General features: G+C 50.9%; 50 protein-coding genes (2 of these 50 cut by a window edge). 23 read left to right on the top strand and 27 right to left on the bottom strand.

Going from position 1 to position 57671, the window contains the following annotated elements:
• Together IXB28_RS13780 and IXB28_RS13775 are read left to right on the top strand one after the other, a co-directional pair.
• Nucleotides 1–2294, top strand: the 3' portion of a protein-coding gene (locus tag IXB28_RS13780; RefSeq protein WP_215619181.1) for a TIGR03960 family B12-binding radical SAM protein. 403 nt of this gene lie to the left of the window's left edge; 2294 of the gene's 2697 nt are visible here — the last part of the coding sequence; its start codon lies off the left edge, out of view; it ends in the stop codon at nt 2292–2294.
• A gap of 29 nt (nt 2295–2323) precedes the next feature.
• Complete coding sequence (locus IXB28_RS13775; RefSeq protein ID WP_215619180.1) at nt 2324–2905, top strand: hypothetical protein; 582 nt, start codon at nt 2324–2326, stop codon at nt 2903–2905.
• Here IXB28_RS13775 and IXB28_RS13770 read toward each other — a convergent pair.
• From IXB28_RS13770 to leuB, 6 genes are all read right to left on the bottom strand, one after another.
• Nucleotides 2883–4010, bottom strand: coding sequence for an extracellular solute-binding protein (locus IXB28_RS13770; RefSeq protein WP_215619179.1), 1128 nt, complete (start codon nt 4008–4010; stop codon nt 2883–2885). The two genes, IXB28_RS13775 and IXB28_RS13770, sit on opposite strands and share 23 nt — an antisense overlap.
• Nucleotides 4011–4195: 185 nt before the next feature.
• On the bottom strand, nt 4196–4714 hold the full coding sequence (gene psbV, locus IXB28_RS13765; RefSeq protein ID WP_215619178.1) for a photosystem II cytochrome c-550: 519 nt from the start codon (nt 4712–4714) through the stop codon (nt 4196–4198).
• A gap of 169 nt (nt 4715–4883) precedes the next feature.
• Entirely contained in the window at nt 4884–5822 is a 939-nt protein-coding gene (accD, locus tag IXB28_RS13760) for an acetyl-CoA carboxylase, carboxyltransferase subunit beta (RefSeq protein ID WP_215619177.1), read from the bottom strand.
• 103 nt (nt 5823–5925) lie between these two features.
• Nucleotides 5926–6720 (bottom strand): prepilin peptidase, encoded by a 795-nt coding sequence (locus tag IXB28_RS13755; RefSeq protein WP_215619176.1) that lies wholly within the window; start codon nt 6718–6720, stop codon nt 5926–5928.
• 6 nt (nt 6721–6726) lie between these two features.
• Nucleotides 6727–7044, bottom strand: a complete 318-nt coding sequence (locus IXB28_RS16640; protein WP_246559789.1) for a hypothetical protein — start codon at nt 7042–7044, stop codon at nt 6727–6729.
• A gap of 366 nt (nt 7045–7410) precedes the next feature.
• The gene (gene leuB, locus IXB28_RS13745; protein WP_215619175.1) at nt 7411–8490 is read right to left on the bottom strand and encodes a 3-isopropylmalate dehydrogenase; all 1080 of its coding nucleotides are present in this window, start codon (nt 8488–8490) and stop codon (nt 7411–7413) included.
• Between the two features lie 60 nt (nt 8491–8550).
• Here leuB and IXB28_RS13740 point away from each other — a divergent pair, with 60 nt between their 5' ends.
• Complete coding sequence (locus tag IXB28_RS13740; RefSeq protein WP_326521044.1) at nt 8551–9180, top strand: YqiA/YcfP family alpha/beta fold hydrolase; 630 nt, start codon at nt 8551–8553, stop codon at nt 9178–9180.
• A 61-nt stretch (nt 9181–9241) separates the two neighbouring features.
• Entirely contained in the window at nt 9242–10351 is a 1110-nt protein-coding gene (locus tag IXB28_RS13735; protein WP_215619174.1) for a histidinol-phosphate transaminase, read from the top strand.
• A gap of 35 nt (nt 10352–10386) precedes the next feature.
• Here the strand turns inward: IXB28_RS13735 and IXB28_RS13730 are convergent, their stop codons facing one another.
• Both IXB28_RS13730 and IXB28_RS13725 read right to left on the bottom strand, forming a co-directional pair.
• Nucleotides 10387–11019 carry a hypothetical protein gene (locus tag IXB28_RS13730; RefSeq protein WP_246559788.1) on the bottom strand — a complete coding sequence of 211 codons (633 nt, stop codon included), beginning with the start codon at nt 11017–11019 and terminating at the stop codon, nt 10387–10389.
• Nucleotides 11020–11320: 301 nt separating this feature from the next.
• A complete protein-coding gene (locus IXB28_RS13725) occupies nt 11321–11872 on the bottom strand; it encodes a GNAT family N-acetyltransferase (protein ID WP_215619173.1) in 552 nt (183 codons plus the stop codon).
• 370 nt (nt 11873–12242) lie between these two features.
• On the opposite strand from IXB28_RS13725, the gene IXB28_RS13720 reads away from it, so the two are divergent.
• Nucleotides 12243–15677: a response regulator gene (locus IXB28_RS13720; protein WP_215619172.1), complete on the top strand. Its 3435-nt coding sequence runs from the start codon at nt 12243–12245 to the stop codon at nt 15675–15677.
• Here IXB28_RS13720 and IXB28_RS13715 read toward each other — a convergent pair.
• Entirely contained in the window at nt 15674–16276 is a 603-nt protein-coding gene (locus IXB28_RS13715; protein ID WP_215619171.1) for a sigma-70 family RNA polymerase sigma factor, read from the bottom strand. The genes IXB28_RS13720 and IXB28_RS13715 overlap by 4 nt on opposite strands.
• Nucleotides 16277–16504: 228 nt before the next feature.
• Between IXB28_RS13715 and IXB28_RS13710 the strand changes: the two genes are divergently transcribed.
• Together IXB28_RS13710 and IXB28_RS13705 are read left to right on the top strand one after the other, a co-directional pair.
• Nucleotides 16505–16990: a peptidoglycan-binding domain-containing protein gene (locus tag IXB28_RS13710; protein ID WP_215619170.1), complete on the top strand. Its 486-nt coding sequence runs from the start codon at nt 16505–16507 to the stop codon at nt 16988–16990.
• 101 nt (nt 16991–17091) lie between these two features.
• Nucleotides 17092–17481, top strand: a complete 390-nt coding sequence (locus IXB28_RS13705; RefSeq protein ID WP_215619169.1) for a pentapeptide repeat-containing protein — start codon at nt 17092–17094, stop codon at nt 17479–17481.
• 47 nt (nt 17482–17528) lie between these two features.
• Here the strand turns inward: IXB28_RS13705 and IXB28_RS13700 are convergent, their stop codons facing one another.
• On the bottom strand, nt 17529–18293 hold the full coding sequence (locus IXB28_RS13700; protein WP_215619168.1) for a nuclear transport factor 2 family protein: 765 nt from the start codon (nt 18291–18293) through the stop codon (nt 17529–17531).
• Nucleotides 18294–18588: 295 nt separating this feature from the next.
• Between IXB28_RS13700 and murG the strand changes: the two genes are divergently transcribed.
• Together murG and IXB28_RS13690 are read left to right on the top strand one after the other, a co-directional pair.
• Complete coding sequence (murG, locus tag IXB28_RS13695; protein ID WP_246559787.1) at nt 18589–19695, top strand: undecaprenyldiphospho-muramoylpentapeptide beta-N-acetylglucosaminyltransferase; 1107 nt, start codon at nt 18589–18591, stop codon at nt 19693–19695.
• A 329-nt stretch (nt 19696–20024) separates the two neighbouring features.
• Nucleotides 20025–20354: a hypothetical protein gene (locus IXB28_RS13690; RefSeq protein WP_215619167.1), complete on the top strand. Its 330-nt coding sequence runs from the start codon at nt 20025–20027 to the stop codon at nt 20352–20354.
• Between the two features lie 71 nt (nt 20355–20425).
• Here IXB28_RS13690 and IXB28_RS13685 read toward each other — a convergent pair whose 3' ends face one another.
• Together IXB28_RS13685 and IXB28_RS13680 are read right to left on the bottom strand one after the other, a co-directional pair.
• Nucleotides 20426–20629, bottom strand: coding sequence for a hypothetical protein (locus IXB28_RS13685; RefSeq protein WP_215619166.1), 204 nt, complete (start codon nt 20627–20629; stop codon nt 20426–20428).
• A gap of 226 nt (nt 20630–20855) precedes the next feature.
• On the bottom strand, nt 20856–21527 hold the full coding sequence (locus IXB28_RS13680; RefSeq protein WP_215619165.1) for a helix-turn-helix transcriptional regulator: 672 nt from the start codon (nt 21525–21527) through the stop codon (nt 20856–20858).
• A gap of 276 nt (nt 21528–21803) precedes the next feature.
• On the opposite strand from IXB28_RS13680, the gene IXB28_RS13675 reads away from it, so the two are divergent.
• Both IXB28_RS13675 and IXB28_RS13670 read left to right on the top strand, forming a co-directional pair.
• A complete protein-coding gene (locus IXB28_RS13675) occupies nt 21804–22853 on the top strand; it encodes a hypothetical protein (RefSeq protein WP_215619164.1) in 1050 nt (349 codons plus the stop codon).
• Between the two features lie 85 nt (nt 22854–22938).
• The gene (locus tag IXB28_RS13670; RefSeq protein ID WP_215619163.1) at nt 22939–23163 is read left to right on the top strand and encodes a hypothetical protein; all 225 of its coding nucleotides are present in this window, start codon (nt 22939–22941) and stop codon (nt 23161–23163) included.
• Nucleotides 23164–23422: 259 nt separating this feature from the next.
• Here the strand turns inward: IXB28_RS13670 and acs are convergent, their stop codons facing one another.
• Nucleotides 23423–25408, bottom strand: a complete 1986-nt coding sequence (gene acs / locus IXB28_RS13665) for an acetate--CoA ligase (protein ID WP_215619162.1) — start codon at nt 25406–25408, stop codon at nt 23423–23425.
• A 613-nt stretch (nt 25409–26021) separates the two neighbouring features.
• Here acs and IXB28_RS13660 point away from each other — a divergent pair.
• Nucleotides 26022–26288, top strand: coding sequence for a hypothetical protein (locus IXB28_RS13660; protein WP_215619161.1), 267 nt, complete (start codon nt 26022–26024; stop codon nt 26286–26288).
• 806 nt (nt 26289–27094) lie between these two features.
• Here the strand turns inward: IXB28_RS13660 and IXB28_RS13655 are convergent.
• The 5 genes from IXB28_RS13655 to IXB28_RS13635 form a co-directional block, all read right to left on the bottom strand.
• Nucleotides 27095–28612 carry a TolC family protein gene (locus IXB28_RS13655; protein WP_215619160.1) on the bottom strand — a complete coding sequence of 506 codons (1518 nt, stop codon included), beginning with the start codon at nt 28610–28612 and terminating at the stop codon, nt 27095–27097.
• Between the two features lie 11 nt (nt 28613–28623).
• On the bottom strand, nt 28624–29805 hold the full coding sequence (locus IXB28_RS13650) for an ABC transporter permease (RefSeq protein WP_215619159.1): 1182 nt from the start codon (nt 29803–29805) through the stop codon (nt 28624–28626).
• Between the two features lie 5 nt (nt 29806–29810).
• A complete protein-coding gene (locus IXB28_RS13645) occupies nt 29811–31124 on the bottom strand; it encodes an efflux RND transporter periplasmic adaptor subunit (protein ID WP_215619158.1) in 1314 nt (437 codons plus the stop codon).
• A 336-nt stretch (nt 31125–31460) separates the two neighbouring features.
• Nucleotides 31461–32219 (bottom strand): flavodoxin family protein, encoded by a 759-nt coding sequence (locus IXB28_RS13640; RefSeq protein ID WP_215619157.1) that lies wholly within the window; start codon nt 32217–32219, stop codon nt 31461–31463.
• 237 nt (nt 32220–32456) lie between these two features.
• Complete coding sequence (locus tag IXB28_RS13635) at nt 32457–34409, bottom strand: thiamine pyrophosphate-binding protein (RefSeq protein WP_215619156.1); 1953 nt, start codon at nt 34407–34409, stop codon at nt 32457–32459.
• Nucleotides 34410–35168: 759 nt separating this feature from the next.
• On the opposite strand from IXB28_RS13635, the gene IXB28_RS13630 reads away from it, so the two are divergent.
• Together IXB28_RS13630 and IXB28_RS13625 are read left to right on the top strand one after the other, a co-directional pair.
• Entirely contained in the window at nt 35169–35753 is a 585-nt protein-coding gene (locus tag IXB28_RS13630; protein WP_215619155.1) for a hypothetical protein, read from the top strand.
• Nucleotides 35754–36113: 360 nt separating this feature from the next.
• Complete coding sequence (locus IXB28_RS13625; RefSeq protein WP_215619154.1) at nt 36114–36584, top strand: hypothetical protein; 471 nt, start codon at nt 36114–36116, stop codon at nt 36582–36584.
• 265 nt (nt 36585–36849) lie between these two features.
• Here IXB28_RS13625 and yccX read toward each other — a convergent pair whose 3' ends face one another.
• The 3 genes from yccX to IXB28_RS13610 all read right to left on the bottom strand — a co-directional run bounded on the left by yccX (nt 36850) and on the right by IXB28_RS13610 (nt 40077).
• Nucleotides 36850–37122 (bottom strand): acylphosphatase, encoded by a 273-nt coding sequence (gene yccX / locus IXB28_RS13620; RefSeq protein ID WP_215619153.1) that lies wholly within the window; start codon nt 37120–37122, stop codon nt 36850–36852.
• Between the two features lie 118 nt (nt 37123–37240).
• The gene (gene dusA / locus IXB28_RS13615) at nt 37241–38266 is read right to left on the bottom strand and encodes a tRNA dihydrouridine(20/20a) synthase DusA (protein ID WP_215619152.1); all 1026 of its coding nucleotides are present in this window, start codon (nt 38264–38266) and stop codon (nt 37241–37243) included.
• A gap of 53 nt (nt 38267–38319) precedes the next feature.
• Nucleotides 38320–40077 (bottom strand): Rqc2 family fibronectin-binding protein, encoded by a 1758-nt coding sequence (locus IXB28_RS13610; protein WP_215619151.1) that lies wholly within the window; start codon nt 40075–40077, stop codon nt 38320–38322.
• Nucleotides 40078–40588: 511 nt separating this feature from the next.
• Here IXB28_RS13610 and remA point away from each other — a divergent pair.
• Both remA and IXB28_RS13600 read left to right on the top strand, forming a co-directional pair.
• Nucleotides 40589–40849, top strand: a complete 261-nt coding sequence (gene remA / locus IXB28_RS13605) for an extracellular matrix/biofilm regulator RemA (protein ID WP_215619150.1) — start codon at nt 40589–40591, stop codon at nt 40847–40849.
• Between the two features lie 95 nt (nt 40850–40944).
• Entirely contained in the window at nt 40945–41379 is a 435-nt protein-coding gene (locus IXB28_RS13600) for a SufE family protein (RefSeq protein ID WP_215619149.1), read from the top strand.
• Between the two features lie 269 nt (nt 41380–41648).
• Here the strand turns inward: IXB28_RS13600 and IXB28_RS13595 are convergent, their stop codons facing one another.
• The gene (locus tag IXB28_RS13595; protein ID WP_215619148.1) at nt 41649–42158 is read right to left on the bottom strand and encodes a MarR family winged helix-turn-helix transcriptional regulator; all 510 of its coding nucleotides are present in this window, start codon (nt 42156–42158) and stop codon (nt 41649–41651) included.
• Nucleotides 42159–42304: 146 nt separating this feature from the next.
• Between IXB28_RS13595 and IXB28_RS13590 the strand changes: the two genes are divergently transcribed.
• Nucleotides 42305–43039, top strand: coding sequence for a sulfite exporter TauE/SafE family protein (locus tag IXB28_RS13590; RefSeq protein WP_215619147.1), 735 nt, complete (start codon nt 42305–42307; stop codon nt 43037–43039).
• 25 nt (nt 43040–43064) lie between these two features.
• Here IXB28_RS13590 and IXB28_RS13585 read toward each other — a convergent pair whose 3' ends face one another.
• Nucleotides 43065–44546, bottom strand: a complete 1482-nt coding sequence (locus IXB28_RS13585; RefSeq protein ID WP_215619146.1) for a tetratricopeptide repeat protein — start codon at nt 44544–44546, stop codon at nt 43065–43067.
• Between the two features lie 234 nt (nt 44547–44780).
• Here IXB28_RS13585 and hemC point away from each other — a divergent pair, with 234 nt between their 5' ends.
• Both hemC and glgA read left to right on the top strand, forming a co-directional pair.
• A complete protein-coding gene (hemC, locus tag IXB28_RS13580) occupies nt 44781–45737 on the top strand; it encodes a hydroxymethylbilane synthase (protein WP_215619145.1) in 957 nt (318 codons plus the stop codon).
• 177 nt (nt 45738–45914) lie between these two features.
• Nucleotides 45915–47354 carry a glycogen synthase GlgA gene (gene glgA, locus IXB28_RS13575; protein ID WP_215619144.1) on the top strand — a complete coding sequence of 480 codons (1440 nt, stop codon included), beginning with the start codon at nt 45915–45917 and terminating at the stop codon, nt 47352–47354.
• A gap of 374 nt (nt 47355–47728) precedes the next feature.
• Here the strand turns inward: glgA and IXB28_RS13570 are convergent, their stop codons facing one another.
• Nucleotides 47729–49003, bottom strand: coding sequence for a Caspase domain-containing protein (locus tag IXB28_RS13570; RefSeq protein ID WP_246559786.1), 1275 nt, complete (start codon nt 49001–49003; stop codon nt 47729–47731).
• A gap of 116 nt (nt 49004–49119) precedes the next feature.
• Here IXB28_RS13570 and IXB28_RS13565 point away from each other — a divergent pair, with 116 nt between their 5' ends.
• Nucleotides 49120–50187 (top strand): tetratricopeptide repeat protein, encoded by a 1068-nt coding sequence (locus IXB28_RS13565; RefSeq protein ID WP_215619143.1) that lies wholly within the window; start codon nt 49120–49122, stop codon nt 50185–50187.
• On the opposite strand, the gene IXB28_RS13560 is transcribed toward IXB28_RS13565, so the two are convergent.
• Complete coding sequence (locus IXB28_RS13560) at nt 50184–51377, bottom strand: DUF4336 domain-containing protein (RefSeq protein ID WP_215619142.1); 1194 nt, start codon at nt 51375–51377, stop codon at nt 50184–50186. The two genes, IXB28_RS13565 and IXB28_RS13560, sit on opposite strands and share 4 nt — an antisense overlap.
• A gap of 1362 nt (nt 51378–52739) precedes the next feature.
• Here IXB28_RS13560 and IXB28_RS13555 point away from each other — a divergent pair.
• Nucleotides 52740–54437, top strand: a complete 1698-nt coding sequence (locus IXB28_RS13555; RefSeq protein ID WP_215619141.1) for an ATP-binding protein — start codon at nt 52740–52742, stop codon at nt 54435–54437.
• A 47-nt stretch (nt 54438–54484) separates the two neighbouring features.
• Here the strand turns inward: IXB28_RS13555 and IXB28_RS13550 are convergent, their stop codons facing one another.
• A complete protein-coding gene (locus IXB28_RS13550; RefSeq protein ID WP_215619140.1) occupies nt 54485–55276 on the bottom strand; it encodes a DUF1838 family protein in 792 nt (263 codons plus the stop codon).
• A 458-nt stretch (nt 55277–55734) separates the two neighbouring features.
• Here IXB28_RS13550 and IXB28_RS13545 point away from each other — a divergent pair, with 458 nt between their 5' ends.
• A complete protein-coding gene (locus tag IXB28_RS13545; protein ID WP_215619139.1) occupies nt 55735–55956 on the top strand; it encodes a DUF6737 family protein in 222 nt (73 codons plus the stop codon).
• Nucleotides 55957–55961: 5 nt separating this feature from the next.
• Here the strand turns inward: IXB28_RS13545 and IXB28_RS13540 are convergent, their stop codons facing one another.
• Entirely contained in the window at nt 55962–57002 is a 1041-nt protein-coding gene (locus IXB28_RS13540; protein WP_215619138.1) for a PDDEXK nuclease domain-containing protein, read from the bottom strand.
• A 483-nt stretch (nt 57003–57485) separates the two neighbouring features.
• On the opposite strand from IXB28_RS13540, the gene IXB28_RS13535 reads away from it, so the two are divergent.
• A protein-coding gene (locus IXB28_RS13535) for a BaiN/RdsA family NAD(P)/FAD-dependent oxidoreductase (RefSeq protein WP_215619137.1) crosses the window boundary here: on the top strand, nt 57486–57671 show its 5' end (the start). 1056 nt of this gene lie beyond the right edge of the window; the window shows 186 of its 1242 coding nt (coding positions 1–186); it begins with the start codon at nt 57486–57488; the stop codon falls past the right edge of the window.

Below are 57671 nucleotides of genomic sequence, written 5' to 3'. Positions count from 1 at the left end.
GCCATAGCGAGGAACCCTGGGACGCAGCCAGTTGGCCCATGATCTTTGCCGGCGGACAAACCGCCACATCAAATCCCGAACCCTACGCCGATTTCTTTGACTTCATTGCCCTAGGCGACGGTGAGGAGCTCTTACCAGAAATTGGCCTAGTGCTCGAAGAAGGGAAAGCCGCCGGCATGAGCCGCCAGGAAATCCTGCTGGATTTAGCGCAGGTCCCCGGTGTGTACGTGCCCCAGTTTTACTACATGGCAGAGGATGGCTCCGTCCACCCCAATCGCGATGCTGTGCCCCCGAAGGTACTGCGCCGTGTTGCCACACCTATCCCCGACTATTCCATCGGGTTAGTCCCCCACGTACAAACGGTGCACGACCGGCTCACCATTGAGATTCGGCGCGGCTGCACCCGTGGCTGTCGTTTTTGCCAACCCGGCATGCTCACCCGTCCCGCCCGCGATGTTGCTCCAGAACAGGTGGTAGACACCATAGAACGCGGCATGAGGGCTACGGGTTACAACGAATTCTCCCTACTCTCCCTCAGCTGCTCAGATTACCTCGCGCTACCCGCCGTAGGCGTAGAAGTAAAAAATCGCCTCAAAAACGACAACGTTTCCCTATCCCTGCCCAGCCAGCGGGTAGACCGATTTGACGAGAACATTGCCCATATCGTCGGCGGCACTCGCAAAACCGGCCTCACCTTTGCCCCTGAAGCAGGCACCCAGCGGATGAGGGATATCATCAACAAAGGCTTAACCAACGAAGAACTCCTACGGGGCGTCAAAACCGCCCATGAACAAGGGTGGGATAAGGTAAAACTCTATTTCATGATCGGCTTACCGGGGGAAACCGACGCCGATGTCTTAGGTATTGCCGAAACAGTGCAGTGGCTGCGTCGAGAATGTCGCATGAAGGGGCGTCGGTCCCTCAACTTCAACATCACGGTTTCTAACTTCACTCCAAAACCCCACACCCCCTTCCAGTGGCACTCCGTTTCTACCAGCGAATTTGAGCGCAAGCAAGTCATGCTCAAAGAAGTCTTTCGCTCTATCCGGGGCGTGAAGGTCAACTTTACCGATGTGCGCATTTCCGCCATGGAAGATTTTGTCGGTCGGGGCGATCGACGGCTCGCACCGGTGGTCAAACGAGCCTGGGAATTAGGGGCTGGCATGGATGCTTGGTGGGAAAGCTTGGAACGCGCTTTCAATGCTTGGACCCAGGCCATTGATGATGCCGGACTGACCTGGAAATATCGCCAAGTAGCGGCAGGGGAATGGAATATTGGAGAATCCCTAGAGCAAGAGCTGTCCGCCCCTGAGGCAGCCGACCGTTGGCAAGCTGCCATGGATGCGCCCTTGCCCTGGGACCACCTAGACACGGGTATTGACAAAGGTTGGCTGCAAGAAGACCTACGCCGAGCCTTAGCAGCAGCCGTGGTGCCAGATTGTTCGTTTGAGGGCTGCTCCCACTGTGGGGTGTGTGGCACAGATTTTGGCCACAACGTGGTGGTGCCGCCCCTGCCTATTCCCACATTTGAAGGCCACAGTAAACCCAAATCCGATCGAGTACAGCGCCTGCGCATCACCCTGGGCAAATTGGGGGATATGTCCCTCATTGGGCACCTAGATCTAGCCCGCATGTTAGACCGCGCAGTGAGACGAGCCGCATTACCTATCTCATTTACTGGGGGCTATCATCCAGGTCCTAGAATTGCACCCGCCAATGCCTTGCCGCTGGGGGCCACCAGTTCTGGGGAAGTGGTGGACTTTGAACTGACGGAAACCACGGATGCAGATAGTTTTCGGCAGCTGCTGCAGGCACAGTTGACCGATAGTCTGCCAATTTATGATGTGCAAATCGTTGACCTGAAGGCTCCATCTGCCACCAGAGCACTAGCAGCGGCGGACTATCTCTTGGCATTCGGGACATCCGATGGCTTAGCTACCAGCGCCTGGCAACAGTGGGTCGATAAGATATTGAGCCAAGCCGAAATTTTAGCGACCCACACGACCAAATCTGGCAAAGTCAAGCAGATTAATTTGCGAGAACGGTTACATCAGTTGGAAATGGTGACCGAATTACCCGCCCATCTCCCCAGTAGTGTCAAACAGAAATTGATAGCTTCTGGCGATGTGGTTGTGCGCTATGTTGGCAGCTGCCGCAATGATGGCAATATGTTGAGACCCGAACAGGTGCTGCGGATGTTCGAAATGCAACAGCCAGGAGACGGTGACCACACCATTGCCCTAGGGCACGTCCATCGCCAAACGTTGATGCTTGAAGAAGGTACACAATCTTGAGTTATGGCTAGCCCGGAATGAATTCAGCTATGAACCTTGGTGCTCGGTGGATTGCGATCGCTAGTTTCGGAGGAGCGGCCCTAGGCAGCGGTCATGCCCTAGCCACATCACCGCCAGAGGCCATTATTCCTGCTGTCCGGCAGATCAACAACGAACAACCCGTCACTGACATACCGCCCTCCGCAACCGCAGATGCCCCCTCGGAGCGTAGTTTTACCGTCCCCAGTCTCTGGTGGCAACAACAACAACAAGGAAACTCCATTAATCAACGATTAATCGATACGTGGAGCGCCTACGACAGCAGCGTGAGTGCCATTCCCCATGTAGACGTTTTAGTGAACGGGCAGATTTGGCCGCTGCTTAACTATCTTGAGCAATATGCGTTCATCACACAGTTTGGGGAAAGTGCCAAAGCCTATGGTTACCAGCTACGTATCTTTACGGGGAATCGCCTCGTAGGTTTGCACGTATGCCAGTTTTCAGAGGCACCTTCCTTCAATGCTGACACGGCTGCAAACCCGAACCAAGCTAGTCAAAACTCAGCCGATTCCTGCCGCGTGGAGCTAGATTACTTTGGGCAGGGTGCCATTAGGGGTGGGCGTCGTCGCTAATAAAATTGACCAACTCTGTTTGCAGTGCGGGCAGTAGTGGCAATAGGACCTCTCCATCCTGGGGTAAGGTAGCCATTGCCTCTGGCAACTGCTCTGGAGCACTCACCCCCGGGGAGAAAAACAACGGGGAAAGGCTACCCTTGCTGGCTATGGAAATCTGGGTGGCAATGTCAGGCTGCCAACAAAACTTGAGCCAAGCTTGAGCGTCCTCAGTCAGGTCTGCGTTAATGGGAGAGACCCAGAGATCGCTGGTTAGCACCGTGCCTTCTTCAGGATAGACGGCACCCAACCGCCGATAGCGCACTAAGGTTTCCAGCACATCGTCGCTCCATCCCACGGTTAGCCAAACATCCTCATTCACCAAGGCTTTGAGATGGGCTTGGGAGTCAAAGACCCGCACCTGGCGGTAGAGCGCTAGCAGCTGTTCTTTAACGTCATCTTGAACCAGCGCTGCTTCATCATTCGCAGAATAGCCCAGTGCTTTCAAGGCAATAGCCATGGCAAGCCTGGGGTGATTCGGCATAGCTATGCGTCCAGCTAATTCAGGTCGCCATAAATCAGCCCACTTATGGATGGGCTTAGTCCGTTGGAAAAACGACTTTTGATAGGCAATCATTAGCCCTTGAGTTCTATAGGGCACGGCCCAAAGCAGATCACCCTTAGCCGTTGATTGGCCCTGCCGATCGCGCCGCAGGAGGCGCTGCCATGGTTCAGGCAAACTTTCAAGCGGGGCAAATTCTGATAGCGGCTGAATTAGCTTTTGCCGGATGGCATGGTCTAACCAAGGATCGCCTAGGGTAACAAGATTGGTATCGACACGGTAGGTGTCGGCTACAGCTTCCGCGGGTGCTGCGGGGAACCAACGCCGCCATAGGGGAGGCAGCGGCGCTTTTCGAGACTGCCACCACTGGAGCTGTCGATAAATATCGAGCAAGCTGGTAGATGCTTCAAACTGGGTGGGGGTTGTCTGATCAAATACCTTTAAAACTCGAGATGGTAAGGAACGAGCTAAAAATTTTATTCGCAGGGGAAACGATGTTTGGGGTCGACAGCTTGCGATCGCAAGCCCTAAGCATCCCCACAATACAGTACGCCGCTTGACCATCGTGTTTTACTCAATCGCCTATCTAACCTAGCGCAATTGGGTCACACCCGCGTAATAACTCATTTTGGGGTTCTATTTTTCAACAAACGCAAAAGAGGTAGGGCGTGTGCCCTACCTCTTAAAAAAAGCTATTTATAGCTTTCTATGCCATTGAGACAAATATCCATTTACACAATGAACAGTGTCTAGTTATCAAAAACTGCTGGAGCAGAAAAGCGTGTCTTACCAGCTCCCCACATATCACCCATCACCTTAGGCTGTAGCAAAATATAACCAGAGATGGCAGTTAAATCATCATCGGTCAAACTACGCATCTTGGGAAAGATATCAGTACTACGAGTACTGGGGTGTAGCTCAGAGATTTCGGTTAAACCATCATAGGTAGTGGGATTGTTAAGATAGTCAACCAGCGCTTCCAAGTTATTACGATCGGGATATGCGCCCTCTAGAGCCTCAGGTTCTAGACCCACGTTAGGGTTGGTCTTGGTAATACCTTGCACATGGCAAGTGGCACAAGCATAGTTGAACTTTCTCCGCCCTTGGCTTACCTGCTCTAGGGAAAGTACCACAGTGTCACCCTGCTCATTGAGGGGAATGGTACGGGTCGCTTCATCCAGCTCAGCCGCCATCGCATTGCCGCCAACAAAGAGGTTACCGACAAGAAAAACAGCCGCGACCATCAGCCAAATGCACTTTTTAAACATGATTCTCCTCGAAATGGATCGCCCATCAAATACGCAACACAGCAAAAAGTCTTAAACCTGAAAATCAGGCAACATTCGCGATTTGAAGCTATCTGATATTCAGTTAGCCAATAGTTAATAACTATCATGCCACCGATAGGGTCAATTCCCAAGCCAGTGCAGGGGTTGACTAAATCACTGGCTTGATCGGCACTGGCTGACCGTTATGGGCTCTTTCCAAAGAGACGTGGTTCAAACTGGATGTGGGTACTGGCAACTGATGTAGGCGAATCAGCTGAGCCAGGGTGTCTTTCAACTGTGTGCGAGGAACAATTTTATCGACAAACCCATGCTTTAGCAGGTATTCGGCGGTTTGGAAGTCTTCTGGCAGCTTTTCCCGAAGGGTTTGTTCAACTACGCGACGTCCTGCAAAGCCAATCGTCGCATTAGGCTCTGCCAAAATAATGTCGCCCAGCATGGCAAAACTCGCAGTCACTCCCCCTGTGGTGGGATGGGTGAGGATGGGCATATAGAGTAAACGAGAGTCTTGATGCCGTTCTAGGGCCGCTGAGATCTTGGCCATTTGCATCAAACTCAACATGCCTTCCTGCATGCGAGCGCCGCCAGAGGCACAAACAATGACAACCGGCAGATGATTAGCCGTGGCATGTTCGATCAGTCGGGTGAGCTTTTCGCCCACCACCGAGCCCATGCTGCCACCCATAAAGCGGAAATCCATAACGCCCAGGGCAATGCCTTCGCCATTAATTTGGCCAACGCCGGTTTGGACAGCGTCATTATGTTTGGTCTTAGCCTGCATATCGCGGATGCGATCGCTATAGGCTTTGCGATCGCGAAACCGTAGCGGATCTTGCGGGGATACTTGCTCATTCAAAGGCTGCCAGGTATCCGCATCAATTAGCTGCACGATACGCTCATCGCTAAAAACACGATAGTGATGATCACACTCTGGACAAACCATTTGGTTAGCCCGGAGATCCTTGGAGTAAGTTAGAACCCCACACTCATCACACTTAGTCCAAAGACCGTCGGCGATTTCTCGCTCCTGCCGATCCTGGCTAATGGGGCTTTCTTTCTTACGATTTGCAAACCAATCAAAGAGGGACATAAACCCTAATCTCGATACATAGCGTCCTTCAATCCTACCGGTTCAACCACCCCCCTGGGATAATCCAGCCGGATTTTATCGCCACCACAGATTACAAAGTGCCCTAAAACAGCAACGCCAAATAGGCTTGTACCAAGGCATTGCCGAAAAATATAGTAATTCCTGCACCGAAGGCTAAAAATGGACCGAAGGGTATGGGCTGACGCCGATTAATTACCCCTAAAGCAACCCCCAGCGACCCCACTAATGCGCCCAGGAGTGACGATAGAAAAATACTCAACAGCAACCCTTGCCAGCCCAACCAAGCACCCAACATTGCCACCAGCTTGCCATCGCCACCGCCCATGACTGTTTTGCCAAACACCGCAGCACCCACGAGGCTAATGCCATCAAATAACCACAACCCCAAAATACTGGCAGATACACTGGCCGCTAAGGCTAACGCCACCGACTCACCAGCATCAAAGGCCAAAAATCCTTGGGCCAGCCAGCCTAAACACACACCGGAGATGGTCAGAGGATTCGGGAGGGTCAAGGTATCCACGTCAATCAACGTTAGGGCCACTAACCAACTCACCAAAAGCCAATGGAGAGGAGTGGAGACATGCCAGCCAAAGCGGACAAATAGCATGACAAACAATACCCCACACGCAAACTCCACCAGGGGATAGCGGGGGGAAATAGACACGCGGCAATAGCGGCAGCGTCCCTTCAGCCATAGCCAGCCCACAATAGGCACATTGTCGTAGGGCTTAAGCCGGGTCTGACAACGGGGACAGCGAGACGGTGGGAACAACAACGACATGCCCGCTGGCAGTCGATAGATCACCACATTAAGAAAACTACCGATGGACGCTCCAAATAGGAACGCCAAAACCCAGGGCAGAAAACTGGACATCGGCCTTTAATGTAAGCCCGGCTCTAACTGGGTGAGGGGAATAAAGCTTTCATGGGGCAACAGCACAGGCTTGACACCAAAAATAAGCTTGCCCCGGCGATTGGTGCGCCCAATGGCCACACCAATGGGGCGATCCATCACTTCTGGATGGACTTCGTAATAGGTACGATAGATATGACGAGCAGCCCTCAACAAGGCTGGGTCCAACATGGAAGACGGGGAACGTAAATTGAGCGGACTACGCTGCACACCACTAGCGGCTACGCTCGGATGTACTGCTGCTTGGCCATGATTACCGTACTCTGGTCGTTGTAAAGATGACACGACTGAATACTCCCCCTCGCTTAAGAATACGTTGGCAATGAAATTGCAGCGAATTTCCAGAACTCAGCAATTCATGTGCTGAAAGTATAGCTTTATAGTCCTAATTCGCAAGACTCAGCCATTTTGCGAACTTTTAGATCACTAGAGTCAAGTGCCGTACAATCCGCTGACTGCAATTATTTAGGTCAAATACAGTCATTTAGATAGCCATGTCCCTAGTCACCACCAAAAGCAGCTGAATTATGATTCAGTACAATCATACTAGCTGTCATTTATGGATTCTGCCAGGGCTGAATGGCTGACTCTGTCGCGAAGACAAAGGTGTGCCACACCAGCAACAGGGTGCCCTAGATCAAAATGAAATATCTAGGCCAGCGCTTGCAAAAGGACATCGCCCATGGCCTTACAACCGACCGCCTGCATGCCATCGGCCATAATATCCCCGGTGCGATAGCCCTGGTTGAGAACAGCATCTACCGCTGTTTCAATCATGTCCGCCGCCGCCGGTTGATTGAGGCCATATCGCAGCATCATGGCCGCACTCAACACCTGGGCCAGAGGATTTGCCTTATCTTGGCCAGCAATGTCTGGCGCAGAGCCGTGCACGGGCTCAAATACCCCAGGCCCAGAGGACCCTAGACTGGCAGACGGCAACATGCCAATACTGCCTGTGAGCATGGCGGCGGCATCGGATAGGATATCGCCAAAAAGATTGCCAGTGACGATGGTGTCGAACTGCTTGGGCCAACGCAATAGCTGCATGGCCGCATTGTCTACATACATGTGACTGAGTTCGACATCGCTATAGTCTGCGGCTAGGGCGGTGATGCGATCGCGCCATAGCTGGGACACTTCCAACACATTGGCCTTATCCACCGAGCACAATCGTCCCTGGCGTTTTTTAGCGGCTTCAAAGGCGACCCGGCCAATGCGGTCTATTTCAGAACCTGTATAGGCCAAGGTATTCACCCCACGCTGGTCACCATTGGCATCAAAAATTCCCCGGGGCTGGCCAAAATAAATGCCGCCAGTTAATTCCCGCACCACCATAATATCCACCCCTTCAATGATGTCTCGCTTCAGGGACGATGCATCAATCAACTGGGGCAAAATGGTGGCCGGACGCAAGTTAGCAAATAATTGCAGACCGGAGCGCAAACCGAGCAACCCCGTTTCTGGCCGCTGAGCTCGGGGTAAAGTATCCCACTTATAGCCACCAATGGCCGCTAACAGCACCGCATCACTTTGACGGCAGGTAGCCAAGGTTTCGTCGGGGAGAGGGTTACCCGTTGCGTCAATGGCACAGCCCCCAATGGGCGCCTCAGTAAAATCAAATTGAATCCCTAACTTTGTTCCAACTGCCTTGAGCACATCCACGGCAACCGCCGTAATCTCAGGACCAATGCCGTCACCGGGAAGAAGAGTAATACGAAACTGCTGGGTCATGGAAGTTGGTTTTCTGGTGTATCGGAAACATCATATTGTAAGCACACTAGAGTACTGCAAATGATGGGCGACTACATCTATCTTCATGGGTTTGCATCAAGTCCCCAGTCTTACAAGGGGCAATGCTTACACTCCCATCTAGAAACCGTGGGCATTGATTTACGCCTCCCCGATCTCAACCAGGGGGATTTCAACCACCTCACCCTGACTCGCCAAATTAATCAGATTACCCAGCAGCTCCAGGGCCCAACCACGCTGATTGGCTCTAGCCTGGGGGGCCTGGTCGCCGCTTGGGTAGCTGAACAATCCGCAGCTATTGAACGACTGGTATTACTCGCACCGGCCTTTGACTTTTTGCAACAGTGGTTGCCACGCCTGGGCCAAACACAACTCCAACAGTGGCAATCAACGGGCTGGCTCTCGGTCTACCATTATGGTCTGAAGGCTCAACAAAGGTTGCATTACGACTTTTTAACCGATGCCCAGCGCTATGCAGACCATCAGCTACAGCGGTCACTTCCCACCTTGATTCTCCATGGCACCCAGGATGATGTAATTGCATTGGACGCCAGTCAACGCTATGCCCAAACCCGCCCTTGGGTGACCTTACACCCCCTTGACACGGACCATGGCATGGCCAATGCCATGGGGGAAATTGCGGATGCCGTGGCAGACTTTTGCCATCTGTAAACATCCTGTTAGCGATCGCAGCAAAATGGCACAATAAAAGCCCATTGCACCCCGTTCGCCCATGCTGCCCTTTCTGCGACCTGAGCTAGCTGCGCTTAAAGCCTATCAACCCCATCCGCCCATTCCAGAACCCTACGACCAGCTAGATACCAACGAAAGCCCCATTGATCTGCCCGATACCCTAAAAGCCAGCCTAGCCAAACACTATCAACAGCAGATCCAGGCAAATCGCTACCCAGATGGCGGGCATGGTGCGCTCAAAGCAGCCATCGCCAACTATGTGGCCGAGGCCGAAGCCAGCGTTACAGCCGCCAATATTTCCGTGGGCAACGGCTCAGACGAATTGATCCGGTCAATCCTCATTGCCACCGCCATCAATAACGGCTCCATCTTGGTCGCCAGCCCCACCTTCTCCATGTATGGCATTTTGGCCCAGACCCTAGGCATTGCAGTCATTGACGTCGGTCGTCAAAACAATTTTCAACTAGATTTAGACGCCGCCCAAACCGCCCTACAAGAAAACTCCATTCGAGTCGTCTTCATGGTGCATCCCAATTCACCGACAGCTAACCCCTTAACCACAGCTGAAATCGATTGGCTGCGCCAACTACCCGAAGATATCTTGGTCGTCATCGACGAAGCCTATTTCGAATTTAGCCAACAAACCCTGGTGCAAGAAAGCCTGAACCGGAGTAACTGGGTGGTCTTGCGGACCTTTTCCAAAGCATTTCGATTGGCGGCCCATCGCGTGGGATATGCTATCGCCCAACCACCCCTAATTAATGCCTTAGAAAAGGTGAGGCTGCCCTACAACTTGCCAAGCTTTTCACAAGCCGCAGCCTTAAGCGCCTTAGAACACCGCGGTCAATTACTAGGCACCTTAGAAAACACCGCCACAGAACGCGAGACCATGGCTAGCTGGCTAGCATCGCAACCCACTCTCCAAACCTGGCCAAGCGCATCTAATTTTATCTATTGCCGTTTAAGTGACAAAGCCCTAACCACCCTAGGTATGTCCCAAGCAGAGGGCCTACACCATGTATTTACCCAACTGCGTCAGCGCGGCACTTTAATTCGCCACACTGGCGGTGGATTGCGCATTAGCCTAGGCACAATTGAGGAAAACCAAAGAACTCAAAAGCACCTAGAGGCCGTTCTCACAAACCTTTAGCCGTACCCTGCCAAGTTATGGCCCACAAGGCCCACCTAGGCACCCAGCCCAAGGCGTACTCGCCTTACTGTCTGGGGCAAAACACCCACCATTAGAGCAAACGCTTCGTTGGGAACGTTATCGATCGTACTTTTATCAAAGTAGGTTTTGAACTGATCCAAGATCATCTGAGCCCTATCCACAGAGCGCGGCTGATCGGTAAAGTTTTGCGTGAGGCGAATCCACTGCAAGCGAATTTTCAGCGCCTTCTGATGGTCCTCATGATCCTGGGGCTCAATCAAAGATAAATTCCCCAGGGGAATAATCTTGTGACAGCCTCGATCGAAATCTCCGCCCACAGCCGCGCCGGGGCCTGCGAACTCAGCATAAAACTCACGAAAAATAATCAGACCATTACGGCGACGACTGTTAACAACCAGTAGATCGCCACGATTTATTTTCTTGAGCAAACTATCAACACCTAGCGTTTCATTCACAGGCACATTAGAACTAGAACCGAGGGGGTGTTTGGCTCTCTCAGCCCACCACTTTACCGTACTGTCATCTAAGTGCATGGCATCACCAGAAACGGATTTTGCCTGCACATTGAATATGTGGGGCTTTTGGCCGACCACATGTTCAGGAGATGGTGAATAGCGATGAAAAGACTTGGATTGAGCATCCATCATTTTAGAGCGTCTACCTAGGGCTGAGGTAATCCAGACTAATTACTCCTATTTGATACGAACACGATGGCATTAGTGCAGTAAATTATGGGAGTTTTATCCAGTCTTTGACAGTTATCAGTCCCTCCTCATACTCACTACATAAAAAATAATATTTATCAGGAGGAAATGGATATTTTCACGGTATAAGGGGTCATAGCCACGGTATCGAAGCGTACGTACACGCTACTCGCACTACGCAAGCAGTGTTAATTGATACGGGGGCCTATATTTTTTATCTGAGTAATTTTCATAGGACAAGAAATTATAAAAGTAGCTCTTTAGACATCATTTGCCGTCGTCGCCAAGGCAGGGTCTGCCCAGATAATTGGTACCCAACTTTTTGATACAGCGCTATGGCCGATGGATTATCCGTGGAGACATGGAGGTAAATATGTCTGAGCCCCCAAGTTTGGCTAATAAATTCGCACGCTCGAAGCATTTGCTGGGCCAAGCCCGACCGTCGATGGCGGTAATCCACTGCAACATTTGCAATGTATGGACGTCGGGGTTGTAAGGGCTGCCACACATTAGAGCGCAGTGACATCTCCACCGTACCCACAATTACCCCACCAGTAGCAGATGCATGGACAATCACTAAACACGCATATTGATGGAAAGACCCCTTAAGGCGGCGCTTAATATCCTCCTGAATTCCGAGACGCATTAAAGGATATAGCAAGCGATTTAAGTAGTTTTCAGGATAAAAACTCGTCAGTAACAGCTCAACCAGTTGAGGTAAATCTTGAGGTCGAGCCAGCCTTAATACATAGTCTGGAGGGAGCTTGATCGCTGTATCCCACTGAAATCTAGACATGGTAAGCAGCTTCTCAGCTTGGGCACTCTTGATAGGACCATTCAACCAGGTAACGTCCACAGTGCAAGGGCACGTTATCTAATGTGTCTTCCATCACGCCTAGAACTATGGTTCACAGGTGCACTACTCAACAGCCTATCCACCAATGCTGGTACTTAGGCGATCCCCCCACTGCATGCATGTAACTTTTGTAGCCACCGCATCGCAGTAAACCACCAACACTTTTTAGTTGCTCTGATTTAGGGGATACATTGCTCTAACAAAGTGGCAACTCATTTCGATTTGTACAGATACACGTGATCCGACGGATCAAGAACGCCACATTCCTATTTATTGCTAGTTTTTAAAGCCGGTTAAAACACAAAGGGGCATGGTCAGCCACAATCCAAACCGACGATCGTCTGCATTCAAACCTAAGGTTTTAGTCGTTGATGACGAACCTAACAACCTAGATCTGCTCTACCGAACGTTTTACAAGGAGTTTCGGTTGCTGCGGGCTGAGAGTGCTCAGGAAGCGTTAGTTGAACTAGCTAAGAACCCTGATACAGCCGTCATTATTTCGGACCAGCGCATGCCCAGCATGAGTGGTACGGACCTGTTGAAAAAGGTAGCTGAAGAATACCCCAACACGGTGCGCATCATTTTAACGGGATATACCGATGTGGAGGATTTGGTCGATGCTATCAACGCAGGCCAGGTCTTTAAGTACCTGACAAAACCGTGGGAAGAGGAAGAGCTCAGGGATGTGGTGCATCAGGCCGTCAGCACACACACGGTCCTGAAATCGAGAACTCGTGATTTCAAGCGGATTCTAGAACAAGAAACCCTGCTTAAAGAAATTACTCACACCATTCGCAGCACCGAAACCTCCGAGGAAATGCAGCAGGTCATTGCCCGCTCCCTAGGGACTGCCTTTAAAGCTGACTACTGTGTTTTACGTTCCCTCGCCCCCAACCAACTGCGCAGCTGTTGGCTATATCAAGGGGAAGATGTCAGCCCTATGGCTGATGATATTCTGGCCGCCACGGCCATTGACACGGACGAGCTGCAAATTCTCACCGCAGAAGACAGTACTCCCCGTAGTGAGTACCTACAGTTAGCGGCTCAATCGAGTCTAATTATTCCTTTAATTAGTAAGCGAGAACCCTTGGCCATTCTGGCCATACACCACTGCAAAGTTAGCAAGCACTGGGAAGACGATGAACTGAAGCTGATCAAGACCGTTGTGGACCAGGCAGCTTTAGCGTTGGCCCAAACCTGGACCTACGAGCGGGTGCAAGCGTTAGCTCAACGTGAAGTGTTAATCAACACCATCACCCAGGCGATTCACAGCAGTTTAGAACCCAAACAGATTTTTGCAGCCATTACCGAGAAACTGGGCCAGGCCCTAGAAGCCGACGGTTGCGCGATCTCGCTGTGGACCCAGGGAGATGACTATGTGGACTGTGTGGGTCTCTACGATGCCTATCAGACGCAGACACCGAAGATTACCCAATCCCAGGTAAAAATTGGTGAAAATCCTATTTTGCAGGATTTATTGGCCAGCCGTTCCCCCGTCGTTTTTGACGATCTTTCTAAAGAGACAAGATATACGCCTCCCCACATATCGCTACATTTTCAGGCGACTGCACTGCTGGTGGTGCCGCTGATTGCGGATAGTCAAATCATTGGCAGCATTAGCCTGCGGCAGAATAAGGAGCCGCGCCACTGGCACATGGAGGAAATTAATCTGGCTCAGGCGGTGGCCAACCAAGCTGCGATCGCAGTGCAACAGGCCAGACTCTATCAAACCACCCGCAAACAGGCAGAACAACTCCTCGCCCTCGACAAACAAAAAACGACATTTTTCCAGAATATTTCCCACGAGTTTCGCACTCCCCTCACGTTGACCATTGGTCCGTTGGAAGCCGCCGTAGAACAAGGCAGCGGCTTACCCCTCGATCAATCCGTCATCGCCCTGCGAAATTCACAACGTCTGCTGCGTTTAGTCAATCAACTACTCGATTTGCAACGGTTGGATGCGGATAGCATGCAAGCCATGTTCTACCCATGCGACTTTGCCCAGGTGGTGAGCAATATTGCCGAATCGTTTCAGGCTTACTGCGATCGCAAACACATCACCCTGAGCACCCAGATCCAGCCATGCCCAGCCATTTACTTGGATCTCGAAAAATTCGACAAGGTGGTTTACAACATCCTGTCCAATGCCGTGAAATTTACCCCAGCGGGTGGATCGATTCAGATCAACCTCAATACCTTCGAAAACCGCTGCTATTTAGAAATCGAAGATACGGGCATCGGCATCCGCAAAGAACAATTACCCCATATTTTCGAACGGTTTCAACAGGCCGATGGCTCCGCTAGCCGCACCCATGAAGGGACCGGACTAGGTCTTGCCCTAGTCAAAGAACTGGTAGAACTCCACGGTGGAGATGTCAGAGTGTCATCGACCTACGGGGCAGGCACGATCTTTACGATTGAACTTCCCTTAGGGGCCGATCATTTACCAGCGGATCGCATTAGCCACGAATCTCGCACGCTGGAACAGCGACGGGCGGCCGTTGAACTCGCAGATTTGAACAATGAAGTAGCCGGAGAAGGCAACACCCCCGCACCGCAGGCTCCGGAGGATAACGTCGTTGAGCTTAGCCCTGCCGCCGATGCGCCGGCCTGTCCCGTACCCAAAATTGCCACCATCGATGGCGGCGGCGCCAATATTTTGGTGGTCGACGACAACCGTGATTTACGCAGCTACGTGGCCAGCATTTTGCAACGCCAGGGCCATCGCATCAGCACAGCCCACAACGGTGCAGCAGGCTTAGAAGTGGCCCGAAACATTAAACCTCAGCTGATCATTACGGACTTGATGATGCCGCAGGTATCTGGCCTAGAACTGATTCAGCAGGTGCGGCAAGATCCAGAATTGCAAGGGACACCGATTATTTTATTAACCGCCAAAGTGGGCGACGAAACCCGCTTAGAAGGCGTAGAGCAAGGGGCCGATGCCTACATTTCCAAACCGTTTAAGGACCGAGAAGTGTTGGCAGAGGTGCGGAATTTACTGGCCCTAAAGGCTAATGAGCAGAAGGTCACCGAGCTCAATCAGTACCTAACGGATTCCGTACTCAAGCGGTTTTTACCGGCCTCGTTGGTGAAAAAAGCGGCCCATGGAGAACTGCAGCTGAACTTGAAGCCAGAACCTCGGTTAATCACCGTACTGTTTAGTGACATTGTGGGCTTTACCCAGTTATCCAACACCCTACGGTCACGCCGCGTGGCTGAACTCCTAAATGAATATTTTGAAGCCATGACCCAGGCCATTTTTGAAAGCGGTGGCACGGTGGATAAATTTATGGGAGATGCCGTCCTTGCCCTATTTGGTGCGCCTGAAACCCTGAGCCCCAACGAGCAGGTACGCCGTGCGATCGCAGCGGCGCGGCGCATGTACAAAGCCCTGGCGGAGCTCAATGAGCGGTGGACGGAACAAGGCGTCCCCTCCGTCAATTTTCGGTGCGGCATTCACCAAGGCACCGCCGTTGTGGGGATGTTTGGCAGTGCCGACCGCACTGACTACACCGCCATCGGCCCCAGCGTGAATATCGCAGCCCGGCTCCAAGAAGCGGCAGACGGCGAAAGTATTTTGGTTTCCGCTGCCGTGGCCGACTATCTCGATGAAAATGAAATCGTCAAATTTAGCCCATTACAACTAAAAGGAATTGACGAAACCGTACTCACCTTTAACGTCAAAACCACGCTGCCAGAAGAAACCATCGGCCCCCAGCATGCAACGTCCCTGCGGTCTTAGCCTGTGGGTAGCCCATAGCTATGCATGATGTGGCGCATACGCTTTTTCGCCCGCGAGACACGTTTGCGCAAAGTGGCCTGGGTCGGAATATCCGTTTCCCCCAGTTCGGCTAATCGCGCAGTAATTTGCTCCCACGATAGCTGTTCAATAGTCCGCCAGACCAAAAGCTGAGCCGTATGATCATCCTCACGAGACAGCGTGCGCAGGGCCTTATAGAGCAACTCAATTTCGTGACTTAAATCGATTTTTTCCAACACATCTTCAGGGGGAGCACTGATGCGATACTCAATGTCGTCATAGGTTTGCGAGGATTGTCGCTGGGCCTGACGACTTTTCTCCCGCACGATATTAAACGCCGTGCGCTTTAACCACGCATGGGGATTGTGAATGGTTTCACCTTTACGTTGGTAGGCCTTGCCCCGGAGATAGGCATCAAACAAAATTTCATAGGGCTCGTATTTTTGGATCAATCGAAACTGATATAAATACCGCCGCACCGTCGCCAACGTGGAATAAGCGTAGGAATTTCCGTCACCTAAAATTTCTGAAAGTGCCAGATCTAAAACATCCAATAACGGTAATTCTGGTTGATCGGCCATCCTAATGTGTCGATTAATTCTCTTAATAGTAAAGTTCAGGACGCACCGGTAACATTCCGCACTCGGACTATAGTTGTTCAGAAATACGTCAATCTGCCTAACCTAAACTGGCAATGGACGTAGTTTCGCTACGCCCATTGGTCTAGTCTCCAAAATTTATAGTCACAGGGGCACTATCGGTGTCACTAACCCCTTAGCACAGCAATAGTTTACTGAAGGGAATTTCCCATGCCACGTCATCCTAGTAATCTCAGTCTGAACCACAGCGCTCAAAACCACCGTGAAATAGTTTTGCGCTATTGCCAGCTTGCCGTTCAGCCCCAGCTAGACCAGCTTGAAGCAGAACAACTAGATACTATTTTGGCCACAGCTGAACGGGATCCTCTGCTCAGTTTCTTGATTGATGAAGCGGATCATATGGTAGCCCACTTAAATAACTTGATTGACGACGGAGACATTGCGGACCAACAGCAAAAACTGCAAACTTGCCTCAATCAGGCATGGCTCAATGAAGCCGTTCAAGACCTCAGCAGCCGTCTCAAAACCTCCCAGTGCCAACAGCTACAAACCTATTTGAAGGCCGAAGGGTTTTACCAAGGTGCCATCGATGGAGTGATGGGACCGGCGACAAAAGCAGCCATCCAACGCTGCGAACAAAAAGGTGCGTTGCCAGAGCCATTACCCATCCACACCCCTGATGCGGTGAATTGTTAAACCAGGCGAAGCGTGGCAGCAAAATAAAATTTACCGTCACATTTCCCCAGGTGCCATCACTAGTAGATAAGTAAGCCTACTAGTTTTGTTAAACCAGCATTATGCAATCGAACCTTCAATGGTTAATTCAGCGCTACCAGAACGGTGAAAGGATATTCCACAACCTAGATTTAAGTGGCTCAGATCTAAGTCATTTACAACTGCCGGAGATCGACCTCAGCTACAGCTGCCTTAAGGATGCCTGCCTGATTGGCACGGATTTGGAGTGGGCTATTTTACGAGATGTGAACTTAACCCGTGCAACGTTGGATAACGCCCATTTGCACCGCGCGAATTTGAGGCGCGCTAACTTAACCACCGCCAGCTTGCAACATGCAGATTTGCGAGCGGCTGATTTAAGTGGGGCGACAATTGTGAATACGGTGTTCGCCGACAGCAACCTGTGGGGCGCGATCGCACCCGACGGCCACAACCCGTTACACCATAACTAGGGCCCTAGGGCCTAGGGCTGAAGACTCATTAACGCGCCCTGGCCTAGCTACTCCACCCGCAAACGTCGGGTAATCACCACCAGGCCATCTTCCCGCACGAGTAAGCCAGACACCCAAAGATTATCAGCGTCTTTAGGGGCATCACCCACCTTAAATAAACCACCAGCCGACAGCAGCTCTAGATCTAAAGGGCGGGGAGTAAAGAAATCTTCCGCTGTGGTGCCTTCATCCAGGGCAGCCCCTAGCAAATAGCGCTCTCCTAGGGGTTCTTGAACAATGGCATCGAACCCATAGCTTTCACTGGGGGCCACACGCTCTGGCAAAATCACCACAACTTCCTGGGGGGGAGTTTCTGAACTTAACTGGTTGCGCTCAGATAAAATTTCTTGAGAGGTGATTTGATTGCCCTGGAACTGCTGACGCGAACGAATCACCGACTCTAAATTAATGCGACGAGGAGTCGTCTGGGTACCGTCAATATAGGTGACGGTCTCTGCCACGTAGTTACCGTCTATTTCTTCCCACGACTGGAGTTCCACGCGATAGTTAAGGCTTTCATAGCGCTCCCAAAGCTGTGGCAATGTGGCCTGAAGTGTGGTGCGGTCAAAGCCATCATTGTTGGTAAATCCATCGGCATAAAACGCCATCACGGATTCAATATCTTGTTCATTGGAGGCTGTTTCAATGGCTTCCAGGATAGTGACCAGCGCAGTGGGTGCCGTGTCTGGGGGAGCCGCATGGGCAGGAACAGTGCATATACCCATACCCAGCACACCGAGTGAAAGTAGTGACCAGCGACAGGAATGCATCATAGGTAAGTCCTCAGGGGTGGTGGGTGTAATGGCGCTTGGCTCTATGGAGGTAGTAGCCTATCGTCGGGCAAATCTATAGTGGCCTATGATTGGGCAAATCAGCAAAAAGATACTATTCTTAGAGCCAATTCAAATGTATCCGACAACATATTGTGTGCCATAGGCACCGATTCAACGGATAATACTGTCTGGCAAAGTACCCTTAAATTTTAACTTGGGCATTATTTTTGCCTAAATCAGCAGAAATACATCACAAGAGCTGTCTGGTCGAGCTTGGCAAAGCACATTTAGACAGATGACCCAGGTCCCTCACATTATGGACGACAGATACGAAAATCGTGAAGGCAATAAGATTTTAATCGCGGCCAGTGGCACAGGCGGTCATCTTTTTCCTGCGATCGCAACTGCCGAACATCTACAACATAGTATTGAGTGGCTAGGGGTACCAGACCGATTAGAAACGAGTCTTGTACCTGAGCAATATCCTCTCCATACAGTCCGCATGGGCGGTGTTCAGGGGAAACTGGGCCTAGGCAGCATTAAAATTTTGTCGCAATTTATTCAAGCCACCGTCGCCACGCGCCGGTTATTGCAGCAGGGTGATTTTCGCGGTGTCTTCACCACGGGGGGCTATATAGCCGCTCCCGCGATCATTGCGGCCCGCAGCTTAGGATTGCCCACCGTGTTGCATGAATCTAACGCCATGCCGGGCAAAGTGACCCGATGGTTAAGTCGTTGGTGTTCAGTGGTTGCCATCGGCTTCAAAGAAACCAAACAGTATCTACCAAAGCAAACCAAAACGCTGTGGGTGGGTACGCCGGTGCGATCGCAGTTTCTAAACGAAAGCCAGACAAAACTAACGGATCCCGCTATCCCCGATGACGTGCCCCTGATTGTCGTCGTTGGCGGCAGCCAAGGAGCCGTCTCTGTGAATCAGCTAGTGCGGGCAGCTGCCCCCACATGGTTAGAAAAAGGAGCTTGGATTGTGCACCAAACTGGCACTAACGATCCAGACACCCATAGCCTTGAGCACCCGCACTATATTCACCGTCCATTTTTTAAAAATGTAGCCGCTTTATTTCAGCGCGCCACCCTTGTCATTAGCCGTGCAGGTGCAGGCACCCTAACCGAACTAGCAATGACCGGCACCCCATCTATTTTGATTCCCTATCCCTTTGCCGCCGACAACCACCAAGCCTATAACGCCAAAGCCTTTGGTGTCGTAGGTGCGAGCAAAGTCTATCGCCAAGACGAGTTGGACACAGCAACGTTACAAAAACAAGTGCTCGCAATCCTCAATGACCCTGAAGGTCTCACCTCTATGGGTATAGCGGCTCAAGCACTAGCCGTTGCTGATAGTGCTGAGCAATTAACAGAACTACTACAAGCGACCATGGGCTAACTGCCATCTAAATTTTCGAGTCGAACAGATAGATTGCACAAAGCCTGTTCATACTTCAGACTAGCTGCTTGTCTCCCCACGGGAGATAGGCTCATTTTCTCAATTGCTGAACTAATCACAATCCTGACTGCTCGAGTCCTGCATCGCCGGCCATCAAGCCCGAGCATGCTGTTACAGGCTTATCTATGATTGTGAGCTGAATTGAATAACTGCCAATGTGGGACCGATCAGCAACAGTTCAATTTTATTTTTGCATGTTTGCATAAAAGCCCCACGGGTTTAGTGAGTAAGAGACAGAAGCAATTCAGTTCTCCACCAAGAATCACATTATGACTTTCTCTACCTCTACTACTCAAAAGTTTGCCGTTACAGTTCTAGCCAGTCTTTTACCGCTTTTGGCCGTCACACCTCAGCAGGCTAGTGCACAACAGCGCGTGCCCCAACGCACAAGACAACAACAAATTCAGGCCCCGAGCCAGCCAACCACACCTACCGGCCCTGCCGTATTACAAGCTAACCCCGACAGCTCTGAGTACACCTGCCAAGGCTATAACGACTGCAACAACGCCATTTCAGACTGCATTGCAGCTGACGGAGATTTTGAAGCGACTGAATATGATGATGAAGGGGGTGTCGTGGGAGGCACTTGTTCTCACTAGACTTAGTGAAAACAGACAAGCTAACAACACGAACCTTACGTAAATCTGTTGTAGGACGTTAACCGCAACACTTATCCACGGGTTGTCATACAACGCACTAGTGGCGAAGGACATGAGGCTATCAACACCCCCTGCAGCTGACCATCCTCCAAAATCCACCGCGCAATGGGCTGGAGCTGATGGGGCTGACACACCGGACACATGGACGATTGAATTTCGATAGCCTCCGGGGGCTGACTATTAAACGTACGAATAACGGAAAGAGTAGGAACCATGGAATTTCACCGACAACGCCAAGAGACGTTGGCCACTTGTTCTAAGTTAAGGAATCACCTTTACCTTAAAACGTTACAGATGAATTTGAGTGATCCTCATACTCAAACCCATGTGTTTTAGCTCACACTCAAGCGGTGATAGCCTGGGTAATTTCCCCGATACACTCACTGAAAATAGAGGTTTTTCGCCAAGGTGAGGGGTGAGACATCCCACTAGAGCATCGGGCTATACCAAATGACGACAACGACATTCAATACTGCATTTGCCAAAAATGCTTTTCATGTGTTTTTTCACCACATTTAGGGCCATCAACAACTCTTCCCCCACATCCCGATAGGACAACCCCTGGAGATATAGCTCCCACACGTCAGTCTCTTGAGGTGTGAGGCCATAGCGATACGCATCACTCACAGCCCGATGGTGGGCGATCTGGGTTAAATCCTCAATGGTCACTAGAATGCATTTATCCGGCTGATCGACTAGGTCAATCCACTCCACATTGAGGAAGAGACGAATCCCACCTGGCAAAAAAGCGTTGTCATAAAGCTGCAGCGTACAGTCAGGGTAGTCATCTCGGCTATCTTGCAGGAAGCCACACAGGGTTTCGACTTGCTCGGGCATTGTCTCCATGGACTGACACTCCACAGCCCCAAACGCATTGCCTGGAGATGCCTTATGCAAAAGCAAACAAAATTCATCCGCTTTCGTTGTGCTGCGCAGTAGTTTGCCATGGCCATCAAAGAGGATAAAACCTCGAAATGGAAAAAACTGCCCCAGTAGCCGCTCAAAAATTAAATCTAAGTCATCCGTACTAGAGGTAAAATCCCCTAAATCAAGATCCAGGGCTGGGCCAGTGGATAGATCGGCGAGGGGCAATGTGAGGTCGCTTAAAACCATAGTTCCGTCCAAATTGGTGGGGCAGGATAAGTGACAACCGCACATTGAACATTGCAGAGGCAAAATTCAATCTTTCTGGATGCAACTCATCACATTCCTAACGTAGATAATTTGGCCCGACAGCATCTACGAGCAAGCAGCAGCAAGGGTTAAAGCCATGATCCCCATGCCAGCAGCATGGAGCATCCGCCAGCAGCATGGGATAATATGCAGCAGGGTGAAGTAGGGGTGAAGTATTTTTCATTCCATTTCATGGCAGCTGGGAACATCGTCACCATGAACGATCAGATTCAACCGAGTAATGTCGAAGAGTGGTTTCCTCGGGATATACAAAATAAATACATCGAACACATTGTTCATCAGCCAGGTTTTAAAATTACCCGGCGACAGGCTACCTATTTTGTCAGGCTGTGGGGATATGGCTATTTGATGCACCAGGGAATGGCAGCTGCGCCGATCAGCACCCTAAATCGACAGATCAGTAGCTTTTACTGCTCCCACAGTGATGCAGCCGATTTATTTTATACCGAGACCTCGGGCACACCCCGGGCCGCTGGCCAAATGATCGATAAGCTAGCATCCAAAAATTTGCTGCGACGGGGTGAAGCGGATGGGGTGGCCACACGGCTAAGCTTAAATATTCCCCAAAGCTTTGAACCCACAGATCCAGAGGTAGAGGATAGCTTTTTTACCGATGCCTTCGACGCTCGCAATGATGCCACCTTGGTTGCGAGCCTGTTAGAAGACGTCTATAGCTATGACCCAGAACGCCCTGAGTCGATGCTGTACAACATCAAAAAAGGGCTGCGTCAGTGGGCCAGAAAATATCCTGAGGGGTTGCGTGTATTACGACGTGAGTCTACGGGTGAACCGATTGGATTTTCAGCTTTTTTACCGGCCCATCCCGACTCAGAAGAAAAGTTTGATCTGGCCCCTAGCCTCAGTGTGCATCTCAGCCGTTTAGATGTGAGGGACGAGGACCCCATTCAGGTAGCGACGAAGGGCGATCCTGACTGTTATGCGGTCTTTGTGCGTAGCTGGCAAATTCAGCTCAATCTTTGGACCTATGAAACGGCCTGCACATTTATCAAAGACTCCCACCAGACGTTGCAAACAATTCGAGAGGACTTTCCCAATCTCAGCGATATTTACACCATTGCCATTCATCCCCTGTCGGAAAACTTTGCCCTCACCCTTGGGTTTCGAGCAACGAAAGCGGATCCGAACTCCTCCCTACGCTGGCTCTATATGCCGTTAGATCGGTTCCTCGCGCTGGACTACGAGGACATCCTCTTAAATATCGATTACAACCATCGCTATGGGTAAAATGGTGGGCGCTGGGGTGACATACCTCACACTGTTTCAAACTAGGTCAATCTAAAATAATGTTGTTTCTTTAAATCCGATCTCCATGCGTCCACCAAAACCGTCACCGTCCAACCGCCCCAGGTCTCGTAGAGATAGCGGCAAGCTGCAAACATTCCGACAATTGCCATACCACATTGCCCTGAGTAAAGCGGCACGCTTAGAAGCATGGACGCAGGATGTCTATAGTTTTGCTGGACCTTCGGAGGCGATGGATAGCAGCGATTTTGATCCTAGGTTGATGGAACGCTACGAAGAGGAAGAAGAGTAATTGGGTTGTTTAAGAACAACCCGTTCTTGTTAAAAAACAACATTTTAAAAAAGACAAAAGACCCTGGCCAAGGCCAGGGTCTTTTGTTGCTGATTAGGGAATTTATTAGGGAAAATGCCTGAGAGGCAAGGACCAATCTAGAAGCGGCTCTTGCCTTAGTTCAGGAGCTGTTAAAAAACTAATTCACGGCTTCATCCGAAAAGACTTATTAAGCCATGCTTTTAAGGAAAAAGACCATGATTTTAATTTTTAACAAGCCCTAAGACTCAGTACGTAGCTTTTCGAGCACGCTTTGGTCTTCCATGGTGGTGGCATCGCCCACGAGTTCTTCGCCACTGGCGAGGTTGCGAAGGAATCGGCGGATGATTTTGCCGGAGCGGGTTTTGGGCAGCCCCTCGGCAAAGCGAATCTCACCAGGGCGGGCGATCGCACCAATCTCTTTGACCACGTGCTGCTTCAGTTCCGCCTTTAGATCATCGCTGGGGCTGTGGGTCCCTTCTAGAATCACAAAGGCAAACACGTCTTCACCCTTGAGGTCGTCTTTACGCCCCACAACGGCGGCTTCGGCCACGGCGGGGTGGGACTGGAGCGCCGACTCAATTTCCATGGTGCCTAGGCGATGGCCGGACACGTTGAGCACGTCGTCGGTGCGGCCCATGATCCAGAAGTAGCCGTCTTCATCCTTGCGGGCACCGTCCCCAGCGAAGTACATATAGTTGCCGTCCTTGGGGGGAATGTGCTCCCAGTAGGTGCGGCGAAAGCGGGCATCATCGCCGTAGACGGTGCGCATCATGCTGGGCCAGGGGTGTTTCACCACCAGGTAGCCGCCTTCGTTGGCCCCGACGGGGTTGCCCTCGGCGTCCACGATATCGGCCAGGATACCGGGGAAGGGTTTGGTGGCGGATCCGGGCTTGGTTGCGATCGCACCGGGCAAGGGCGTAATCATAAAGCCGCCGGTTTCCGTTTGCCACCAGGTATCAATAATGGGGCAGTTCTCGCCGCCAATCACCTTGTGATACCACATCCAGGCTTCCGGGTTAATGGGCTCACCCACCGTACCCAAAATTCTCAGAGACGTCAGATCGCGGGCGTTGGGATGTTGATCCCCCATCTTCAGGAAGGCGCGGATGGCGGTGGGGGCGGTGTAGAAAATCGTCACCTTATACTTTTCCACCACATCCCAGAAGCAGCCAGGATTGGACTTCCGGGGAGCCCCTTCGTACATCACACTGGTGGCCCCGTTGGACAGGGGACCGTACACAATGTAGCTGTGGCCCGTAATCCAGCCCACATCGGCGGTACACCAGTACACATCGTCTTCTTTGATGTCGAAGGTCCACTTAAAGGTGGTGTGGGTGTAGAGGTTGTAGCCGCCGGTGGTGTGCACCACGCCCTTGGGCTTACCGGTGGTGCCGCTGGTGTAGAGAATAAACAGCAGATCTTCGCTGTCCATGGGTTCCGCCGCGCAGTCGGTGGAGGCACCGGGCTTGACATCGTGCCACCACACGTCGCGGCCTTCGGTCCAGGCGACGTCTTGTTTGGTGCGCTGCACCACCAGCACATTGGTCACAGACGGCACCGCATTGCCCTCTAGGGCCGCATCCACCGCAGGCTTCAGGGGCATGGCCTTGTCCTTACGGAAGCCGCCGTCAGCGGTGATTACCACCTTGGCTTCCGCGTCATTTAAGCGATCGCGCAGGGCTTCGGAACTAAAGCCGCCAAATACCACCGTATGGGCCGCCCCGATGCGGGCACAGGCCAGCATGGCCACCGCCGCTTCCGGCACCATGGGCATATAGATGCCGACGCGATCGCCCTTGGCAACGCCCATATCCTTCAGCACATTGGCCATCTGGCACACTTCCGCGTGTAGCTCAGCATAGGTCAGAGTGCGGGAATCGCCGGGCTCCCCTTCCCACACTAGGGCGGGCTTATCACGCCGGGGGGTATCCAGGTGACGGTCTAAGCAGTTATAGGAAATATTGATTTTGCCACCGACAAACCACTTGGCAAAGGGGGGCTGCCAGTCGAGGACCGTATCCCATTTTTTAAACCAGTGCAGCTCCTGCTCGGCCAGTTCTGCCCAGAATGCGGCTGGATCCGCTGCTGCTTTATCGTAGAGGGCCTGGTACTGATCAGCGCCAGACACCGTTGCCGCTGCCGCAAACTCAGCGGGGGGCTCAAACAGGCGCTGCTCTTGCAAAATCGACTCGATTGCAGACTGTGAGTTAGGGGATTGTGCCATAGGTCGTCTTACTAGCGTTTCTCTAGGGAATACTGGCGTTACTGATCCTCGGGATGACGTGATCTGCGCTATCTAGGCTGTTAGCCAGTTTTACAGATCGTTGCATTTGCTAAATCAGCAACGGCATAATCTTTGTGCAGGCTACAGAGTACACCTGCACAAAGCCGAAACCATCCAGGCTTTTCAATATTTTTCGATGGATCGGCACTGGGAAATCATTTTGGTTGGAAAACGTAAATTAACCACAATGAATTGCGAGCTTGAAAATAAAACCTAGCGATCGCACCAAAACCATCGACTCTATGTCTAGGCCAGATGTTGCGTCGATACTGCCTGAATGTTTTGCCATACTTACGCAGTATGGTTCATAGCCAACTCGAGAAATACACCATCATTTATGGGAAACAATGCCTGGGCAAGTGGCCATATTTTATGTGGACATCAACGACAAAGAAATAGTCTGCTCGCTAAGATAGCCCAGCTACCAGATCGCCCCTTCGTAGGAGATTTCTCCATCTGGCAAGGCATTTTTCACGCGCCAGAAGAACCGAATAGAGCTGGGTACATCATCACTTTCGGCTTAAGTCACAAACACTTCGGCGACCCGGATGAGATGGGTACGTTCCTAAATTTCTGGGAGGAGTTTATCACTGACACCATGGCAGATGAGCTTTTCATTGCCCTAGAACCCAGCTCTATCTACTCAGATGACCCTTTTGGTAAATTCTATTTTCAATGGGAATGGCACCCTGTCCACGGATGGTCTCCTGACCTAAAGCCAACCGATGGCCGCTGGGTATTCAATGGCACACTACCGATAGATACAACCTGGAAATCTCGATTTGCAACGGAGATCAACGACAACAAACAGCCAGACTAAAGGACATCCGGCTATTGGTTGTGACCATGACCGTCATATAGAACAGCAGCCTCCATAATTACCCCACAATCACGTCAAGTTTTTTGCAAAACATCCGAAAAAGTACCCGGTCGGGGTGTTTTATCCATCAGACCAAGGGCATACAATTGTGACGAATGCATCAGGAGAAGTAATGTTTTATTGCGTACTTTTACGCAAATCTCTAGGCCAATTGAACAACTGTCTGATACACCTCTAACATCTTTGCACACGTACTACATTTAGATTAACGAGTGAAGCCCACTCAATTAGCAGATGGATTTCTCTCTGGTTTTTAGTTCAACAAATAGCTCACTGTCCGAGTCCAGTTGCTTAGCCTAGCCCCATCCTGGATCTCGAACGTCATCTACCCCCTATTGATTAGGAGACCCAGCAATGTCCCCCGCCCTGTTAATTTCATTGCCTTTCATACTGCTACTGCTTATGTCTCAAGGTGCTGGCACAAATCAGCGTCCGAAAACTAAGCGCCCTAAAAAGTCAGATTACCAAGACGGTGACATTATTATTATCCGTCGACCTTCACGCCAAAAGAACTAGGGCCAAGCATTAGACAATACAACTCTCCGCTTTCATGAGTTGAAAAAAGCCCTTGGCAGTTTGCCAAGGGCTTTTTTCATAGTCCACCATGTTGTCGCTAAAGGATGACACACACACGCCAAACCTATACAAACAATTGCAAATCAATGCGTACCTTTTTATTAGGCACAGGCATTACTACACTTATCGCAAGCGTTTAGGTAGTGGTTAGGCACGAGGACTGGGAGTCGCTAGGGTTGCTCTAGGATAGGTACGACCAGTAGTTGACTCGCCTCTACCTGGTCTGACCAACGGGTCAAGGTGGTGCCGAGGGATTGGTTGAGGGCAGCGATCGCATCTGCCAGATCAATCGCTGCACCCACCTCATCGTTTTGGGCTTCTACCACGTCATTTTGAAACTCTAACTCCTCAAAAATATTGCGGGTGCGCCCCCGACGCGCTCGGGCCTGGGCATTTTGTAACTGCCGCTCAGCCAACTCACGGGCCAGGCGGGTCACCTCAATGCGACTACGGGCAGATTCCACATTGCGCAACTGGTCGGCCACCTCTAAACGGATGTCTGAGCGCAAACGCTCCAGGGTATTCTGCAACTGCTGCTGCTGGACCTGATTTTGCTGAAACGCCGTTTCTAAGGATTCGTTCTCTAATATGCGAGTGAGCACCAGTTCAGCAGAGGCCTGGGAAAAGTCTCCTGTGGTTGCATTGGCCCGCAAATCCAAATCCCAGCGTCGATTATCTGCGGCCACAATGCCATTCAGCTGGGCCACCTCTAAATCGAGCTGGGCTTGGCGATAGTCGGGGCGGCTCTCGTAGGCCACCTGCACCAAGTCTGCTAACAAAAACACCTCAGTGGATTGAGCCAGCCCCTTCAAAGCCTCCAAGGTCTGTTCTGCAACCGTGATCTCCAAAGCTTCTGATATATCCAACAGATCTAACAGGTTAGATTTTGCCTGCTCTAAATCGTTTTCAGTGGCCAACACATTCGCCTCCGTTGCCACCAAGCTAGCGTCAATGTTCACCAAGTCAAATTGGGCCACTCGCCCAGCGTTGACCAATGCCTCGGTTAAGCGTCGTTGTTGCCGCTGGGTATCTAATGACAAGCGCTGAATCCGCACATTCGCCTCAGCCCGAATTAATGCATGGTAGGCGCGAATCCCCTGGGTAATGTTATCAATCAACTGCTGTTGCAAATTTAGCTGATTGTTGGTTTCCTGTAGGCGAGCAATTTCAACAGGTGCGGTATTTACGGCCCGCCCCGCCCGGCGCAACAAAGGCTGCGTCACCGTCAGGTCTAGATCTTGATCGTCAAGCACATCAATGGTGGCTTCCAGGGTGGTCCCCAGGGGAGTGAGCAATTCTCCCCCGAGCTGCGCTTCACGGGTGATCTCCGTGGCACGGCCTGTCACATCTTCAATCCCCAGACGCAGGGTGGGGGTAAAATCAGGATCAAACACACTTTCGGATTCTTTTAACTGTTGGCGCTGGGCAATTCTAGCCAACGCCGCATTCCTTAGCTCCAGATTGTTCTGTAGCAACAGGGTCACCACATCTTCGTCCGTCAACACCAACGCCTGAACCTCATCTAAGGATGAGGTTCCATCGGTTGGAGAGGAGAGATTTTCGTCTAGTTGTTCAGTTAATTGAGGGTTTGGAGTAGTCGATGGCAGCTCTGGTAGCCCGGTCTGGGCTGCCAAAGGAGTTGCCAGGGTAGTAAGCCCCATGGCCAGGGCCAATATTCGCCACTGCATTACGTTCGCCATCAGTCACTCCGTAGGGCTTTCACAATATCAATTTGAGTAGCTCGCACGGCGGGAATAAAACTGGCTCCAACACCCACCACCACCGCAGCCCCCATGGATAGGGCCGCATTACGATAGGAAAACCGATAGGGTGCCTGCACCACAACCGTAGTCGCAACCCTGGTCAGTCCATGAATGGCGGCCACCGCGATCGCGCCCCCTAACACACTCAACACAACCGCTTCTAAAATAAACTGCCCCATCACTTCTAGCTTAGACGCACCAATGGCCCGACGAATACCAATCTCTTTGGTGCGTTCCAAAACAGCCGCTACGGTAATATTGGCAATGCCCACCCCCCCAATAATCAGGGCGATAATGCCCACCGCTGTCAGGGCCGCAGAAGAAATTTTTTGCACTTCTAACTCTTCTAATAAGTCTTCGGCATTGCTGCCAATATACACGTCTGCTTGGGGATAGCTCTCTAACAAAAATGTTTCTACGGCTTCTGTGAGCGTACCAATTTGGGTCAAGGAATGGGCACTAATGTGCAGCCGATCGAAACTATATCTCCCGGCAAGCACAGAGGCAAAGGTCTCGGTTATCCATAATTCTCCCGAGGACTCCCACTCAGAATTAGATTTCGATTCAATCATGCCGATGATGACAAAGCGATTGCCTCCGGCGTAGATCGCCTTGTTTAAGGCGGATTCTCCCTGAAATAAGGTTTCTGCAAGCTGGGTATCCACTAAGGCAACCGGTCGATATTGCTCGACATCGGCTGGGTCAAAAAATCGGCCCTGCAAAACACGCCGCCCTGTCGTCTCCAAATAGTTTAGGGACACACTGCGGGTATTTACCTCGGTTTCTTGGTTTTCATACTGGGCGTTATCAATAGATACCTGACTGATAGAACTAATGGTGCGAATCTCAGGAATAGAATCCTTGAGCGAGCGCTGCAGCTCCACATCAATCTCGGGTTGAGGCCCCTCCCTAGACCACATATAGGGAGTGACGTAGGGTTTATCCCTGGCCGCTAGCTTAAGGTCAATCTGCTCACGGGTAATGGTTTGGATATTTAGGGTGGCACTGACGGCCCCCACCCCCATAAATACGCCAAAGGTGGTCAAACTCGAACGCAGCCACTGACTACTGATGGAGCGCCAGGTCATAAATAGCAGATCGCTGAGGGGCAGTCCCATAATGTCTAAGGTACTTCTGGTGGTAGATTTTGTGGCATACCGGATTCACTCAAGGTCATGCCGGGCATGATGGTTAATGTGGGGGGCACTAAAGCTATCTGGTCGCCCGCGTCCAGCCCACGGGTCACTTCAAAGACATCTAACCCCTGTAGACCCAGTTCGATTGGCTGCTGTTGGGCTTTGCCCCGCTGGTCGCGCAACCAGACAAAGGCAGAATCAGCTTGGCGCTGCACCGCCTCTGGGGGCACAACAATGACATTTTGCTGCTGCTCGGTAATGATTTCTACATTGACAAAGCTACCGGGTATTAGGGTCTGACTCGGCTGCTCGAGTTGGATTTGGGCCTGGACGCGGGCCTGGCCTTCCTGGGAAGAACTAAACCCTGAATTGGCAGCAGATAGGGCTTGGGGCGATAGGCCCACGACCCGCCCCTGGTAGTCTTGGGCATCGGGACCAATGGCTCGAATACGAGTGGGTTGGTTGATGCTCACTTTAGCGGCATCCAGGGTGGTCAAATTCAGCTTTACGATTTCTTGGTCAGGATCCCCTAGGGTCAGGAGGTCGGTATCGGTGGTAATGGCCTCGCCATCAGCCACACTGACGTCTAGTACTACACCATCAATGGGGGATAAAATAACGCGATCGCTAAGTTGCTGCTCCAGGGCAGCTAGGTTTTCCTGGTGGGTTTTCAGGTCCAGTTCAGCCTTAGTCACTTCTAGCTGGGCATCCTTTAAGCCAGAACGCCGTTGGTCGAGATCTGATTCATCACCACGCACTTCGTCCTCAGCAATAAACCCTTGCTGGAATAGTTCCTGGGATTCGCGATACTGCTCAACGGCTGCCGCTACACGTTCTTCCTCTTCGACCACACGTTCCTGACGACGGGCCAGGTCGAGCCGAGCTTTTTCGATAGTTACCTGCTGCGATCGCAGATCCCGTTCTTTGTCGCGATCGCGCAATACTACAAGGGGTTGCCCGGCTTCTACCAGGCTGCGCACCTGCACCAGCACTTGTTCCACCGTTGCCTCACTCTGGGGAGACTTTAGGGTTTGCTGCCCCCCCAGCGCCAAAGTGCCACTGGCCGTTACCGTCAGCTCTACGGTAGAACGCTCCACCGTATGCAATGGCACAGCAATCGCCTCGGACTGCGCTCCCCGATAGCGCATATAGACACCGGCAGTGGCAGCCGCCAGGGCCGCAAACCCCACTAACCAGAACACTAATACCCGATACGTGAGCGATCTAGACTTTGCCCCCAACGGATCAACCGCTGTAGACCATTTTCCCCCAGGCTGCTCCGGAGACCTAACATCCGCCATATTTGTCTGCTACCTATCAAATGCCCTGATGTCCGTTGATCAAATCTTAAGAGACTGGCCGATGACTGTCCATCACCTACAAATATCGAAACCAAGATCGAAACCAATGACGTAAAAGACCCAACAAAAGAGCAGTAACCAGCAAAAAGCGCAGGTTGGATTAACCTATCCCCCAGTTTCCGCTTTCTTACAAAAACTAATGAACCCAACATTACCAACCGTTCACGCTCAAAAACAACATTTAAGCCATGGGGATTGGATTTGTTGGGTTCATGAAATAGTGCGCTAGAACCAGTGCGCTAGAACCAGAAGGCACAAGTAGCACTTCAACTTACGCTACACCTTGTGTTCTGGGTTTTTAAAGTCGGTTTTACAGCCTGCATCCCAAGCATCCGGCTGATTCCCATGGCCAGGAATACCGCCATTATCCTTCAGCATACGCGCCAGGTGCATACAGTTCCAGGCCAAAAATGTAGTATTCCGATTGGTAAAATCATTGCCAGGACCACCCGAACCCGGATCCAAATAGGATGGCCCCGGACCCACTTCACCCAGCCAGCCAGCATCCGCCTGGGGAGGCACCGTATAGCCGATGTGGGACAACGAGAACAAAATATTCATCGCGCAGTGCTTCACGCCGTCTTCGTTGCCCGTAATCAAGGTAGCCCCCACCTTGCCATAATCCCGATACTGCCCCTTTTCGTTCAGTAAATGGGTGTAACCATACATCCGCTCCAAAACACGGTTACACACCGAGCTTTTTTCCCCGAGCCATACCGACGTACACAGCACCAAAATATCGGTTTCATCGATCTGTTTTTGTAACTGGGGCCAATCATCCTTATCCCACTCCGGCGTTTCGGACATATCCAACCCCAGACCAGCCGGAATATCATAGTCAACCGGACGAATCACCTTAGTTTGCACACCATTCGCCTCAAAAATCTCTTTTGCAATATTAATGACACCGCGAGTGTGGGAGAGCACAGGGGTACGATTAAGGGTGCAATTTAGAAACAGGGCTTTGAGATCGCTGTATTGTGCCGGGGCGTTCTCACACTGATGTTGGGTGATTTTAGAAAGTTGTTCTGTCATGGGATTATTTTAGAAATAGAGAACAGGTGAGTGATACTTTGACTCTGCTCAAGGAGCCTCAGGAGCTGTGAAGAAACTAATTCACGGCTTAATTCGGAAAGACTTTTTAAGCCATAATTTTAAGGAAAAAGACCATGATTTTAACTTTTAAAGAGCCCTCAGGAGCTGTATTGGGTAACGGAAGGGGGCCTCGGAATCTGAAGCCTAATTTGGATAACCCACTTACTAAAAAGACAATTAAATCAAGTCAGGGTCAGCGATAATTTCCACTAGGGCGGGGCCCGAATGGGCCAGGGCGCGAGTAATTGCCCCATCTAGTTCCTCCTTTTGGGTGACGCGAATACCTAAGCCACCACAGTTGTCGGCATATTTAGAGAAATCAGGATTATGCAGCGACGTTTGCCATACATCCCACTCCCCGGCCCGTTGTTCTTTTGAAATTTTGCCAAGCTGAGAGTTATTGAGCAGAATATGGGTGATGTTCATGCCATACTTCACAGCTGTGGTAAATTCGGCCAAATATTGACCCAAGCCCCCATCGCCAGAAACCGATACGATGGGACGCTCTTGGCCAACGGCAGCCCAGGCTCCCATGGCAGCGGGGAAAGCAAAGCCGATCGACCCAAGATATCCTGACATCAATACCGACTGGGACTGACATTCAAAGTAGCGACCAAAGGAATAGGTGTTGTTACCCACGTCCACGGCAATCACCGCATTAGCAGGCACATGGCGAGTCATGGCAGCGAAAATACTGGCAGAATTTAACCCTTTGCCACGGTTGTCGATCTCACGGCGAGACTTTTCCGCCCGCCAGATGGCCCAGCGTTCTGCAATTTGCGATCGCTGATCCTCCGTTTCCACCTGACCTGCCAACGCCGATTGCAGCTGGTCTACAACGATGCTAATCTCACCCCACACGGGCACCTCCACCGGATGAAACTTGCCCAAGGCCATCGGGTCAAAGTCCACCTGAATAATCGGCTTACCCGGATAGATCCCCGTATGGTTCGAGAAGGAGGCGCCGAACACCAACAACACATCCGCTTCGTTCATAAACCAGCTAGCAATGGGAGTACCGCTACGCCCCAACACACCACACCCCAAAGGATGCTGATCAGAAATTAATCCTTTGCCCTTAAAAGTGGTGAGCACGGGGGCGCCGAGGGACTCCGCCAACGCGATAACGGCGGGCATATTAAAGCGAGCACCGTGGCCCACAATAATCACCGGACGGCGAGATTGTTTCAATTTATCGATGGCCCGCTGCAACGATTCAGGTGGCGGCGCAATCTGCAAAGGTGTCAGCCGCCCAACCGGGTTCGAGGCCGGCACATCAACCGCTGCCTGCACCTGGATCTCATCAGGAAAAATCAGATGGGCCACATCTCGCTTTAATAGGGCATGCTTAATGGCCAACGTCATCAGTTCGCCGTGTTTGCTATGGCCCAAAACGGTCTGGCTCCAAGCCGCAACGCCGCCAAATGCGGCAGCAAGATCACACTCCTGAAAATTCCCAGTCCCTAATACCTGGGAATTTACCTGCCCCGTAAGCGCCAAAATGGGAGCTCGGTCCACCTTGGCATCCCACATGCCTGTGAGTAAATTGGTGGCACCTGGACCGGCAATACTGAGACAAGCTGCAGGTTTGCCGGTCAGCTTGGCATAGGCCGATGCCGCAAAAGCAGCCGCTCCCTCATGGCGAATGCCAATATAACTGAGATTTCCCTGAGACTCCTGACGCCGCATGGCATCGGCCAAGCCTAAATTGGAATGACCCACCATGCCAAACACATGGGTTACGCCCCAATTGACCATGGTTTCCACCATGACATCACTGACCGTGCGAACGTGGGGAGGCTCGCCCGCCAAGCCGACATAGATGCCGTCCGCTCGCACCTCCACCGGAAATGTATCTAAGGCGTCGTCCACCTCTAAATCACCAGGAGGGGCGCCCGTTAAAGGACAATAGTCCCAACCATGCCAGGGACAGCGTAGAAAGCCATTTTCAATGGACCCTTCCCCCAGGGGACCACCCTGATGAGGACAGCGATTATCCAGAGCTCCATACTGGCCTTGGTAATGCGTTAGGGCAATACTCTTATGACCAGCCACAACAGTTTTCACTCGACCTTCCGGTAATTCGTCTAGCGCTAGAACGCGATACCACTGCGTAGTGACCTCGGACATAGCGATCCTCCCAAAATTTGCGAGCAGAGAGATTATGGCAAGGATTTATGAGAAATCCCTAAACTAACAACAATAAAGTTGTGTAAAGAGTCACACCTATAGACAAAAAAGACAAAAACAACTTTTTTATCCGTAGGCCTACCGTAGCCATGTTCTAAAACACGCCGCAGCGATGGCTGAACCACGCACAACTACCTTTGGAAAGCAATTCCATGTTTTTGGACTATCGCTGCAACAAATGTGCAGCAACAACCATAGAAAGTTATCAACTGAAACATTTTGTAGCGATCCACCAAGCCGATGCATGGAGCCGATGCATGGAGCCAAAGCAGTGAATGGCTGAATATTTTGCCCATTCCCACTCTCTGCAGGCATTTAGACACCAGCGCTCAGCATATCGTTACGGTCTATGGGCTCCCTCTAGATTCGCTGGCACCGAACTCCCCCATGGGGCTGCCGCTATTGACGAGGAGCACCGCCCATAGCCCCTAAAACAAGGGGGCTCCATCAACGTTTCACAACATAAAACATCAAACACTCTAGATAAATCCTTAAGGTCCCCCAGATCGCCACACAATGCCTGATACCTTTATTGCGTAGATTTCAGACATTCAGGGCATCGACAGCATTAAGGCTAAGACCTTCTACAGTAATCGACAGCATTGAGTCTATAGAGTTTCAGTACTCGATCTTCTCTGCAAGAACAGTTGGGCCTAATCAAACTGCACACACACGATATTTCCCTCCCTTAAAACTCCCATGGAAGAGTTCAACCACAACAGCGTATCCAGGCAAGAGTTGAATGTTCGAGCGGCCCACTCTCTATGCCGAGCCGGATGGATGCTCGAAGAAATCAATGGTGTTTTACAACGGGGTTACATTCGACCAGAGAATTTTCGTATCATTCAACAACAGGCAACAACATTTGACCAGTTGCAACAAAAATTTGGGCCACCCAAGCCCCTGCGCACATCTACCACTGATAGTCACCTGGTTCAGATAAACACCACCAAGCTACCTCGGATTCTGGTGATGAACCGGGGGGTGGAGGAAGCCACGGCGGTCTTGACTCACTATGGATGGAGCACCCAGCAAATTCGTCAGGTGTTAAAGGGGACCATGAACCCTTTGGATAATATTGGGCTAGCGTTAATGAACGATCTATCCTCCAATGGCAATAGATCATTCTCCAATAGGTATCGCTACAAGCGCAGCTATCCCTACTATTTACCCGTTAGCAGCCATCGAAAGTCCAAAGCTGCAACCCTGAGAACTCTGCTTATTTTATTTTGGTTAGGTGTCTTCGCCTTTATTGGGGTTTTGCTAATCCTTCACATGCTATGAAGTTTTCTAGAGGCTAACCCCTAGAATGAGCACGATCAGAATTCATGATTTATACATGGTGGTGGAGAGAATACTGAACCCTACAGGGTTATCACCTAAAGGCTAATGGCTTTGAGTAACCTCCTCTAGTTGTCCAATTACGGTTGTGATTGGCTACTTCCGACGCTTACCGTATGGGTAAACTCTTAACCTAGGCGCCTGATAAATTAACCACACATGAAAGACCTTCAGCAAAACACGCTCTTAGAGCAGGAACTGGATTTTAGAGCAGCTCGCACATTATGTAGGAATGGTTGGTCATGCCAACAAATCAATGCTGTTTTAAAGCATGTAGCTATTAGTCAAAGCCAATTTGATTCAATGCAGGCGCAATCTAGGGAACTAGATGAATTACAGAAAGAGTTCGGAGCACCTGCAAACTCGCTGTACAGTGGCCACACCGACCCCAGCCAATCAGATTTAGATTTTCTCAACCGTGGACCAGACGCAGCAGGGGCTGTTTTACGAGAGCAGGGTTGGAATGCCCATGAAATCGGCATCGTGATTCAGGATTCGATGTTTTCTAACATGGAAGAATCTGCCGGCATCGCGGCACACACAGCCCAGTACTCTGCCAGTTCTGCACCGCAGTCGATAGCAGCCGTCCCCCCAGCTTTTCCCACCCAGGGACGCAACGGCTATGCCCTAGGCCATCCCGATGCGGGCATTGCCACCCTGCCCAATCCTGCCAGCAAGCAAGCGCGTAGAGGGCGTAGCACTTTAGCTCGTGACACCTTGATTCTGGCATTTATGGCCGGGATCGCCCTAGCGTTAGTCTTTACTCTGCTTTAGAAATTAAAGGTCAAAGCTAACAGCAATGTAGATTGCTGATATCAACTTATGTGTGACCGATACAAATCAGGTCAGAGGCACTATCCTCTGGCCTGATTTGCTGTTGAGAATAGATTGGGCAGGAGCAATAGCTGTAGCAGCTCCAACTCAATAGGCATACTGGGCGCAATCCTGACTGATAGCACCGGCTATCGGGGCATTTGCAAGGAAATGTCCCGATAGAATTGTCTAGCTTGCACCGGATTGAATGCAGCCGAATTGGGTATTAGTATTCGATCACAAATTCATCAAAGCGATTGATTGGCAAACAGTCTTCCGTTTCAACCCGTTCTACATTGGCTCGATCAGGTCCGATTTTGGCCCATTCAACTAATGCTTTGAGTTGCCCAGCGGGACCGTCTGCAACAATCTCTACGGAATGATCTGGCTTATTGGTCACATAGCCAGTTAAGTTGAGCGCTTGTGCTTTTTTACGTGTGTGATAACGAAAGCCCACACCTTGTACCCGGCCATAGACCGTAATTTTTATTCTTGCCATCAAAGGGGTGAACTAGCTGTTGCCCCATTTTGTATCAAAACACTACATTTCTTTAAGTTTTATTACTAGGTGAAATTTTATTGACCAGGGTATTTATTTTTATCAATGTCATCACACACTACATTGACAAAGGGAGGGTCGTATAGGTATTTTTACTCATCGCCTCCGACACGTGTGCCAAGGCCGCCTTGACAACATCTATGCCGGCGCCGGGTTGGCAACTATTTTCGGTTAAATGTCGCTTCCACATACGACTGCCGGGTTGGCCATGGAACAGTTGCAGCATATGGCGGGTAATGGAGTGTAGCTTGGTGCCCTGTTCGGTCCAGCGCGCAATATAGGGCAGCATGGCATGGACCACTTGGTGTCGCGTGGGGACTGCATCAACGGCATAAATGTCGGGATCTGCCATCGCAAAGATATAAGGCGTATCGTAGGCGGCTCGACCAATCATCACGGCATCCACTTGCTGTAGGTGGGTGAGGGCTTGGTCTAGGGTTTTAATGCCGCCATTAATCTCAATCCACAGGTGAGGGTGCTCTTGTTTGAGCCGATAGACATCGTCGTAGCGTAGTGGAGGAATATTACGGTTGTCTTTGGGGCTCAGGCCCTGGAGCCACGCTTTGCGGGCATGAACGGTAAACCGCTGACAACCTGCAGCCGTAACAGTGGTGACAAAGTTCAGCATGTCTTCGTAGCGATCGCACTCATCAATGCCAATGCGATGCTTCACCGTCACCGGAATCTGCACGGCTGAGGCCATGGCCGCGACACAATCGGCCACTAGGTCTGGCTGCCCCATTAAACAAGCCCCAAAGTTACCACTCTGCACCCGATTGCTCGGACAGCCCACATTGAGGTTCACTTCGTCATAGCCCATCTCTTCGGCAATGCGGGCACCCATGGCCAATCGCTGTGGATCGTCTCCACCAATTTGTAAGGCCAGCGGTTTTTCAGCGGGGTCAAACCCCAAAAGCTTGTTGCGATCGCCATAGAAAATCGCCTGGGCCGTCACCATCTCGGTGTAGAGCAACGTCCTACGCGTGATCTGCCGCATAAAATAGCGAAAATGCCGATCGGTACGATCCATCATCGGAGCCACGCTCAGAGGATGTAGACGTTGGGATATTGGAATCATGGACATAGGGTAAACAATTGAAATATCGCGGTCGATGGGTTTAATCCCGTCACGTCGACCTATGGCTTCTGCTGGGGGTCCCCTGCCAAATACTGTTTTGCCGTTTGCGGCTGCCCCCAAAGCACCGTTTCATGCTTATAAATCACCATACCGGGACGTGCCCCCTTCGACTTATAAACGTGCTTAGGTCGGGTATACACCACTGGCACCTGCTCCGACTGTCGCGCCCGACTAAACCAAGCTGCAATATTAGCCGCCCAGGCCAAATCCTCATCCTTCGCTTCTGCCCCTGGAGCGAGCCTAAGCAAGACATGGCTACCGGGTATTTCCTGAGTATGGAACCACAAGTCGTAGTCATTCGCCGCCTTAAATGACAACACCTCATTCTGATTATTATTGCGGCCCACCCAAATTTCAGTGCCGCCAGGGGTGGAAAAACGATGAAAATCGGGCAGCTTATCGGACCGCACCCGAGTAGCACGCTGATATGGATCGTTTACATACCCTTGCTGCACCAACTCATCCCGAATTTCCTCCAACGCAGCCAGATCGCTCACCTCCTGATACGTTGCCGTTTGGGTTAAGGCGGCCTCCACCTGCTCTAAATAATTTAGCTCTGACTCCACCGCCTGCAGAAGCGGCATCACCGCATCACGGGTACGCTTCAGCTTCTGGTGCCGTTTATAAAATGCCTGGGCATTTTGCACCGCATTCTTTTCTGGATTCAACGTCAGCGCAACCCACTCACCCGATTCAAAATCTTGCAATCGAATTGACGACATTCCCGGCTGCCATTGATGGAGATAGGCCATCAGCAAATCCGCTTTCGCCCGATAGTCATCCGCCCGATCCGAATCGTTTAATCGTTGGTTGAAATTGTTCGCTTTTTGACGCAGCTTCCCCGTGAGGTTGCCGACTTTCTGCGTCAGCTGGTGATGGATACGTACGAATGTTTGTTGATTTAACTGGGCCCTATAGTAATCCTCGATGAGAGATTGCATCGACCCTGTAGTAGGAGTGGCGGACGCCCACCCTAGAACGGTATATCCCGTTGCCGTCCATGCCGGTTGAAAATCATTTTTATCCAGACATTGCAGCCACCGCTGCCATTGCCCGTAGAGCTGCTGCCAATCTTCCACGGCTAAACTGTCTGTTGCCTGGCTAGGTGCTAAACCCGCTGCGATCGCCAGTTGTTTGGCCAAGGCCGTACTTAAGCCGCTATAGCTCTTAACCATCATTTTAGCCAACTTGCCAGGCACTAAGCTAATGCGTTCTTGCCAATCAACAAAGCCCTCCTCCAGACGTGGCAATGTCCCAACGATGGCCGGTGGAGGCCGATATTGTCCCCCTGTACGAATCGTACGCACACTGGACTGCATTTCACTGACTTGATGTGCTGCAGTAACAATCTCTTGACGCTCATTTGTCAGCAAAACATTACTGTATTTCCCCATAATCTCGACATATAGGTGCCATAAGGCAATTTCGTCTGGCCGATGGGCAAACTGAAGATCCACAGCCCGCTCCCAAGGGGATAAAAATTCGATACGAGTGAGGGCAAGACCGTTAAACTGATGTTTAAGCTGCTGACTAAACGTGAACGTATCAGGCCGTTTTGGAGGAGCCGCACCCATGTGAATCCGCGCAGCTTGAGGATGCCAAGATATAGTCAGCCAGCCTCGACGCTCGACCGTTCTCAGCCCAAGGCAAACAGTATGAGGATCACACTGCACGACTTGTTCGCAACGAGCGGGCAACCATTGGGCAGATAATTCATTACAAATGGCCTTAAGAGTAGTTATATCGACTGGCTGCAAAAAAACCTCCTACTTTTCCAAAAAAAAGACGATTTTTAGTTGTTTTTTAAACAATAAAGCTATTTTTTGTTTCCCTTAGATTGGGAAAGGGAATGATTAATTCAATGGTAAGTATCGATAAGTTTTGACATTCTCAATATATTGAGCTAAAAATAAGTTCTTTTCCGTAGAAATACTGGCATGAAAGCATTTCAAGATCTTTTACTATTTAGTAAACTAGACTAAGGTAGAAACCCAACCTTAAGTCGTGTAATGCTTTATTATTCTTGGCTTCCATTGATTTTTACGTTACAAAGCTAGTTTTCATCCAATTTGAAACAAAGCATCTTAATTTTTGCGATATTTCTCAATCATTATGTGTGTTTTGTTGGGTTGACCTCTAGTTTTTTAGTTAGTATTTCGATGAGACACATTCAAGACTAAATCAATACACTAAAAAGCAGATTGCCAAATTAAATCCTGACTTTTTAACGTTTGGAAAACCGCACTTTACGAACCTTGCTTTAAGACTATGGACATTAAATTAATCAATATCGGATTTGGCAATATCGTATCCGCTAATCGGGTCGTTGCTATCGTTAGCCCTGAGTCTGCCCCCATCAAACGTCTAATTGGTGATGCCCGTGATACGGGTCAGCTAGTGGATGCCACCTATGGCCGACGCACCAGGGCTGTGATTGTCACAGATTCAGATCATGTCATTTTATCGGCTCTGCAACCAGAAACCGTCGCCAACAGGTTCCTAGTCAACAAAGAATCCAACGGCGATTAAGTGTGACGATAGTGATTCGCAAGTAGAATTCTCTGGATGCAGGCTGAAGCGGTTTACACTGAACACAGTGTCAATGCGCAAAAGACCGCTCGCCAATGTCCGTGAACTCTGCTCGCCCACCTGCTTTAGACAAAATTGTTAAACGCTTTCAACGAATTCAGGACCCCCGTCGCCGCTATGAGCAGCTGCTATGGTATGCCAAGCGACTAGACAGTTTTCCAGAAGAATCGAAAGTACCAGAGAACAAGGTTAAAGGCTGTGTTTCCCAGGTATATATCATTGCCAGCACCAGTAATGAGGGCACTGTTAGTTACCAGGGTGATTCTGACGCACAAATCACGAAGGGGCTGGTCGCTTTACTAATCGAAGGGTTAAAGGGACTGCCGCCGGAGCAAATTATTCAACTAGAGCCTGATTTTATTAAAGACACTCAGCTGGATGTAAGTCTTACTCCTTCGAGGGCAAACGGGTTCTACAACATATTTAAGATGATGCAGCAAAAGGCATTGTCTTTGATAGAGCAATCTTAATGGATGCGCTCTGAAGGGTTATACCTGTTGTATGGCAGTGGGTATCAACTTGGGTATACAACAGGCACTATTTAACTTTGGTTGAACAATCTGTTTTTTCTTTTGACCACAAATAAATCACTTGCCCCCAGGGTAGAGTCTCACAATCGATAGAGCTGATTCGAGACAGGTCCAGGGCCGTTGCTGAGCAACCGTGAATCTACTGAGTAGATGACGTAAGTCTCCCAGCTAGTAAATCTCAACGTAATACTTGAGGGTGCTTCTTGCCTTTAGGAATAAAAGTCCGCTGCAAATTCATCGCTGTAAAAAGTCTCCTCGGCATCATCACCGTCGTCCACTGACCGTTGAGCGCTGATGCCAACAGCTGCCAGCAGGTTAGCGTTATCAGCAGTTGCATCTAAAACATTGGCCTGCAGTTCATCCCATAGGGGGGCAGCCGTTAACAAGAGTTGTCGGCCCTGGGGCGTAGCCTTGAGGGATTGACTACGCCTGTCTTTACCAGGACCAATATCAATCCAGCCATGCTTATACATACGGTCGATGGTACGACTCACAGTAGACTTTTCCATCGCCAGCATCTGCCCTAGCTGGCCAGGGGCAATGGGGCCTCGACTAACAATGGTGGCGAGGATATTGAGTTGATTAGTGGTGAACCCCAGGGGTCGAAGAGCCTCATCATATAGACGAGTCACCATGCGATTTAACTGCCGCAACCGCATCGCGATGCAGTCATTCGTCATTTGACGGGCAATTTCTTTCGGAGTACCAGAGGTCGCCATGGTGATCGCAGCTACAGATTACTAGTTGTATACTCAACCATTTAGGTTTGACAGGCCAATAGGTGTTTCAAAAAATATTCGAAACGTTTGGTTATTTTTCTTAACAATCTGTAAGATCGAAGGGTGCACCATCGTTGGAATGCTCCATGGATATCTTTGATGCCAGCTTATTTGACAGCCTTTGGATTGGCTTGATCGTAGGTTTGGCCTCGTTCGTACAGAGCTTGACTGGATTTGGGTTTGCCTTAGTGGCCGTATCCCTGCTGCCATTTTTTATGGATCTCCAGCTGGCCATCACCCTCGTATTGCTGGTTAACCTGGTGTGTAACCTCACACTCTGGTGGTACCACCGGGATAATTTTGAATGGTCACGGATTATCCATCTAGTGGGTGCAGGCTTTCTGACTATTCCCATTGGTGTGTTGGGGCTGCACCATATCCCTGAACATTTAGCTCTACAGCTACTGGGAGCTTTAGTACTGATCTATGTGATCTATTCCAGTTTGCAACTGTCTCCCCCTGAGCTAGAGGGACGTCGCTGGGCCTATGCCTTTGGCGCCGCGTCCGGTGTGTTGACCGGTGCGTTTAATACTGGGGGGCCGCCGATTGTGATCTATGGCAACTGTCGGGAATGGAGCCCTGAACAATTTAAGAGCCATTTACCGGGAACGTTTGCGGTTATGTCAGTGGTTGCGATCGCAACCCACGTTTCCCAAGGCCACTTCGACAAAATGCTCCTTAGCCAGGTGGGCTATGCCACCCCGTTTTTTCTCAGCGGCCTAGGGCTGGGCATATGGCTGTCAAACTATATCAACGCAGCCCAGTTTCGCCAGGTCATCATGGTCTTGCTGAGCGTCGTTGGCCTCAAACTCGTGTTTTAGCAGCCCCGGCGTTACGCGATGCAGCCTAGGGGGTCGTAATGTCCTCTAGGTCCGGGGCGCCTTCCACCTCCACCGTCTCATCCGTAATAATTTCCACTTCGGGCGGCGCTGCTGGCACAGCGGGTTCGTCTGGTGCCGCTTCCTCCACAGGGTCAGGATCCATGGGCTCAATTTCCACAGGGCTCGCATCAAATGGGGGATTGTCCCGCAAATCGTCGCGCAACGTATCCCCTAGGGACGGATCCGTTGGGGATGGCTGCGGCTGCGGGTCAGCCCCTAAACTGAGCTTGGCCACCTCCCCTCGAAAATAGGCCTCGCGATATTGTAACGATTCTGAAAACGCCACCCCTGCCCTAAAGGCAATCAACGCGTTCTCAGTATCCCCAATATTGAGGTATAGCTGCCCCAGGCGATCGTATGCCTCCAGAATGCCGAACTGGTTATAGGCTTGCTGCTCCGCGCGCACCAGCAAGTTATAGATGCTCAGGGCTTCATTGGTAAGCCCCTGCTCGGCATATAGGTCGCCCAAGTCTTTGAGGACCGTGCTCACATGGCCGTAAAGTTCTAGCTTTTGGGCCGTGGCATAGGCTAGCTGGTAATAGTCCACCGCTTTGGAATAGACACCCATGGCCCGAAAATTACGAGCCATATCTATTTCCAGGGGGGGTTCGCGATCGCTCTGGCCGGTGGTCCGATAAAGACTCAGTAATTCAGCCTGGGCCGGCAGTGCTTGGGCATATTGTTTCGCCTCTTGGTGGCTATAAATCAGGTGCTTTAAGTACTCCGTACGTTCCAGGGTATTGCCCTGGGTTTTCGCCCGTTCGGCCAATGTCGTATAGAGCTGGGCCGCATTGGCAAAATCAAACCACTGCAAGTAGTGATCGGCCAGCACCACCTGCCAAGCATGCTGATCTTCGGCGGCGGTCATGGCAATCAGCTGCTGATAAATCTCAGTGGACGTATCGCGCATGCGCAAAATCTGGGCAATCCTGGCTAGGGTTTCCACTCTTTCCAGGGACGCGATGGCCTTTTCCGCCAACCAAATGCGCTTGACCCGGGCTGCCATCAACCGAATTTCTTGATCACGCTGCCCATTCCACGCCTGCTGGCCAATGCGCTCCAGCGCTTCGAGCTCGGCTTCGACACCAAACAAACGCCGCAGCTGCACCTCCCGGATCCACAGGGCAAAGGCCTCATCCGACTGGCCATCAAGCAACAGCTGCTGGGCTTGGGCATCCATTTGAAACAGTTCTAGCTCTATTTCGTAGAGCTCTAAGGGACTCAACGTCCGTTCTACCGTCGTATCTGGCACCAGCGGATCCTTCGGTTCTGCAACGAGGGGATCCGTCAGGAATGCATCTAATAAGACTGGATCGATGCGCTGGGCATAGGCTGGCAAAGATAGGGTGCCTGCGATCGCTAAAACCAGAGTACCGAGAAAACCAAATATTCGTTGGGGCTGTCGTTTCAACAACAATTGCTTACGTAAATTAAAATCAACACTCATTTACAGAACTTTGTACTCGCAAGGGTTAGCGACCGTGAGCGGCCATCGGTGCTGTAATCTTAAGATCTTGTGTATTTTTTGTCGTTGCTACTAAACCACGTTCAAGTTGAAACCCCGTAACTTGCTTTACGGAAAAACAACCATTCTGAACGTGCCTAACCTTTAGTACGGCAGCAGCGGCACGTCGTCCGGCCAGCGGGTGCTGGCTAATTCACCATAACAAATCTGTTAACTATGTCCCCAAATGTAGCAACCCGCACTATTCGGATTGGTTCTCGTAAAAGTCAGCTTGCCCTAGTGCAAACCCACTGGGTCCAGGGTGAGCTACAGAAACGCTTCCCTGACATTAACTTTGAAGTTAAAACCATGGAGAGCAAAGGGGACAAAATTCTAGATGTGTCCCTTTCGAAAATTGGCGACAAGGGTTTGTTTACCCAAGAGCTAGAAGATGACATGCTCAACGGCACCATTGATTTTGCCGTTCATTCCCTGAAAGATTTGCCCACCCGCCTGCCTGAGGGGCTGATGCTCGGCTGTGTGACTGAGCGCGAAGACCCTGCAGATGCCCTGGTGGTGCACGCAAAGCATGCTGGCAAAACCCTCGATCAGCTGCCCGAGGGCGCCATTATTGGCACCTCATCCCTGCGCCGTTTGGCCCAGCTACGCCATCACTTCCCATCGTTTCAATTTAAAGACATTCGCGGCAACCTCAATACTCGCCTGCGCAAGCTCGATGAAGGTCAGTACGATGCCATCATTCTGGCGGTAGCTGGCCTCAAGCGTTTGGACATGGGCGATCGCATCCAGCAGGTGGTGCCTGCCTCGATTTCTCTCCACGCCGTTGGCCAAGGTGCCCTAGGCATTGAGTGCCGCACCAATGATGACGAAATTCTTGCCGTGATTAAAACGCTTGAGCATGTGCCCACGGCCCAGCGCTGCTATGCAGAGCGTGCATTTCTGCGCGAGCTAGAGGGCGGCTGCCAGGTCCCCATTGGCGTCAACACCGTAATCGAAGGTGACAACCTGACGTTGACCGGCATTGTGGCTAGCCTCGATGGGCAAACCTTGGTAAAAGATACGATCTCTGGCTCTGTGGATCAGGCGGATGAGATGGGCAATACCTTAGCGAAGCGGGCGAAAGATGCGGGTGCCCAGGAAATTTTGGATGCGATCGCAGCCGAAACCCGTTAATTGCCAACGTCGTACCAGTTAATAGGGCAAAAGAAATGTTAGGGGCGTTGCGTGCAACACCCCTAACATTTTTTTAAAACCCCCTTCCGTAGGCTTAAGCACTATGCACAGGGCCAATCCCCATCTAGACTTGATCCCGTGGATGACGGGTTTAATTAACGGGGCATCAGAAACGTAATGCGAATTTTATTTGTGGCTGCAGAAGCTGCACCCTTAGCAAAAGTAGGCGGCATGGGGGATGTGGTCGGCACATTACCCAAAGCTCTACGAGCCATGGGGCACGATGTTCGCATTCTTATGCCCTACTACGGCTTCATGGGCAAAAAAGTAGACATCCCCGAGGAACCCATCTGGTGGGGCTACGCCATGTTCAATGCCTTTGGCGTCTACGAAACCACCCTCCCCAAGTCAGACGTCCCCCTCTATCTCTTTGGCCACCCCGCCTTTGACTCCGAGGAAATCTACGGCACTAAAGATGAAGACTGGCGCTTTACCTTTTTTGCCAATGGCGCCGCCGAATTTTGCTGGAACTACTGGAAACCCGACGTTCTTCATTGCCACGACTGGCATACGGGCATGCTGCCAGTGTGGATGCACCAGTCACCAGAAATTTCCACCGTCTTTACTATCCACAACCTCGCTTACCAAGGTCCCTGGCGCTGGAAGCTCGACAAAATCACCTGGTGCCCCTGGTATATGCAAGGCGACAGCACCATGGCTGCCGCGCTCCTATATGCCGACCGGGTCAATGCCGTTTCCCCCACCTATGCCCAACAAATTCAAACCAAGGAATATGGTGAAAAGCTAGAGGGCCTATTGTCCTATGTCAATGAAAAACTGAGCGGCATTGTCAACGGCATTGACCTAGAAGCCTTTAACCCGGCCACCGATGAACAAATTGCCCAAACCTACACCGCAGAAACCCTAGAAAAACGCGCCATCAATAAAACGGCCCTCCAGCAAGAAATGGGCCTAGAAGTAGACGATAGCCGTTTTCTCATTGGTTTGGTCAGCCGTCTAGTGGAGCAAAAGGGCATCGACCTGATTTTGCAAACCATCGATCGCTTTTTGGCCTACACCGATACCCAGCTAGTGCTTTTGGGTTCGGGCAATCGCCACTACGAAACTCAACTGTGGGAGCTATCCAATCGCTACCCTGGCCGGGTGTCGGTATATCTGATGTATAGCGGTCAGCTCGCCCAAAAGATTTACGCTGGTGCCGATGCCTTCTTAATGCCCTCGAAATTTGAGCCCTGCGGCATTAGCCAAATGATTGCCATGCGCTACGGCTGTGTGCCCATCGTGCGCCGCACCGGTGGCCTGGTGGATACGGTGAGCCATCACGATCCGGTCAATGAGGCAGGAACTGGCTACTGCTTTGACCGCTATGAGCCCCTGGATCTCTTTACCTGCATGGTGCGTGCCTGGGAAGGGTTCCAATACAAGCCTTTCTGGAAAAAGCTACAGCAGCGTGGCATGGCAGAGAACTTTAGCTGGGAAAATTCTGCCATTGAATATATCAAGCTCTACAGCGATATCAAGGGTCTGTCCCATGAGAGTCAGATTCCAACAGAATATGGTGGAAAACTGGTAATCGAACCTAAGAAAACCCCCTAAAGTCCGCTTGCTAAGATTCGCTCTACCCGTATTACGTAATTCACTACTACGCACTGTAGTTTCTTGTAGAATATCTGCCATGGAGGGTCAGATATGGAAAATTGCGTATTTAACCAATGGGGCGATCTATGGAAACCGTAGGAGTTTGGGATTGGTTTTGGCTGATTTTGTTGGCCGTCATCCCAATTGTTAACATCATTGCTTTTGTAATGTTTGCCTATGGCCATGGCAATCGCAATGTGGTCAATCTCTGTAGAGCCATAATGCTATGGTTTTTAGTAGGTCTTGCCATTAGCCTTGTGGGGAGTCTTATTAGTGCAATATTCGGCATATAGCGCGTACTACATGCCAATGGTTTTGAGAGTGTACGACTTTTAAGACCGTTTTTGCTCTTCTAATGGGGTGAGGAAAGATCCATCCTCACATTTGACCAGCCTATGGAGAATCTCTTGCTCCTCAGCATTACTCCCTTGAAGAATCTCTTGGGTCACGGCAACATTAATCAATTCCATGCCTAGACGGACCCAATAGGCACCTGTTACCGATTCAAAATCCACTGGAGGCATTTGGTCGGTATAAGACTTGTTTAATTCTAGCCCAAGCTTTTCACTTAGCCCCCGAATCACATACTGGCGCTGTGCTGGTGCACCCACTAGCCAACGCTCCATGGGCTGGGAAAAAATCTCATCAATTTTCTCTTCGCCTGCTTGTTTTTGCAGCCACACTTCTAAGGTCGAAACAGGCCAGTCTGTTGTCTCTTCATCCACCTTGGCAAAGGCATGGGCCTCGGCATAGGCCACCACACCATCGTTGTTATAGTCGGCAGACTCTACTGGCTGACCTGTGCGGTCAAGGCCGCTAAGTCCGGCAAAAAAGCTAGAACTATAGTCGCGGTAGTCGGCTTCGTTCACCGCTGGGGTACATCCCACCGAGGGCCGCTCGGCGACGGTGGCAAAGAAGCCACAGCGGGTTTGTAGGGCAACAGGGTTCTCAGGATTTCCCTGCTCGTAAATAAGATTGGCAAAGGAGCCCGAAAAACATTGGGCCATCATGGTGACAAAGGGCTGATCGGGGGGTAGCTGATCCAGCCAGCCAGCTAGCTGCTGTACGGAGACCAGCTGTTCTTCCCAAAGAATCATGGAGTTGTTGTCAACGTTCTCTCGGTTGTAGGCTCCGTGGCCCGTGAAATAGAAAAACGCGGGGCAGGGGGATGACTTTTGAGCTAAGTTTTCAAACCATTGTTGGGCATTGTCCACCGTGGCCGGACCATCGAGATTATCAATTTCGGGGGGTTTAAACTGCTCTTGCCCTAAAAAATTGAGATAGCGCACCGTCGGTTGCCCATCGTTGCCATTGGCAAAATACTGACGAGCGGTGTTTAAATCAATGCCCAATGCGGCAAGGGTGCGCTGAAAGTAACGTACGTTTTTTTCGAGGGCAATTTCGTTATAGCCGGGGGCCCCACCACCGGCCAAGACCAAAAACTCCATGGCAGCGGTCGCCGTTGCACCGTCGGCCTCCAGAGCACCATCGGTCTTTACCACTGGCTCCTCGGTGGTGGCCTGTTTTGTCCAGCCCAAACTCAGCCCAATGGCCACCCCCATCACACTAGTCATGAATAGCTGGGTCAAAAAGGAGAGCTTACGCATGGGGCAGGGGCAAATTTTCTGACCTTATTCTAGCGGGACGGTTGAGAATCATCCCCATGATTACAATGGCCCTTGATTACAATGGGGAGGATTTGGTCTTTTGCCATTGCCCGCCCATGCATCAACTTGTCACTGCTGCCCTTGACGCCCAGGACTATCGCCGTGCCACTCAGCTAATTAAACAGTGGCGTAAGGCCTCACCGAAGGATCCGCTGGTGCTGCTCTCCATTGGTCGCTTACAGGAAGGCACGCTGCAGTGGGATGCGGCGGAAAAAACCTATCTGACGTTTCTGAAACGGGTGAATAATCCAAAGCTGATGGGGCAGGCTCGCTCTGGACTGAAACGGGTGCAGCAGGCACGGGAAGCAAGCCGGCAGGCCGACCTGGACGAAGCCACAGCCGTATTGGGTAGTGACGACCCTGGACTGCTAGCGATTATGCCGCCAGACGATGCGAAACAGGCGGCGGTGGCCATGGCCGAGGTGCTACGCATTGATCCGTACATGGCCCGATTGCAGCTGCCGAAGCAAGGGCTCAGACTGCAACGAACGGGCTCCATCGGTGAAATGAAGTACTACGGTGAAGCCTTGCAGGCCGCCGGTGTGCCCGCAACGTGGGCCACCATTGAGGAACTTAAAAAGGTACAGGTATTCGAGATTAAGCATTTTCGTACCCTGACGCCCCAACCGGCTGTGGTGTGCCAAAGCCCGACGGGGCAAATGGGGTCAATCCAGTTTGATTGGTCGGAGATTAGCCAAATTATTCGGGCGCAGCTGCCCGTGTTTGAGGAGGTGAGTGATAAGACGGCCTGGGGTAAATCGAAACGGAAGGAACTGGTGCAGGACTACGCCCAGGTGATGGATTTGCACATCCATGGTCGGAAGATTATTTTGCGGGGCTGCGATCGCACCTATGAATTTCGCAACAGCGTTGCCCTCGTCCCCGACCAGACCAACCTCACCTCCACCCGCATTCGCTGGAATGGGCTACTCCAGCACATTAACCGAGCGACCCACTGTCCACAGCAGACCGACTTTACCAACTTTGGCCAGGGCGCATTGGAAATGATGCCCCTCCTGCCCTATATAAAAGTCTATTTAGACCTCAACCGCCGTAAACCCAGCGATTGGGACACCGCATTTCAGATTTACAGCACCCTATTATTTCGGCAAATGCAAGCCTAAGGCCCTGGAGGGGGGGTAATGCGTGTCTTTTCCAGCTGTTGACTAATGCGATTGAGCAGACCAAAATCAGCTTCCGGCAAGTCCCCGCCGCGCCCCGTCGTATTTTCTCTCGCCAAAAAGGCAAACGCCTGGCGAAACGTCTCCCCATCGGACCGAATGGGCGCGCTCAAATGGCAAGGAATAATCGAATCGAAGGCCAGACCAGACACCTCATTGGCCCAGGACAAAACCGCATTGGCCCCCCGATTAAAAATCAACGACTGTAGTACTGGCGCCACTAGCAGGCGACCATTGCCACTCAATCGCTCAAACGACTCCTGCCAGGTATAGTCCCAATCAAAGGGATATAGGCCAAAATAGGCCCGCTTCGAACGGTCCGAGGCCGTTTTCGCCGCTTGCAAGACCTGGCCCCACTGGGGATCTTTCAGGGCATCGGGACGAAAATAAAAGGCAAATAAAGCGATGCGCTGCCAACCCTTCCGTCGGTTTTCCACCGTATCTGCCGGTTCATCGGCGGCATTTTCCTTGGCATGGAACAGTAACGGATAGCTATCTAATTGCACAATGGCGGGCGGATCCGCCGGAATCGACACCACCGAGTCGGTCACCAACAAGGTTTTAGAGGCCCGATGCACCATCGCCACCTCCGAAAAGGCCCCCAGTCCCAAGTTCACCGGCCCCAAGATGCGATAGTCAAACTCATCCCCAAAGGGGGCATCGGCTGGATTTTCCGGTAACCAATGGGTACGCCCCAGGGGAAACCCCAGCCAGCTGAGGGGCAAATTGAGGGGAAAACTCCACTGATGGCGCGCCACATACACCTGCGCCTGGGGAAACTTACGGGCAAACGGCCCCACAAATACCTTATGTTCTAGCCCCGTCACCGTTGGCAGAACAATATATTTCACCCCGCCATGGTCGGCCACCAGCTCATTCACCAGGCGAATACATTCGGCCGTGGGGGCCACCGGGGCATAGACCAGTAAACCACCTGAGGCCAAACGCACCACAGTCATACGAATGGGCACAACGACATAGAGAATGCCCTGCATTTGGTCGAAGGTCCAAACCTGATTGGCAATGACTTCACGACGCAATGTACGGCGCTGCCCATAGGGGTACAACGGCACTAGCGGCCACCATGGCCACGACCAATCGGCGGAACGTTCCACTGCCCGCGATTCAGACACACCCTATCCTCCAGATTCCAGACTGAGTTTTAGTATTTTAGGCGTTGCTGATCCGAACTCAGGCTTTATCTGCAAAGAATATCTGCAAGGACAATGTCAGCATGCCCCATGGCTCGCGAGCTGACCGGAGTCGACGCTCAAACATGGTCAAGGCGTCCTTTCGACTACGCTCCCAGGATATTGACCAGCAAATCCCCTGCCTGGAGGATTGACATTGCCCACTGTGGGGACAATGGACCCACAGGTTGCTAGCAGAAGGATGCTGCGCGATCGCATTATTTTGACAGCACGATAACTGCACCAACCAGCAATATTCACTTCAAAAAAGTATTTTCACCCGCCAGGAGACTTATCTTTTCCGTGAAACAAAAACAAACAACATTAACGTTTATGTCATAAAAGAGAGATTCAACACCCATGGGAATATGCTTATTACATGAGCTGAAAAGCCCATAAACACAACGAAAGGAGGTCAACAATCGATAGTTCGATAGAATCGTTTGATGGATCAATACCAGCACCCAACCAGGTCACTGATAGTTCTTCTCACTTGCACTAAAGAGTCTTGTTATTTACTCAAATAACAACTCTAGAAAGTCTTGTTGAATACAGAAGAGATTCTCAGGTAGATCGTTCTGGGTGCTGTTGTGCTTTAAATGTGTATTCGATTGCCGTTACCGATGGACGAGATATCCCATTGAGTATCGTGCCGTAGGCCAATCCTGCCCGGAAAACCTCGTGTCCAGGGCAATAACGCCCTCCGCCAGCGCTACACACAACGGACACCGAAAAAATATTTACTTTATCCGGATTGGCATCGAAGGGAATGAATAGGCACAGCCCCGCCACAACAATTGCCCAGCGCCTACAGGCTTAGTTGTAGGCATATCCTTTAAAGGTCAGTAGCAACACGCAACAGTGATGGCGACCATCAACTAAAGAAACTTAATATTTATGTAATAAAACGATAGGCAGATTTTGAAAGGGTGTGGTTCGACCTTCCTCGAGGCTAGAGTAGGCACATAGACAAAGCAACTTATTGCATAACGTCCTATTTCGAACCCTATATCTTAAGTAAACAGATTACTGTATTACTTAACCCCTTATATCTAACTCGGACCCCTGTGAGCCTAGCGTTCACGGGGGTTCTTATTTGGGTGGTCTTGCCCGTATCACCCACACTCACCAACCCATCGCTAAACCAAACTTAGCTATCCGCCCTCAGCCGCAAACCATGTCCATCAACAAGCTATTTAAAACAACGAGCGATGGCATCTGGCATAAGGTCGACTTCTGGATACGTTTTTTTCAGCAGCATTTTGGTTAAATGAAAAGCAAAACAATATATTTGTCACTGTCACTATGGAAGCACTACATATTCTTCACTTGGAAGATAATGCTACAGACAGTCAACTGCTTCAATTTAAACTTAGTCGACATGGGATTACGTCAGATATTCAAGTAGCGACCACCAAAGCCGAATATCAATATTGGTTAACCCAAAATAATGTCGACATCATTTTGTCAGATAGTGGTGTGCCCGACCTTTCAGGAACAAGTGCCTGGGCCATTGCCCGCCAGGAAGTACCCCACACCCCCTTCGTTTTTGTTTCCAACCATATTGACGACGACCAAGCGCTGAACCTCATTTCCCAGGGTGTGGAAGATTATATTCGTAAGGATCAGCTTTGGCGTCTAGTCGCGCTGCTCCAAAAACTAGGTGCCAAACAACCAGCTGCGGCCCATGGCCAACCAGCCATCATTCCACCCGGTCACCATCACGCCCCGACGGAGCCGACACAACCTACACCACTCACTGAAAATGCACGTAATGCCCCCCTGGAATATCTAGTCCAAATTATTCAAGAACTTTCCTTAGCCCATACCTTAAATGACATCACCGCCATCGTTCGCAGGGCGGCACGCGCCCTCACCGGCGCGGATGGAGCCACCTTCGTTTTACGGGAAGGTGATCTCTGCTATTACGCTGACGAAGATGCCATTCAACCCCTTTGGAAAGGACAACGCTTTTCAAAGGACATTTGCATTGGCGGTTGGTGTATGGAGAACAAACAACATGTTGTGATTGAAGACGTGTTTGAAGATGTACGCATTCCCTATGAGGCCTATCGCCCCACCTTTATTAAGAGTCTAGTCATGGTGCCTATTCGCACCGAAAACCCCATTGGTGCCATTGGCACATATTGGGCCTCTAATCATCACGCCCAACCAGAAGAAATTAAACTGTTGCAAGCCCTAGCAGACACTACAGCTGTTGCGATGGAAAATGTTCAAGTCCATGTCGACTTGGAAAATCGTATCCGCAATAGAACCAACCAACTGCAAACGGTGAACCAAGAATTGATGAGTTTTTCGTCTAACTTATCCCACGATCTACGTTCTCCCCTGACCATTATCAGAGGATTTAGCAGCCTGCTAATGGATCAATATGGAGACCAATTGGATAAATTTGCCTATGGGAGCCTTGCAAAAATCGATCAATGTGCAGCGCGCATGAACGCATTGATTGACCAGGTACTGGGGTTATACCAATTTTCTCAACAAGATATTCAATCGCAATCGGTAAACTTAAGTGAGTTGGCTCGTAATACCTTGTCTAGCTTAGAGGCGATCAATCCTGAGAGACAGATAAAGTGGCAGGTGGACGACAATATGGTGGCCCAGGGAGATCCTCTATTGTTAGGGACTGTTCTCGAAAATTTACTGTCCAATGCCTGGAAGTTCTCATCCAAATGTTTTGAGAGTGTCATTAGCGTAGGTGTCGCTACCCGACAACAAGACACAATCACATTTTTTGTGCGTGATAATGGGGCTGGCTTTGATATGGCATCTGCCGACAAGTTATTTCAACCGTTTAATCGATTGCACCAAACCAAAGATTTCACCGGCAATGGTGTGGGTCTAGCCTCCGTGCAACGGATCATCCACCGCCATGGTGGACAGATTTGGGCAAAATCGGTCGTTGGCCAAGGCGCAACATTTTACGTTTCTCTACCTGTTCAAGCGATGGCCGCCAAGGCACCCCTACAACTGGTGTGAGGCCTGACCTGGGAAACCGGCCTAGTTACCATTAGGCCAGGGCTGGGCTACTGCATTTCTTGAATCGGAAACGACTGTCCAGCCTGATAGGCTTCAAAGTACTGCTTGAAATAGGTGGTGCTGGTGACATTAGGTTCGTCGGTGGCATCTGGGGTGTGTTCATAAATCGGAACACGCTGACGGATCACCTCGATTAGTTTTGGATTTAGCTCTTCAAAACTATCCACTCGTCGAATGGTGGTTTCAAATCGCAGACGAGCAGGATGTTCGTAGCCCAACTTCATCCAGGGGAGCCAAGGGCAATCGCGGGCCCATAGGGGGGTGGGCGCTTTTACCCCAGGGCGCACGGCATAGGTGGTGAAATATTCGGTGCCTGTGAAACACTCACCGGGACAATGATCGCGGTATTGGGGCTCACCGGCTAATGGATGGGGATAGGTTAAAGGAATTTCCAGTACTTTTTCTAAGTAGGGCTCACCGGCTGGAATGGTGGTGTTTTTGGGTGAGACGTCCCCCTGCACGACTCGGTTGGCGATGGGCACAACGGGTACAGGGGGTTGGTTAAGAAACGGTTGCCACTGGGTTAAGACGTCGCCGCTTTCTGGGTCGCAGTACAGGCCCAGTTCTCGGTTGATGCGATGGCCATAGTCGCCGTTTTCGCCGGAGCGTAGGAACACTTTAGTGGCGTTCATGCCTGCGATCGCAAATATTTTCTCCAACGGAGCATCCGGTGACTGCCGCCACCACACGGCGCCTTCCCAACGGTAATAAAGTTGGCGGCCATGGTGCTGCCGATAAAAATCTAAGTTACTGACTTGATAAGACTGGCTCAGATCCATAGCTATCAATCCTTACACTCCAATACCGCACCCCAAAATTGATCTCCCGACAGCCGCCACTGCGTTAGATAAATTTCAGCAAAACGTATCAACGACAACCAAACAGGAGCAATTCTAAAGAAAATAAGTAATTAAACCTATTTGTTATACTCCCATGAGATTCTTAACTCAGGTTGATAGTTCAACACGTTTCTAACAGCTTCGAAACATTTGGTTATCGAAAGCATGTGATGGGACGTGAGGGCAAAATATAGGGCTGTACGACACATAGCTTTATTTGCCAATGAACTCCTTAGGTTTTGCTGGCGTCTGTTGATGCTAGCAATTTCAGAACCGGGGTTGTCTGTTTTTTGCGGGCAACTCCTGGGGTGGGTTAACAAGGAGCGGGCGAGGCAGTTTTTACTGTTTCAACCGCTTTTTTTTTCGCTAGGTTTAACTCAACACACAAACAGCACACCATGGAATCATCCGACCAACCACAATCGCTTTGGCAGCTCAAACCTTGGTGGTGTCAGCCCTGGTCCATCATTTTAACGGGCCTAGCCATACCCACCGTAAGCTGGGTATGGCTCCATCGCTGGTGGATTACGACACCGGCAGCGTTAGTCATTTTGGTGTGGTGGTACCTATTCCTATATCTAGTACCCCAGGACTATAAAGCCTCCCAGGGTGACCAATAACCTATCTACCCCGGTGTTTCTGGGAGTTGGGCATTCTCTAGCTGCAGCTCTAGTTCTTCCACGGTGGGCAATGTGCCCTGTAGATCTGCCGGTAGCTCCCGCCCCAACCGATGGGTAGCCACCCCAATGGGCTTGTTCACATCCCGCAGGGAATATTCGGCCACCGTCGCATCGTTTGATTTGCACAGAATCATGCCGATGGTGGGTTGATCGTCCCTGTGGCGCAGCAAGTCATCCACCGCCGACACAAAGAAATTCATTTTGCCGGAAAACTCGGGTTCAAACTCCCCGAGCTTCAGGTCAATCACCACAAAGCACCTCAGCTTCAGGTGATAGAACAATAAATCAATGGCATAGTCTTTGCTGCCTACTTGGATCGGGTACTGACTGCCCACAAAGGCAAAGCCCACCCCCAGCTCTAGCAAAAAATCTCGAATGTGGGACAGCAAGGATTTTTCTAAATCGCGTTCCTGGGCATCGGCAGCCAGGGTGAGGAAGTCAAAATTGTAGGGATCTTTGAGTAAATCCTTAGCCAGATCAGACTGATCGGGGGTTAATGTGCGCTCAAAATTGGTAATCGCCGTACTGGTTTGCTGGTGTAGCCCCTGCTCAATCTGCATCAGCAATACGTTACGACTCCAACCGTGCTCAATGGTTTGGCGGGCATACCATTGACGCTCCTGGGGATCCTTGAGCGCATCCAACAGCCGAACATTATGGCCCCAGGGAATTTGGGAAAACACCTGCTGCACCAGTTGAGCATCGGGATTGGCATCGGCAAAGGCCCGCATATATTTTAGGTTGCGGGCTGAAAAGCCAGTCATATCGGGAAAATCGCGCTTGAGGTCCTTCGCCAGCCGATCGATCACCTTCGTGCCCCACCCTTCCCGCTGCTGCCGGTCTAAAATGTCGCGACCAATCTGCCAATAGAGCAAAATTAGCTCCTGGTTCACCGCCAGGGCTGCCTTTACCTGGGCTGACTGAATCCGCTCTTTGAGAGACTGCAAAAATTGGCGGTAGTTGTCAGGGGACAGGGGATTGGACATGGAGCGAACAGGTTAAACCTGGGAAAAATCTAGCCCAACTATAAACGGTCTTTCACACATTGTTGCTGGCTGCTGCTGCCCGGCCAAGATTAGCCGCTCATAGAAAATAGGCTCTGCACACAAACCAAAGACACCCCCAAGGCAAGATGCCTGGGCGGAGTATTTTGGCTAGCCATGGGGAATTGTTACTTTTCGAAACACGAAAAACTATTTATGACAAGGCCCAACAAAAGAAATTGGCCACCCAAAACCGATAAAGTTCTGAGCAGCCAGGCAATCATCACTATTTAGCACCGGACTTCTACTTAGCAGAAATCTTAGATGCCTTCACAGTTATTAATATAAGCCAATAAAAGTACAAATTATAAATTTTCTTTTGAATACGAATAAAATCGGCTGATGCCTTTGACAATTGAGCCGCGGCCTTCGCGGATAGCACATCGATGGTACGGTGAGCAAGACCCATATCCTTAAGCATTAGGTTTGAGCGATCGCACTGCCCAACTACGAATAGCCGTCATCGGTGGTGGAGCAGCCGGTTTTTTTGGCGCGATCGCAGCGGCCCAAGCCAATCCCAAGGCCCAAGTTACCCTCTACGAAGCCGGTCCTGAGTGTTTAGCCAAGGTGCGCATTTCCGGTGGTGGTCGGTGTAATGTCACCCACCACTGT

Origin of the sequence: Leptothoe kymatousa TAU-MAC 1615, from assembly GCF_018739865.1 — a bacterium.
Taxonomy (GTDB): Bacteria; Cyanobacteriota; Cyanobacteriia; order Phormidesmidales; family Phormidesmidaceae; genus Leptothoe; species Leptothoe kymatousa.
The sequence above is the reverse complement of the archived record's forward strand: the minus strand, read 5'-3'. Positions and strand labels throughout refer to the sequence as shown.

Excerpts from the sequence above, each read along its gene's own strand:
- IXB28_RS13775 (WP_215619180.1), top strand. The coding sequence starts at position 2,324 with ATGAACCTTGGTGCTCGGTGGATTGCGATCGCTAGTTTCGGAGGAGCG.
- IXB28_RS13770 (WP_215619179.1), bottom strand. The coding sequence starts at position 4,010 with ATGGTCAAGCGGCGTACTGTATTGTGGGGATGCTTAGGGCTTGCGATC.
- psbV (WP_215619178.1), bottom strand. The coding sequence starts at position 4,714 with ATGTTTAAAAAGTGCATTTGGCTGATGGTCGCGGCTGTTTTTCTTGTC.
- accD (WP_215619177.1), bottom strand. The coding sequence starts at position 5,822 with ATGTCCCTCTTTGATTGGTTTGCAAATCGTAAGAAAGAAAGCCCCATT.
- IXB28_RS13755 (WP_215619176.1), bottom strand. The coding sequence starts at position 6,720 with ATGTCCAGTTTTCTGCCCTGGGTTTTGGCGTTCCTATTTGGAGCGTCC.
- leuB (WP_215619175.1), bottom strand. The coding sequence starts at position 8,490 with ATGACCCAGCAGTTTCGTATTACTCTTCTTCCCGGTGACGGCATTGGT.
- IXB28_RS13740 (WP_326521044.1), top strand. The coding sequence starts at position 8,551 with ATGATGGGCGACTACATCTATCTTCATGGGTTTGCATCAAGTCCCCAG.
- IXB28_RS13735 (WP_215619174.1), top strand. The coding sequence starts at position 9,242 with ATGCTGCCCTTTCTGCGACCTGAGCTAGCTGCGCTTAAAGCCTATCAA.
- IXB28_RS13730 (WP_246559788.1), bottom strand. The coding sequence starts at position 11,019 with ATGATGGATGCTCAATCCAAGTCTTTTCATCGCTATTCACCATCTCCT.
- IXB28_RS13725 (WP_215619173.1), bottom strand. The coding sequence starts at position 11,872 with ATGTCTAGATTTCAGTGGGATACAGCGATCAAGCTCCCTCCAGACTAT.
- IXB28_RS13720 (WP_215619172.1), top strand. The coding sequence starts at position 12,243 with ATGGTCAGCCACAATCCAAACCGACGATCGTCTGCATTCAAACCTAAG.
- IXB28_RS13715 (WP_215619171.1), bottom strand. The coding sequence starts at position 16,276 with ATGGCCGATCAACCAGAATTACCGTTATTGGATGTTTTAGATCTGGCA.
- IXB28_RS13710 (WP_215619170.1), top strand. The coding sequence starts at position 16,505 with ATGCCACGTCATCCTAGTAATCTCAGTCTGAACCACAGCGCTCAAAAC.
- IXB28_RS13705 (WP_215619169.1), top strand. The coding sequence starts at position 17,092 with ATGCAATCGAACCTTCAATGGTTAATTCAGCGCTACCAGAACGGTGAA.
- IXB28_RS13700 (WP_215619168.1), bottom strand. The coding sequence starts at position 18,293 with ATGATGCATTCCTGTCGCTGGTCACTACTTTCACTCGGTGTGCTGGGT.
- murG (WP_246559787.1), top strand. The coding sequence starts at position 18,589 with ATGACCCAGGTCCCTCACATTATGGACGACAGATACGAAAATCGTGAA.
- IXB28_RS13690 (WP_215619167.1), top strand. The coding sequence starts at position 20,025 with ATGACTTTCTCTACCTCTACTACTCAAAAGTTTGCCGTTACAGTTCTA.
- IXB28_RS13685 (WP_215619166.1), bottom strand. The coding sequence starts at position 20,629 with ATGGTTCCTACTCTTTCCGTTATTCGTACGTTTAATAGTCAGCCCCCG.
- IXB28_RS13680 (WP_215619165.1), bottom strand. The coding sequence starts at position 21,527 with ATGGTTTTAAGCGACCTCACATTGCCCCTCGCCGATCTATCCACTGGC.
- IXB28_RS13675 (WP_215619164.1), top strand. The coding sequence starts at position 21,804 with ATGAACGATCAGATTCAACCGAGTAATGTCGAAGAGTGGTTTCCTCGG.
- IXB28_RS13670 (WP_215619163.1), top strand. The coding sequence starts at position 22,939 with ATGCGTCCACCAAAACCGTCACCGTCCAACCGCCCCAGGTCTCGTAGA.
- acs (WP_215619162.1), bottom strand. The coding sequence starts at position 25,408 with ATGGCACAATCCCCTAACTCACAGTCTGCAATCGAGTCGATTTTGCAA.
- IXB28_RS13660 (WP_215619161.1), top strand. The coding sequence starts at position 26,022 with ATGGGTACGTTCCTAAATTTCTGGGAGGAGTTTATCACTGACACCATG.
- IXB28_RS13655 (WP_215619160.1), bottom strand. The coding sequence starts at position 28,612 with ATGCAGTGGCGAATATTGGCCCTGGCCATGGGGCTTACTACCCTGGCA.
- IXB28_RS13650 (WP_215619159.1), bottom strand. The coding sequence starts at position 29,805 with ATGGGACTGCCCCTCAGCGATCTGCTATTTATGACCTGGCGCTCCATC.
- IXB28_RS13645 (WP_215619158.1), bottom strand. The coding sequence starts at position 31,124 with ATGGCGGATGTTAGGTCTCCGGAGCAGCCTGGGGGAAAATGGTCTACA.
- IXB28_RS13640 (WP_215619157.1), bottom strand. The coding sequence starts at position 32,219 with ATGACAGAACAACTTTCTAAAATCACCCAACATCAGTGTGAGAACGCC.
- IXB28_RS13635 (WP_215619156.1), bottom strand. The coding sequence starts at position 34,409 with ATGTCCGAGGTCACTACGCAGTGGTATCGCGTTCTAGCGCTAGACGAA.
- IXB28_RS13630 (WP_215619155.1), top strand. The coding sequence starts at position 35,169 with ATGGAAGAGTTCAACCACAACAGCGTATCCAGGCAAGAGTTGAATGTT.
- IXB28_RS13625 (WP_215619154.1), top strand. The coding sequence starts at position 36,114 with ATGCAGGCGCAATCTAGGGAACTAGATGAATTACAGAAAGAGTTCGGA.
- yccX (WP_215619153.1), bottom strand. The coding sequence starts at position 37,122 with ATGGCAAGAATAAAAATTACGGTCTATGGCCGGGTACAAGGTGTGGGC.
- dusA (WP_215619152.1), bottom strand. The coding sequence starts at position 38,266 with ATGTCCATGATTCCAATATCCCAACGTCTACATCCTCTGAGCGTGGCT.
- remA (WP_215619150.1), top strand. The coding sequence starts at position 40,589 with ATGGACATTAAATTAATCAATATCGGATTTGGCAATATCGTATCCGCT.
- IXB28_RS13600 (WP_215619149.1), top strand. The coding sequence starts at position 40,945 with ATGTCCGTGAACTCTGCTCGCCCACCTGCTTTAGACAAAATTGTTAAA.
- IXB28_RS13595 (WP_215619148.1), bottom strand. The coding sequence starts at position 42,158 with ATGGCGACCTCTGGTACTCCGAAAGAAATTGCCCGTCAAATGACGAAT.
- IXB28_RS13590 (WP_215619147.1), top strand. The coding sequence starts at position 42,305 with ATGGATATCTTTGATGCCAGCTTATTTGACAGCCTTTGGATTGGCTTG.
- IXB28_RS13585 (WP_215619146.1), bottom strand. The coding sequence starts at position 44,546 with ATGAGTGTTGATTTTAATTTACGTAAGCAATTGTTGTTGAAACGACAG.
- hemC (WP_215619145.1), top strand. The coding sequence starts at position 44,781 with ATGTCCCCAAATGTAGCAACCCGCACTATTCGGATTGGTTCTCGTAAA.
- glgA (WP_215619144.1), top strand. The coding sequence starts at position 45,915 with ATGCGAATTTTATTTGTGGCTGCAGAAGCTGCACCCTTAGCAAAAGTA.
- IXB28_RS13570 (WP_246559786.1), bottom strand. The coding sequence starts at position 49,003 with ATGCGTAAGCTCTCCTTTTTGACCCAGCTATTCATGACTAGTGTGATG.
- IXB28_RS13565 (WP_215619143.1), top strand. The coding sequence starts at position 49,120 with ATGCATCAACTTGTCACTGCTGCCCTTGACGCCCAGGACTATCGCCGT.
- IXB28_RS13555 (WP_215619141.1), top strand. The coding sequence starts at position 52,740 with ATGGAAGCACTACATATTCTTCACTTGGAAGATAATGCTACAGACAGT.
- IXB28_RS13550 (WP_215619140.1), bottom strand. The coding sequence starts at position 55,276 with ATGGATCTGAGCCAGTCTTATCAAGTCAGTAACTTAGATTTTTATCGG.
- IXB28_RS13545 (WP_215619139.1), top strand. The coding sequence starts at position 55,735 with ATGGAATCATCCGACCAACCACAATCGCTTTGGCAGCTCAAACCTTGG.
- IXB28_RS13540 (WP_215619138.1), bottom strand. The coding sequence starts at position 57,002 with ATGTCCAATCCCCTGTCCCCTGACAACTACCGCCAATTTTTGCAGTCT.